The sequence below is a fragment of the Bacteroides sp. A1C1 genome (assembly GCF_004328515.1).
Taxonomy (GTDB): domain Bacteria; phylum Bacteroidota; class Bacteroidia; order Bacteroidales; family Bacteroidaceae; genus Bacteroides; species Bacteroides uniformis.
Genome location: NZ_CP036491.1, coordinates 4152055 through 4209725, shown reverse-complemented (window position 1 = coordinate 4209725; position 57671 = coordinate 4152055). Strand labels below are relative to the sequence as shown.

The window sequence follows — 57671 nt, the reverse complement described above, 5'->3', positions numbered from 1 at the left end:
GTCAGCTACACCTTTAAGTTTACGAACGTAGGCGATGCTCCGCTTGTCATCCATCAAGCTGTAGCTTCCTGCGGATGTACCGTTCCCGAATATTCACAAGAACCGATAGCACCGGGAAAGACTGGAACAGTGAAAGTAACTTATAATGGAACCGGAAGATACCCCGGACACTTCAAGAAATCCATTACCCTGCGCACCAATGCCAAAACGGAAATCATGCGATTATTTATCGAAGGGGACATGACCGCTAAAGATGCCAAATAAGCATTTTACCATACAGAATTAAGGAGATTTTTTTAAATCTCCTTTTTTTTTGCTTTCTTTGCCTAAAATGCGAAGATAGGCTGCACCTCAGCAGAATAATAATGAGCTTGCTCATTTTATCCTGCATTCGGTTTGCACTATCTTTGAAGTCTATTAAAGAAAAACATAAAACTACAAAACCTATGAAACAAGAAGAAGAACCAATCACCGGCTTGCCGGAAAATGCGTTCCGTGAACTGAAACCGGGAGAAGTGTACAACCCTCTGATGAGCCCGGACAAGAAGTATTCAGAAGTAAATGCCTGGTCGGTGACATGGGGTATTCTGATGGCCATTCTCTTTTCGGCCGCAGCCGCCTATCTGGGGCTGAAGGTGGGACAAGTATTCGAAGCCGCCATCCCCATCGCCATCATTGCCGTCGGCGTATCGGGTGCCGCCAAACGCAAAAACGCATTGGGCGAAAACGTCATTATCCAGTCTATCGGTGCCAGTTCTGGCGTCATCGTGGCAGGTGCCATCTTCACCCTTCCGGCGCTTTATATCCTTCAGGAAACCTATCCGAAAGAAATCACTGTTACCTTTGCACAAGTCTTTATCAGCTCTCTGCTGGGAGGTGTGCTGGGTATTCTCTTCCTTATCCCCTTCCGTAAATATTTCGTGAGCGACATGCACGGCAAGTATCCCTTCCCCGAAGCAACAGCCACCACACAAGTGCTCGTCTCCGGTGAAAAGGGCGGCAGCCAGGCAAAACCATTACTCATGGCAGGTATCATCGGTGGTCTATACGACTTCATCGTGGCAACCTTCGGCTGGTGGAACGAGAATTTCACTACCCGCGTATGCGGCCTCGGCGAAATGCTGGCCGAGAAAGCCAAGCTGGTATTCAAGGTTAATACGGGTGCTGCTGTGCTCGGTCTGGGTTATATCGTGGGACTGAAATACGCGTCCATCATCTGTGCCGGTTCGCTGGCCGTATGGTGGATTATCATCCCCGGTATGTCCATGATTTGGGGAGACTCCGTACTGAACCAATGGAACCCCGAAATCACAGCAACCGTAGGCGCTATGGCTCCGGAAGATATTTTCAAATACTATGCCAAGAGCATCGGTATCGGTGGTATAGCCATGGCAGGTATCATCGGCATTATCAAGTCCTGGGGCATCATTAAGAGCGCCGTAGGGCTGGCTGCCAAGGAAATGGGCGGTAAATCCAATGTAGAGGCCAGCGTGAAGCGCACGCAACGGGACATCTCCATGAAGATTATCGCCATCGGCTCCATCATCACATTGCTGCTGGTTGTTCTGTTCTTCTACTTCGATGTGATGCAAGGTGACCTGACACATACCATTGTAGCCATCCTGCTGGTAGCAGGTATCGCTTTCCTGTTCACTACCGTGGCAGCCAATGCCATTGCGATTGTGGGCACAAATCCCGTATCCGGAATGACGCTGATGACATTGATTCTGGCATCCGTAGTCATGGTAGCCGTAGGGTTGAAAGGTCCCGGAGGAATGGTTGCGGCACTGGTGATGGGTGGTGTTGTATGTACGGCACTGTCCATGGCGGGAGGCTTCATCACAGACTTGAAAATCGGTTACTGGCTGGGTAGCACGCCTGCCAAGCAGGAGACCTGGAAGTTCCTCGGAACCATCGTTTCTGCCGCTACCGTAGGTGGTGTAATGATTATCCTGAACAAGACATACGGTTTCACCAGCGGACAACTGGCTGCTCCGCAGGCCAATGCCATGGCAGCCGTTATCGAACCTCTGATGAACGGTGTGGGTGCTCCTTGGCTGCTCTACGGCATCGGTGCAGTGCTGGCCGTCATCCTCAACTTCTGCAAGATTCCCGCACTGGCATTTGCATTGGGTATGTTCATCCCATTGGAACTGAATGTCCCGTTGGTAGTAGGCGGTGCCGTCAACTGGTACGTGACCAGCCGCAGCAAGGATGCCGCTCTCAATGCCGAACGCGGGGAAAAAGGCACACTGCTTGCCTCCGGTTTCATTGCCGGCGGTGCATTGATGGGCGTGGTAAGCGCCGCCATGCGCTTCGGAGGAATCAACCTCGTGAACGATGCATGGTTGCAAAACACTTGGTCTGAAGTGCTGGCGCTGGGTGCTTATGCCATTCTGATATTCTACCTCATCAAAGCTTCCATGAAAACCAAATAACCTTTAAATACCAAGAACATGAAAAAGATTCTACTTTTATCTTTTCTATTTGCAACGACCATGTTATCTGCACAAAAGCCCGTTGAGCTGCCCCTATGGCCCAACGGTGCCCCCAATAACAACGAACTGACCAATTCCGGACAGAACCATAACAACGAATGGGTGTCCGATGTCACCACCCCTACCCTTACGGTGTATCCTGCCTCCCACCCCAACGGCATGGCCATCATCATGTGTCCGGGAGGTGGCTACGGAGGGCTGGCCATGAAGCACGAGGGACACGACATGGCTCCCTGGTTCAACACACAAGGCATCACCTATGCAGTACTGAAATACCGTATGCCCAACGGGCACCATGAAGTGCCCCTTTCCGATGCCGAACAAGCCATCCGCATGGTACGCAAACATGCCGCTGAATGGGGTGTCAATCCTCAGCGCGTAGGCATCATGGGCGCTTCTGCCGGCGGCCATCTGGCAGCTTCGCTTGCCACACTATACAGCAGTGACAAAACCCGTCCCGACTTCCAGATCTTGTTCTATCCGGTGATTTCCATGCAGAAAGGCGTTACCCATGGAGGTTCCCGCCAGAACCTTATCGGAGAAAATCCATCTCAGGAGCTGGAACAAAAATACTCCCTCGAAAGACAAGTGTCCCCACGCACTCCGCAGGCTTTTATCATGCTTTCTTCGGACGACGACGCAGTGCCACCCATCAACGGCATTGGCTATTTCCTCGCCTTGCGTGACCACAAAGTGCCTGCCAGCCTGCATGCCTACCCTACCGGCGGACATGGCTGGGGATTCCGGGACAACTTCACCTACAAGCGTCAATGGACGGAAGAACTGGAGAAGTGGTTGCGTGAAGGGCTCGTATTCCCGGTCTCTGAACCTACCACAAAGAAATAAAAGCAATTATGAATAAAAAGTATTTTTTACTCACTTGCCTCGCAGCTTTTCCCTTTGCCCTGACTGCTCAGGAGAACAATCGCTACGAAGAGATTACCAACCCCAAGCTGACAAGCATCAACCGGGAGCCTGCCCGCAGCACGTTCACCTCCTACGTCACGGAGGCCGATGCCGTCATCAATGACCGCAAGAACGGAACCTTCCGCTTGTCCCTTAACGGGAAATGGAAATTCCATTATGTGGAAACCTTCGCCGACCGCCCCACGGACTTCATGATGGACCGTGTGGACGCCAGCCGCTGGCCGGACATCAATGTACCCGGAAACTGGGAGTTGCAAGGATTCGGCACGCCCATCTACGTGAACCATCCCTATGAGTTCTGTTCTTCGGGCTATCCTCCTTATTGGGACAAGCCCAACCCTCCGTACGTTCCCAAGGAATGGAATCCCACCGGCACCTATCGCCGCGAGTTCACCCTTCCGGGAGACTGGGACGATAAGGAGATTTTCCTGAGTGCCGACGGTGTACGCGGGGCAGCCTTCTACTACCTTAACGGCAAGTTTGTAGGCATGAGTAAAGATGCAAAGACTCCGGCGCGTTTCAACGTCAGCGCCATTGCCAAGAAAGGGAAGAATGTCATTGCCATTCAGATACACCGCTTTTCCGATGCCAACTATCTGGAATGCCAGGACTTCTGGCGCATCAGTGGTATCGAACGGGACATTTACTTATATGCCCAGCCTCAAATCCATCTCACAGACTTCAAGGTGGAAGCTCCTCTGGACGACAACTACCGGAACGGTATCCTCAAGGTAAAGGTGCAGTTTACCAATGAAAGCGGACAAAACGCCCCATTTGTCGTTGGTTACCGCCTGCTGGACAAGAACGACCAGCAGATAGCCCAGTCCTCTACTCAGGTCAGCGGTGACCAAACGGAAGTGGAATTCACCAAGAAGACCATCCAGGAACCCCTGCAATGGACAGCCGAAACGCCCAACCTCTATACCCTCGTCGTCAGCTTGAAGCGCCCGAACGGAGATGTGATTGAAGCGACAAGCTGCAAAGTAGGTTTCCGTACAGTGGAAATCAAGGACAAGCAACTGTTGGTAAACGGACAACCTATCCTCGTGAAAGGCGTGAACTATCACGAACACAACGAGAATACCGGTCACTATGTCTCCGAAGAACTGATGAAGAAAGATTTCGAGCTTTGGAAGAGATACAATGTCAATACCGTACGCACTTGCCACTATCCCCAGCAGGAACGTTTCTACGAACTCTGCGATGAATATGGTATCTACGTCATCGACGAAGCCAATATCGAAAGTCACGGCATGGGTTACGACTTGCGGGTAGGCGGTACGCTGGGAAACAATCCGCTCTTCATGAATGCCCATCTCGACCGCACCATGAATATGTACGAGCGGGACAAGAACCATCCGTCAGTCATCATCTGGTCGCTGGGCAACGAAGCCGGGAACGGATTGAATTTCTACGTCACTTACAACACCTTGAAGACACTCGACAGCCGTCCCATCCAGTATGAACGTGCACTGTTGGAATGGAATACGGACATCTACTGCCCGATGTATGCTCCCCCTTCCTATCTGGAGAAGTATGCCCGGAACAAGGAGATGACGCGTCCCCTCATTCTTTGCGAGTATGCCCATGCCATGGGCAACAGTCTCGGCAACTTCCAGGACTACTGGGATATCATCGAAAAATATCCCATCCTCCAGGGCGGCTGTATCTGGGACTGGGTAGACCAAGGCTTTGCCGCCAAGACAGACGACGGCCGTAAATACTGGACCTATGGCGGCGATTATGGCGAGAACGGCACTCCCTCCGACGGCAATTTCTGCATCAACGGCGTGGTATACCCCGACCGCAGTGTCAAACCGCAGACGGAAGAGATGGGGAAGGTCTACCAGAACATCAAGTTCCTCGACTTCGACAAGCAAACTTCCACCGTGAAAATCCGCAATGATTTCTCTTTCACCAATCTCGACAAGTACGACTTCTACTACATCATCCGCGACCATGGAAAGGAAGTCTACCGTGGCAAGATTGAAAATATCCATGCTGCACCGGGCAAGACAGTAACCACCGGCTTTCTGAACGGCATACCCAAAGAGAAACAGACAACGGGAGATGTACGCATCGAGTTCTATGCAGCCATCAAGACGGCAGAACCTTTCCTCCCGGCCGGCACGGTCATTGCACGCGAACAGACCTACGTCCATACCTTCTACAAGAAAGAGGCTACGGCACAGAAGCCCGCCACTTCTAAGGAAGAAGGAAATTTGGTGGCGTTCTTCGGTCCCGACTTCAAAGCCACCTTCGACAAGCAAAGCGGCCTACTCACCTCCTATTTGTACAAGAAGCACGAGTACATACTGAACGGTCAAGGTCCCCGCCCATTCTTCTGGCGTGCACCGACGGACAATGATTATGGAGCCAACCTCCCCGTCCGCCTCAAAGCCTGGAAAGAGGCAAGCTATCAAGAACCAAAAGCCGAAAGTTTCCAAGTGACTCCGGGCAGCAATGCCACGACAGTAAAGGTGACCTATCATTTTCCGCAGACAGATGCCCGTTGGGACATCACCTATAAGATATATGCCAACGGAGTTATCAAGGTAGACAACCGCTTCGTGGCCGAAGGAGACCAGGCTTCGATGATACCGCGTGTAGGCCTGCGGATGCAGTTGCAAAAGATCTTTACAGACTTGACCTACTACGGTCGCGGTCCGAAGGAAAACTACCGAGACCGCCGTACCTCCCAGTTTATTGGAGAGTATACTATCCCGCTCAAGGATATGTACGAGCCTTACGTCCGCCCGCAAGAGAACAACCATCGCACAGACATCTATTGGTGCGCCCTTACCGATAAGACGCAACGTGGCTTGCTACTCATCGCCGACCGCACCTTCGAACTGAACGCCTCCAACTATCCCCTGGAGAGCATGGATAGCGGCGACACGATTGATAACGGTGCTCCGCGTACCGAAAAGACCCATCATCGCCACCTCACCGATCCTCTGCCGGAAAAGATGGTTGATTTGTTCATTGACTACCGCATGATGGGTGTCGGTGGAGACGACAGTTGGGGCGCAACCGCCCATGAACCCTATCTGATTCGTCCGGGCAAAGAGAATGCCATTGAATACGGTTTCTCCCTTGTTCCGTTCGATAAAAAGGAGGATTATAAATATTTAATCCAGCAATATTGAATTTAATCCCTCCGGATTAAGCTTTTATAAAAAGGATGTAGTAAATTTGCTGCATCCTTTTTACGTTTAAGAACAATAATAATCAAAAGAGAGAAAAATGAAAACAATGACTAAATTTATGTTCAGCGCCCTCTGCGCCGCAGCCATGGTAACTTCCGTTTCTGCCCAGGGAGGGAAAGATATGTTGAGCAATGGAATAAAGTATCTGGATGTGCCATACGTAGCCCATACGCTGGAAGCAGATGGTCCCGAAGAACTCGTCATCAACTGCGATGAGGTAGACTGCACCACGCTGGTGGAATATGTGCTGGCAGAGACACTCACCCCCAAATTGGCCGACGGAGACATCTCGGAAAGCGCTTTCGCCGATAACCTGCAAAAAATCCGTTACCGTGACGGTAAAATCGACGGGTACACTTCCCGCCTGCATTATATTGCCGACTGGATAAACAATGGCGTACGCAACGGCTTCCTTCAGGATGTAACGGGCGCCATGAGTCCCGACACCGAACAGTTATCCATCTCCTACATGTCTTCCCACCCCCAACTCTACAAGCAGCTGGCAAATTCTCCGGAGAACATAGCCAAAATGAAGAAGATTGAACAATCCTTGTCCAGCAAGGAAATTCACTATCTTCCCAAAGCCAAACTTCCCGCCGATGGTCTCCCGTGGATTAAAGACGGCGATATCATAGCCATCACCACCAACACTCCGGGGCTGGACGTAGCCCACATGGGAATCGCTTTCTATGCAGATGGCAAACTCCTGTTGGTACACGCTTCTTCTACCGACAAGAAAGTGGTTGTTTCCAAAGTCCCCTTGTCCCAAATGCTGAAAGACAATAATAAGTGGACGGGAATACGGGTGCTGAGAATGAAGAAATAAGGTGAAATTTTATAATATGGAAAAGGCGATGGAGAATTAATTCTCCATCGCCTTTTCCATATATATGATTGTTCGTTCCTATTCCTCTACGACAATATATTCATCAATATTCCGTGTTTCTTTACTGAAGTTCACACCTACTTTCACTAATTTCCTGCCATCCAAGGTATAAGGAATCAGATACCCCTTCTCATCTATTTGCTTCAGAGCTGCGTCGGCTGTACCGTCCAGTTTGAACTCAAAAACATAAATAGCGGTAGGGGTATGAACTACCGCGTCCGCACGGCCGCGGCTGCTGCGAACCTCGGACCGGATGAACTGTCCCAGCAAAGTAAATACTACATGAAAAATAACCTGATAATGACGTTCCGTATCATCACTCAACTCGTACGGAATACCGGAGAAGAATATCTTAAGACGCTCCATAAACGCCTCCACATCCCCACTCTTCAATTCACGCATGAATTTAGCGATGTGGAAACCAGTCTCATCATCAGTAACTTTAGTATAAAAAGGAACCAGAAAATTCAGAAAGCCGTAACGAACCTCATCATTTGGAAAGCCTAAAGTGTATAGCTTCACATCATCATCATACCCTTTTATGGTCAAATAACCACTTTGATAAATCATCGGAAGAGGATTATTTGTTTCCGCACGATATTCAGAGAAAGCGGAAGCCAGCACTTCCACTCCATCTATCAATAGACGTATATCGTAATCACTCTGCTTCAGCAAGTCAACCAAGTAAGTAGGTGTGCCGGTCTGAAACCAATAATATCCCATCTCTTCTGCATCAAAAGCATTCAATACACTGAACGGATTGAACATTCCTACACCTTCCGGATGAAAATGATAACCATCATATTGACGTTCCATCAAATCAATCACTTCTTGTAAGGATATCCCTCTTCGTTTAGCCAGTCTCTCAAGTTCCGGCAGAAAGGTTTTCACCAACTCCTCTTTGGTAATACCACACAAAGCAGCGTAAGGAGACTTCATGCTGATATCATTCAGCTGGTTCAAGTCACTGAACACACTTACTTGCGCAAACTTGGTCACTCCGGTCAGGAAAACAAAACGAAGATAACGGTCAGCGCTCTTCAAGACACCGTAGAATGCTTTCAATGTTTTCCGATACTCATCCAGCAAGTTCTCATCCAAGACCGCTTGAAGCAATGGCTTATCATACTCATCAATCAGCACAACAACCTGCTTTCCTGTCTGCATGCATGCCCGCTCTATCACGTAAGCAAAACGCTCTTCCGGATTACGGTCTTTCTTCTCCTGACCATAGAGCAGCTCCCATTTCTCCAGATACTGATTAAGCATAGCCGTCAGGTCAGCAGCAGTTTCATATTTCCGGGCATTCAAATCCAAGTGCAAAACCGGGTATTCTTCCCATTCCTTTTCCAGCTGTTCGATGGCCAAACCTTGAAACAGATCCTTGCGTCCTTGAAAGTAGGCTTCAAAGGTAGAAAGAAGCAGACTCTTGCCAAAACGACGGGGACGGCTCAAGAAATAAGGTTTACCTACATTTGCAATTTGATAAACCATAGCCGTCTTATCTACATAGAGATAACCATCCCTACGTATTTCCTCAAAAGTCTGTATGCCAATCGGCAGTTTACGCATCTGTTCCATGTTATTATTATAACCTGATTGGTATATGACAAAGGTACGATTTATATTTCAAAAATAAGACGAAAGGCGATGGAGATTTTAGTCTCCATCGCCTTTCATTATTTTACTAATCATCATTTCAGTATTACTCACGTAGACTGGTGCAATCCGAAATACTTCTTCATAAAGCAGGTATAAGAAAAACAAAGCAAAAGAATTATACCTGTCAAATACCAATAACCGTAACCTAAACACATTATATATCCTACGATTATGATTGCCTGCACCGCCATGTAAATAGAAGAAACCATTACATGAGGAATCTTCAGCTCATTCGCCATAATCTGATACAGATGCTTGCGATGCGGCAAACCGATATTCTCATGAAGCATCAGGCGGTGAATGATAGTCAGTACACTATCCACACCATAAACGGATAAAAGGACTATCCAGCTGAAATCTTCCGTTTCAATGATGAGCCTGCCTATCAGGAAAAGAAGGATGAAGGCAATGCTCACCGCCCCCACATCACCCGCAAAGCATTTGGCTTTCTTACGAAAATTGAAGAAACAGAAAACTAGAACGGAACAGATAACGGTATAGATGAAATCTGCTTCCACAAAAGTAACCACCTCCTTATTGATATAGGCCAACGCAGCAAGAATAACCAGAGAATAACCACCGGTTATGCCGTTAATGCCATCCATAAAGTTGTAGGCATTGATGATGCCCGTACAGACTATCAAGGCTATGACTATCCACCACCAGGACAAAGAGAACAGCCCCCACTGATAAAACATCATAGCCATAGCAGAGAAATGAAAAAGCAGTCTTGTCATCTGTCCGGTGGATTTTATATCGTCCACGAAGCTGATGAACGTCACCAGTGTCAAGGCAAGCAGGAACCAGGGATATTCAAAGCCACTCGTCAGGAAATAGGCAAACGCCCCGAAATAGAAAATAATCCCACCACCGCGTAAAGTCACTTTCGTATGGGAACTCCGCTCATTGGGCTTGTCGATGATATTGCACCTATCAGCCACTCTAAAATAAAAAAGTTCTGCCAAAAACAGCAGAACCAAGACCATCCAATAATACATCATCCGTTTTTGATTATCCAGTAAAACCAAAGCTGAATACATGTAAATCCCAAAGATACAATACCCAGCCCTATCAATATGACATCTAAATATACATTCATTCTATCTTGAAGTTTTCCAATACACGGGTCGGCTTCCATCCCAATTCACGCATCGCCTTTTCGTTACTGAAAGTAAGCGATTCTGTGATTTTCTTCAGTTTCAAAGAATTGATAGGCGCTTTCTTTCCTAAGCAATCTCCTACCAAAGCCATACATTTAGCTGCCCAATAAGGTATTGAGAAAGGCATTTTTTTATTCAGCTGTTTGCAAATAACCGCTTCCAACTCTCTGAAAGAAGGATGGTAACTATCACATACATTATAGACACCTCCTTTTTCTGCCAACAAAGGAACCAGACTTGCTATATCCTGTACCATCAACACACTCTTCCGCGCACGACTTCCGGCAATACCTAAATATCTTCCATTGCGTATGCCTTGAATCATCGCTCCTAAATTTCCCGGAGGATTACACCCAGCAATTAAGGAAGGACGAATAATACCCAAAATAACGTTGTGTTTGTAGCACCATTTATGCAAAAACTCTTCGGCCAGACGTTTGCTCATGGCATACGGAGTTTTCCCACCCAAAGGATACTCTTCTGTTATCTCTTCTCCATACTCGCAACCATATACGGCTACTGTAGAAATAAAGATAAAAGCTCGGGGAACCCCTCTTCTTTCCAATGCTGCACAAAGATTCTTTGTACCTTGCAGATTTACATCAAAAAAAGCTTGTTTCTCTGCTTTCGTCTTGGGTGTCACATGTGCTTTTCCAGCTGCATGAAGAACGATATCATACCGTTCACGCAGCTCCGGTATCTCCTGTGCCATGTTCACGGTATAGTCATCCTGTGGCAACAGACCTACAGTAGTAACCTCATATATAGCTTCCAAAAGAGGATGCACGTTGTTACCCAAGAACCCGGAGGCCCCTGTAAATAAAAGTTTCATGAAAATTAAATAGAAAAAATTAACTCAAAAGAAAAGTAATATCAAAATGCTGTTCCGGAGTCATAACAAAATTCCTTCCCCATCTCAACTAATAACAACAAATCAATGTCGCTATCCGAACGTACATCACCACGTGCCTCGCTCCCCTAAAGAATAACCTTCAAATCAAGAAAGTTACGATGTAATGCTTCTTTATATTAATGATACGACATGTGGACGACTCATAGAAACTTTGTTAAGTATGGTGACAAAGTTTCCGTAAGTACTCAATTTAGGGCATACCCCTTAATGAAAGCACTTTTCAGTGCCCTAAAACGAGTTTTGTTAATTAATTAGTTTTGAATTTAACATTGGCTGGTAGCCAAAGTGATTTTGCCAGGAACCATGTTAACATAATCCCTGCACCCGTTAAAAATATTTTTGAAAAAAGTTCCAATGAAGTTCCAGATAGAACAGCCATGAAGCTTTACAGTTCCTATTACACTATGATAAGTTACAGCCATCCCAGCACCGGAATCACTGCCATAATGAAGGGAATTGTTGCGTTGAGTGGTCAGCTTCCGAAGTAAGCCCGGCTTCATCATAAACATGTTCTTTCAAAAAGAATCTCTTTAAAAGGTTTGAAAAACGCCCGGCTACCGGTTCACCGCCTTGATTACCGGCCTTAATGAACTTGTTGTTTGCATGAGACATGCAAACCTGATGTATAGCTGATTTCAGCTCATTGCCGATAAATACATAAGCATTGTATCCGTCAGACATAATACTCTTTAATTCCGAATCACCCAAGAAGTCTGTTAGTACCTCACGACTGCGAGAGTCATTCTCATAGAAGAAAGGCTACTCCCATCGTTTTATACCCGTCGGGACGATTGCCCAGGTCACGTTCCTTTTGGGGAAGAACCGGCCTATTCCGAAATTTATTTTTGTCCAGAGAATCTGTACGGAGTGTATCGTCCGTACCGTCATATTTAAACCTTTGATTTACAAACATAAAGGCAGCAAAACAATCTCGAAACCTCAAGTAAACAAACCTATTCGTCTGATTTTTAATATTTTAACCATAGGAATCTCAAGTATCAGAATTACATCTTTCCAGTCGATCCGATAAACCGTATCTGCCCCATTCCGCTCTACTTTCATAAACTGATAGCCAGCAACAAACTTCTTTTCGAACAGGCTGTATGAACGGTTGTCAAATGAAAACATACGGACTATTCTCCGATTTCGAGACAACGCATATCGGCAAAGTCACGGACATAATAGAAATAATTCAGACCAGTTACATTCAATATAATCTCTTCAGTTTCTCTACCATGCGAACTAAATCCTGATAACTTAAATTCTTTTGGGATAAACGCAGCCTATTGCTGATACGAATCTCAAGCCAAATACGAGCAGAGGTATCATTACTGCTTTTTGATGCAGGGGTAGGTTGGTCACTAGTCCTGTTTTTTTCCTCATAGGTAATCACAGAGACATCATCAACCCAGACTGCAACCACTTTTTTGCGAGTATCCTTAAACCATTTCTGGAAAATGTTATAAGGTACTTTGTTCCTAACACAAAACGATTGGAGAGATTCTCCATGAGGCAAGCCTCGCTCTGGTACTGAAAATAAAACCTTTCAAGATATTCACTGCTATACATAATTCTATAAATTTAGTTGGCAGCAAAATTATTACTTTCAATTAATAGCCATTTTTTGACTGCTTACTCATCTATTTGTTTAATCCACAATTCCATTATAAATCCTCAAATATCCATCTATCATATTATCAACAGTCAGCTTCTTTTGATAGCTTTTTAAAGCGTTTTTTGAGAAACGGGTATAAACATCTTTATTCTCTAAAATATAGCAGATTTTCTCACAGAAAGCTTTCGCTGAATTCTCTACTGTATAACCATTTTCATCATCTAATACAATCTCGCTAATACCTCCTACTTTTGAAGCAACCACCGGTTTTCCAAAAGCCATGGCTTCAATAATAGTCATCGGTAATCCTTCATAATTACTGGGAAGAATAAACAAATCAGCGTATTCATTATACGCGCCCGCATTGGGAAGACTTCCCATGAAAAACACATTTTCAGAATACTGTCCACGAAATTCATGCTGATTACCAATCCAAACAAAGGCATATTGAGGTAATAATTCAGAAACTTTCAGAAATAAGTCTATATTTTTTGGGGGAGATAATCTGGCAATACATAATATTATCTTTGAATAGCTTCGCATTTTATTAAAGGGACTTTCCGGTAAACGCAATGGTTGACTAATACCATTATATACAAAACAAACATTGTTATTTATCCCCTCATTACACAAATTATCTTCATCATATTTACTTACACCAATAATAGTTCTACACCTGAATTGCAGCATCTTTTCGAGGAATAAATATTTTCGATGGGCTATACGTATAGAATCAAAGCCATGAACTGTATATACTATTTTTGCAGAAGGAAATGCTATTCGGCCTAATAATCCGGCTTTTGATGAATGCAAATGAATTATATCTGGGTGATACTTTTTATAAAGTTTCCGCATAGCTCGAATTGTCTTGATTTCATTGAGTAGAGACAAAGCTCTTCGTAACGATGGAATGCGTTCACATATCACAGACGGATGAAGCAACAACCACATTTTTCCGTCACCAGCTCCCGCCGCCACTATCACCTCATGTTCTTTAACCAACCTATTTGCCAGATTGACAACGACCGACTGTGCTCCTCCAAGATCACAGAGAGTTATTACTTGAAGTATTCGCATAAAAATAACGTTCAAAAATGACGTATAATATAATTTACAAAATCATTAAAAAGTCTGAAACAATTTATTATAGAGGTATAGGAAAAAATAAAGGCGGTATCTTAAAGCATAAGTCATGCCTATTGCAATCAGATTTTTTCTATATACAGCATGCCGTATGGCATTATCATAGTAAGGGTTTTTCAGTTCTTTATTAATCTCGCGGCACACCTCTCTATATTTTTTATTTTCAAAGAATTGAGATGCAGCTACCGTAGCCACTTCATGCGTAACAAATCGATATAACTGCTCTTTAAAGTCATATTTAGACATATCAATTTGTTTTTCTAAATGCCTACCTATAACTTCCGGAGTATTCCAAGGGAAAGCTTTTCTGCATTTTGTCATAGACGACGGATTCATTCTATAATAATAACCGCAATAATCCATCACTACTGCGTTTCGAGCAAAGTTCATAAATGCTATCGTACAGGCTTTGTCCTCTCCAATCTTCAGAAACAAACCTTGCTGTTGTTGTTGTTGTTGTATGTATATATCAGATTTAAATGCCTTACCCCACAATTGTCCCGGCAGACAAGCATCATCATTCCTTCTCATAAGTAGAGGATAGATTTCCTTCACCAATTGTTCTTCATTATAATAGCCTGTTCTTAACGAAATCCTTCGATACTTGTGATTGGTTTCCAAAGCAAAAACATGTCCCATCATAACAATATCCGGATTTTTATATTGCTTTATGCTATCAGATATCAATTCAAGATAACGGGAATCTATCCAATCGTCCGAATCCAGACAAATACAGTAATCTCCTCGCACTTCATCAGCTCCTGCTATTCTTGCACTCACCAATCCACCATTCGCTTTATTTACCAACCGGAAACGGCTATCCCTTACCAAATACTCCTGACAAATGGTCAAGCAGTCATCGGTTGACCCATCATTCACCATAATGGCTTCAAAATCCGAAAAAGATTGGTTCAGAACACTGTCAAGGCATTGTCTAAGATACCTACCTGTATTATAGATTGGAATTATAATACTAAATAAAATCATACTAAACTATTCATTACAATATTACCATCTTGAACTAACATGTAATCCGACCTTGATATAAAGCCTTAGCAATGCTATCATCTTTGTATCCAGCAGAAAAAGCAATAATCTGTCTTTCATTCCGATTTTAGTTTTATCACCCCCCGATATGTTTGGAAAAAGAGAGATAGAGTATTTGAAAGCTTCTTCATTGTAGAATGATGATTTCATAGAATGTACTTTTACATAAACCTTTGCCAGGGATAATACGGGTGCATAATACTCAAGATTTATCTTCAAAAAGAAATCCTCCAACAGCAAAGCGGCTCTTTCCAGACTTTTAATAGATTTTACACTCACAGATGCGGTATAAGACGTAGCTATATTTTTAAGATAATAATAGCACGTTTTCTTCAGATATGCCACCTTATTGGAGTTATAAACCAGTCGTGGACTGGTAGCATAGTCTTCACTATAACAGATGCTTTCATCCAATTCAATGCCGTTATACACTTTTCTATTACAAAAGCGGAAGCAGAGTTCAAACCTCGTCTTTCTTATAATCATTTGATACAGATACTGCTCTTTTGTTTCAGGCATGGATAAAGTAATGTGTTTTGTGAAGTTGTCATATAATTCGTCTATGTCAAACACCACCATATCGGCATTTTCATCCAAAGCCTTGTTTACAAGACATTCTACTGCATCTGTCGAGATATAGTCATCGCTATCAATATGCCATATATACTCACCTTGGGCATGCGACAAGCCTGTTTTTCTGGCAGCAGTCAGCCCCTTGTTCACTTCATGATTTATTAATATCACTTGCTCCCTCCGATGTGGATAATCAGTCATTTTATCTTGGATATGCTTCATGCTATTGTCTATAGTACAATCATTTACAAAAATGTATTGCATATTTTCGTAAGATTGCGAAAATAATGAATCCAAACATTTATCAATGTAGCGTTCAACATTGTACACCGGAACGACAATAGAAACTAAAGGTTCTCTATTTCTTAACATAATCATTTAATATAAATATAAAGTTCACCGTTGGGATTAACATTATTCATCACCCAGTTATCGTCATAGTCCATGGAAAGAGCCACGGGATATGGACTGAATAAATAGTACCACCTTGTTATGGTATGTTTTCTCCATTCAAGCATGAATCCGAATAGAGTAAGGAATACATAGGTTTTAAAAAGAACTTTCAGTTTAGACATTCCCGCATATTTCATTAAGAAAAAGATGCCGTAATAATAGAAATATGCCATCACTCTACCATTTACGGCAAAAAATGCGGAAGTAAATGCCGTCAGCAGAAATAAATTATACACCAAAGATGTCTGTTTTGTTATAGGAACATTCTTGCAGAAAATAGCAAAAAACAATATATTGCAAGTGTAATGTCCTATCGTAGGAAGCCAAAAAAATATATTATGCCCCTCAAGATATTCGGTAGAAGCGTATTCTCCCTCTGTATAACTAACAAGATAATCATTTAATTCTCCTAAAGGAAGAACGGAAACCAATAATCCAAACGATTGCGAAACAAAAAAAAGAATTCCAAAAACCAAATAGAAAATGGGCTTATGCCTTACATACAATCCAACCTCTGCCAGCAGAATGAGTGGTATCACCATCATGACACCAAAATGAAAGAAAAAGGCAATTAATAACAGCCCTATGTCAATAAAACGTTTTTCGTTCAGCACATAGTGTCTGAAAATGTAATAACTTACTAAAGATGCTGCAAAAGAGCTTCTCAATCCTACTGCAACAGCAGCGTAGGGAATTATAAAAATCACGAACCATAAAAACACACAGCGGTCTCTATCGTTCGGCTTCATGCTTTTGCAATAGCTATTATAGGCATTTAAGAAGAGCATTGTAGTGCTCGCAACAAGCAAGAACCTCAAAAATCCAAAAGAGATACCATATTTTATAAAAATAAATTCCAACAATGGTAATAGGAAATCCACTTTTATGTTCACTCCCAAAAAGAACAAGAAATCGTTCCACTCAAACAGCTTTATGTCTTGAAAGTTTACCCAATGCCTATACAAATCTGCTACGGGAGGATAAAGCAACATGGCGCATAAACCCATAAACAATGAAAAAAGAAGATACATATTCTTCTTTTGCCGATAGCAGCCATTTATCACCATGGGCATGGCCAGTACAGGGCAGCAAAAAAAAGCCACCCACACAAACCAATCAGTTCGGATTAAGCTCCTCAATTTCAAATTGTCCATATACATTCAATAATTCCGGATGACATTTAAACCCAAGAAGATGTTTTTTACATTCCTTCGGGAATGAAAAGATAGAAGTACTATTAATTGTATATGCATCGGTAAAGTACAAACCTATCAAAGAAAACAACTCCGCCGGCATTTTTTTTGAATATACCATTACATCGGGAAACATTCCTCTGTAATCCATAGTATCTCTGGGATGTGTCTTGATTACTACATCTTCTGCATTGTATTGATTAATTATACCTTGATATATCTCTCTCATCACTTCGTCACCCACACCTTGATTGAAAGGTTGTGCCAGTATAATCACCTTCTTTTCGCGAAGTTTTTCTATTTCCTCCTTATTAAAGCTGAACATATCAAGAATATAATCTTTATAATCACACGTTTCCCATAACTTCCTGATATCGACAAGTATAGCTTTTTCTTTGAGACAAGCAGGAATAGATCCCATAGCACCGGTAAGAACAACTTGTGAAGCATATTTAGAATTACCATACTCACCATAACACATGCTGGAGCCAAACAGCAATCTGTATAACCACTTGTGCTTCATCGTTGACGGTCTTACTAAAGCGCTTTCTATATAGTTTGCCAGACCATCTTCAATAACCACCATAGAGCGTTTGCGCAACAGAGCCGGAGTGTACCACAGGTGATCTTGACCAAAAATCGGGAGCGTACACAGAAAAGGCCATTTCATATAGGCTGTACATTTTAACCAAAAGCGGCATAATACTCTCAACACAAACGGCTGTGAGGTCATTTTCACATAAGAGAGAAATTCCTTATACTTGAGTTTACTCTGAAATTCAGACGAGAATGCATCTGATATAAAAAAGAAAGTCTTGTCAAATTGTTCCTTTCCATATACCAGCATATAAATGAGCATGGTATACGTTGAATCAACAAAACATACAGCTTTCAAATCTTTATATTTCTTCATCTTTATTCTTATTTAGATTTATTATTCTATTCATATTGTGACGTAATCACCTCACGTATTTATTAATTAATCCTTTAGCTCTAAAAACCACCATCGCCACCATAAGGGCTTTAAGGAAAACATAGAGCAGACAGGTATAGTAAAGGCTGTATCTGGTAAACAGCATTGACAGTCCTAAATGGAGAACAGAGCAACTGAATGTTATGAACATCAAATCCTTGGTTCTATCATAGTAGAAAAGATAGTTGGTATAAAGAAAATATATACACTGAAAATATCCGGAAATGCCTAATAAATAAAAATAAGGCAAGGAAGATGAATACTTGGGCAACAAAATAGGGATAATGACTGAACAACCTACAAAAACGATGACAGCCCCAATTGTATAAATAACAAAGATATCCCTTGTTTGGCGTTTCAGCCGCAACCACCTGTCATTCGCTTCCGAAGACAATATTTGATAGATTGACACAGAATTTGTCTGATTAAATGCCGCCCCAATCATATCTATGATATTCGAAAGATTGAGTGCAAAACTGAAGATTCCAACTTCGGCAAGGGTATAATAGTAATTGATGATATATCTGTCACCGCCTTGCTTAATCCAACTCGTAGCCAAGTGTGGAATTAAAGGAATGCCCCACATCAAGATAGGCTTTACCTGAAGCCACGAAAGTCCCTTGAAAATAAATAGGCGATAGCGAAAACACACATAAAAAGCTACAAGTCCATAGAGTACTCCGCAAGCAAGCTGTGCATAGATACGTCCCACCCATCCCTGCTTCAAAGCAACAACAAACAGCATAGTTACAGCGAAATTTACAACGGCAAAGCTGCAACTCACCAAACCAAAAGAAGTCAGTTTCTCACGGATGCGATAATAGTCGAGTACAATTTGAAAATAGCAGTTCATCACAGAAATGACTAATGCAAACCAAAGATAATGTATCGGCAATTCTAACACTTCCGCAACAAAAGTATTACCCAACAGAAGCAAAAAAGCGAAAAACGTAGCTACCGCAAAAGTGATTAGGAAGATGAGAGTATAGTCTTGCTTAAATTTCTTTTCATCCTTTTTAAAGAAAGAAATAGTTATGTAACCATGCGTTGAGAGAGAAACAACAAACCCCAAAAAAGAAATGATGGTGTTGAATAAGCTCAAAGTACCATAATCTGAAGGAGCAATATAATTGGCCAGAATAATCAGTAACAAAAAGCTTGCACCCTGATTAAAAAAAGAGAAAAAAGAGAACAAAGCTCCTTTAAGCAGAAGCTTGTTGCCTAATAAACAATTTAAAAACATTATTTTTATTCAGCAGCAGTGCTACGCAATCCTCTCCACCTTTTCCACACTATCACCGGCAATATGCTCAGTGATACGGTAAGTATTATCGTCAGTGTAGCGCAGATGTATTTATTGCCCACAAAATCCAGCAACATTCCATGTGGAAAGAATGCGAAAACAAACATCTGAAGGAGAAAAATCTCGAAGGAATATTTCCCCATCAGACCTATAAACTCTTTTAGTTTAGTACTCAAACGATTATAACAGAATTTCAGAAAGAAAAGGAACAAAGAGGCTACATAGAAGTAGCATATCCAATGATATATCTTCCAGTCTGTCTGAAAAAATAAAGGTTCGAAATTAATTGAGGTATAAGCGAACATCAAAATAAACGCTATACTGACCACAGAAAGCAGCAATCTAATATTATCCAAGAGAATACCTTTCTCCACCCACATATATCCCAAATAAATCAAAAAGAAATACCGGAAAAATAAAAGCCTGTAAAGCATCTCAGGTATGTGGATATATATGCATACCAACTCCCAAAGGCAGCTTAACGCAATCATCAGCAAGCATATTTTACCCCCCCTACAACTTTATTTAACAATTTGATTATCAATGCAATAATAGGCAACAACAACGCAAACTGTATGTATATCCACACATAGTAGGAACCAGGACCTATACCGCCACCAATAATAACAGTCTTCATCACCTGCAAAGGATCTCTTTGCAATACCACTACCAGCAAAAATACCTCAAAAAGCAGTAAGAGAAGAAAAGGCTTGAAAATCCTATTAAACAGCTTAACCAAATTAGGCATTTTCACAGCCTCGTCCACTCCATGCTTATAGGCATGAAAGACCTGTATCAATAGGAACAAAGGCACTGCTTGGTCTCCCCAAAGAGGAAACAAGATATATTCTGTGTGTGGCAGACAGTGTGCCAACACTACCAAGAAGATACAGACTCCTTTGAGATAATCTATGAAAGGGTCATATCCCTCCTTTTGTAATGTAATGGGTAGCATTCGTTTTATATTTGTAAGCACTCAATTTAAGGTATCCCCCTTAATTAAGGCACTTTTCAGTGCCCTAAACCGGTAAGTTCTCTCCTGCTTCCCTGAAGGGACATCAGGCATATCGCCAAATGCTTATGGAATATTATCACCGGGAAGAGTACCGTCAAAAACTGATAACCTTCGACCTGAACGAAAAGACGCTCAAAATCACTGCTACTAATACATACTTCTATTTAGGTCGATGACAGCAGCAAAGGTCGAAATCTTTAGAATAGAAAACAAAACGGCATTTTTGGACGCTTACTTTTATATCCAATTTATTGGCAATCTATTCAACAACACACTCATGCCGTTCGCCAAAGTTCTTTTTTCCCTATACACATAGGAAAATACTTCACAAGTAGTAGAGTAAGGAAGTAACTTACCACTATAATCAAAGGAAACTCAAAACACAACACAGCCGCCCAACTATTGGGGACTATGTGTAATACTTTGACTACGGGTATCTGTGCAAAAGGGAACATTGCCAAATGGACACCGAATATTACAATGGAATTTCTTCCAAAAAACAAAAAAGGCCTATCAAAAACCAAATACCGCCTACTCCTAAAGGATTGGGTTCAAGAGCATCTATTGGTATAACAGTAAAGAGTTTGGCAAGTCCTATAAATTTATCCAAAATAGAAAATTCAAATAGGCCTTCAAACAGATAGCGTACACACTGCACCAAAAGTTGCAAAGTTATTCCGAATAACCAAAAGAACACAAAGGGTACTAAAAGTGTATTCACTTTCTTGATAAAAAAGTCCTTAAAACAACTCCGTTGTCTGAAAAACAATCCGGATACCAAGAAAAAAAGAGGTAATCGTAAAGGAGCATTTATCGCAACTCCGGTCAAATCGAAATGATAAAGTACCACCCAAAGTACTGAAAAACCTTTTATCGCATCTATGTAATCTATACGTTTTGTTGCCATTGAATTTAATATAAATTATTCCTTACATAAGCACAATATCTATAAAAATATTACATTGGGGACGTCAACAATTAGCATCCCCAGCTGATATGCAAATTAAACCTTCTCTTACTCTCTCTTTCTCACCTTCAGCCATCCCTCCAGCCACTCATTCACCATCTGCCTGATTTCATCATCCTCCAAATCCATGGAGTAGTAATAAAAAAGTGACTGATAAGCACTTAATCTCACATCCAGCCCTTTTTTATTTTTCCATACGTAGTTGTACAAATATGGGCTTCTTTGGCAAGAGTATTAATATTCAAGTCTTTCTCTTTACGCCATTTCTCAAATAAAGCACCCAGTATAGGGTGGTCACTGTTTACATTCATCGTCGTCTTGTATTATGTTATCAGAATTAAAAAAGTACATGTTATTAAACGTTATTTTAGGTTTCTCACATTTAAAATATTTTCCATATACAGAAAATATTTAATGAGAAAAGAGCCCTAACTTCGCACAAAATCTTTAAAACAACAAAATGGAAAATCTATTCAAAATGTCACTTTTCATGCCGCCCATATCACCGATAAAAGACGAAAACACCGGAAAAACCGTAAAAAGTGCCACACTCACCCCATTCAGGACAATGAGCATTGACGAAGTACACCGTCTTATCACCTCCGACCAGAGACTTGCCGAACTGACACTCGCCATAAGAAATGCCGCAGCACAAGGAGACGAAACTACCGCACGATTCCTCAAACAACAGACACTACCCTACGTCACTCCCTGCGGCGTATTCACCCGACGACGAAGCGACTGCCTCACGGAATCCTCCGGCCTGGTTGTAGTCGATATCGACCACCTTGAATCCGCAGAAGAAACGGAAAACTTACGGCAACAACTATTCGATGCCCCCTATCTATGCCCTGCGCTGGTGTTCATCAGCCCCACCGGACGGGGCGTAAAAGCGTTTGTTCCCTGTCTTCACGGACAGAATCCTGCAGAAGGAATACAATGGGCCATGAACTACGTCCACTGCATGTATGACACCGAAAACACACAACCCGGAAAAGGAGTGGACACTTCGGGGAAAGACCTCGTACGTGCCTGTTTCCTCTGCCATGACCCGAAGGCACTGCTCAGAGAAGTTGTGAATTTCGAATGATGAGTCATTGCAAATCACCGACTACAAATTACTAATTATAAATTACCAAATCCGATGGAACCACTATCTTCATTGCACCTTCTGGCCAAAGCAGTCAGAAATGCAGGAGCAGACATTGCTCCAACCTATCAAGAATATATACAACTGGCATTTGCCATTGCCACCGACTGCGGAGAAGCAGGACGGCATGATTTTTTAAGTCTGTGCAGCCTGTCGTCCAAGTACGACCAACGGGCAGCCGACAAACTCTTCAGCAATGCCCTGAAGACCGGCCGTAACGACGTGCATCTAGGAACCGCCTTTCATCTGGCCGAGCTTTGCGGCGTGAAGATTCAGCATGAAGCCGCACCCGCCATTGGTACACTTGGTACACAAAGTTCACCCCTCTCTTCTACCTCACACACACGCGCACGCGAGGAAGAGTCCGCATCGGGCATTGAACCACTGTCTCCATTACCCACTTTCGACGAACACCTCCACTGGCCTTATCCCCTGAATCGCATCATGAGCTGCGGAACCTCCCTCGCCCAATACGATGTACTGCTACTGGGTGCCATCACCGTATTGGGTGCCAGTATGGGAAAACACGTCCGATGTTCCTACGGAGGAAAAATGATGTCCCCCTGCCTGCAAACCTTTGTAGTAGCCCTACCTGCATCCGGCAAAGGAGTGCTCTCCTTGGTACGCCTGCTTGCCGAGCCCATTCACGATGAAATACGTGGGCAGGTAGACGAAAGCATGGCATGTTACCGCCGCGAAAAAGCAAAATACGACACACTGGGCAAGGAACGTGGAAAAACGGAGACTCCCGTAATGCCTCTCAACAAGATGTTCCTCATCTCGGGCAACAACACCGGAACCGGCATCCTGCAAAACCTGATGGACTCCGACGGTACCGGACTGATATGCGAAAGCGAAGCCGACACCATCTCCACCGCCATCGGTTCGGAATACGGACACTGGAGCGACACCATGCGCAAAGCCTTCGACCACGACCGACTGTCCTACAACCGGCGCACCGACCACGAATACCGAGAGGTAAAGAAAACTTATCTTTCCGTACTTCTGTCAGGCACCCCCTCACAAGTGAAACCACTGATTCCCACTGCTGAGAACGGGCTCTTTTCTCGCCAGGTATTCTACTACATGCCTGCCATACATCATTGGCAAAACCAGTTCGACCGCAATGACAGCGATCTTGAAGATACCTTCAAGGCTCTGGGCATGGAATGGAAGGACAAACTGAAAACCATTGTCATGAACGGAATATTCACCCTTCACCTTACGGACGGACAGAAAGATGAATTCAACCGGCTCTTCTCCCGGCTTTTCGTACGCTCCGGACTAGCCAACGGAAACGAGATGTCAAGCAGCGTGGCACGTCTGGCCATCAACATCTGCCGCATCATGGAAGTGGTGGCCATGCTCCGCGCAATGGAACAAGGGGAAATCACCGCCTCGCCTTACGTGTCGCCCGACCCTCACACAGCCACAGACAATCTGAAAGACCACATTGTCAGCCGATGGAATCTCCTCATTGCTTCCGCTGACTTTCATGCCGTACTCTCACTGGCCGAAAGCCTTTACCGGCATACCACCCATATCCTCTCCTTCCTGCCCAACACCGAAGTGACAAGCCGCGGCAATGCCGACCGGGATGCGCTGGTAGACAGCATGGAAGAAGAATTCACACGGGCCTCTTTCCTGCAGAAAGCCGGAGAGATGGGCATCAAATCGGAAACCGCCTCCACCTGGCTCAAACGTATGCAGAAACACGGGCTGGTGGAAAATGTAGATGGCAAGGGAAACTACCGGAAACCCAAAGTCTGACATTCACTTCGCTTCACGCACGCGTATGTGTGTGAGACGAAAGGATGGATGAACCTCTGTACCAAGTGTACCAACCTGACCTTTACGCCATCCAACCTCAGGTTTAAGGCTCTCCAAGTGCAGCCACTATCAGCCGCACTTGGGCAGGCGTATAAGAGCGGGAACGGGAAGAACCGCCCAAAGCGGAAAGTCCGTCACGCAAATCGGGACAAAGGTCTATCCAGTGTTTCAGTTTGCGGAAGGCAGCCTCCGGACAAAGATTGGGACAATAGATTTGGGCCAATTCGGTACGCCCGTATGTACGTATGACAAAAGAATCCATAGTTGACAGTTACGATTTATATTTCATCAAAAGTAACTATAAATCATGACATTATCAAACTTACAAGCGTAAATAACCGACTAAAACAGACCCAAACAGACGAGAACCTGCAAAAACCGACAAACGCCCGTATCCACAGCCTTATCTTTGCATCGTTGAGTTCAACACAGCAAATGTTTTTATCCTTTAACTTCTAAATTTTAATTGTATGATTCGTTACAAAAAGTATCAAGTGACGGGCGAAGACAGCCCACTGAAAGGCCTCTGGTATGCACGCCCCGTAATCGAAGAAACCTTCGACATCGAAAAATTGGCCAAGCACATGTCCAATCACAACACCCCCTATTCGAGTGGTGTCATCAAGGGAGTACTGGCAGACATGGTTTCCTGCACCAAAGAATTGATTCTGGACGGCAAGAACGTGAAACTGGATGACCTTGCCATCTTCTCCGTAGGAATCGTCAGCAAGAAAGGGGCGCAATCCGCTGCCGACTTCTCGCTGGCCAACAACGTGAAGGGGCTGAAGCTCCGCGCCCGTGCCACCGGCGAACTGAGTAATGCCCAAATCAACCTGGATGGACAGCTGAAAGAATCTTCCCTGTACACCGTAGGTGGAAAAGCTCCCGATGGCAGTGGTTCCGACGGCGGTTCCGGAGGAAGTGACGGCAATCAGGGCGAGAATCCGTTAGGATGAGAATAATTACAAATTACTAATTATCAATTACCAATCATCATGAGTGAAGACAAAAAGTCAAAATCCGTATGGGGCATTGTCCTCAAAGTAATCATCACCGTAGCTACCGCCATAGCGGGAGCTTTAGGTCTGGGCGCTTGCAAATAGCCATGCGTACGATTACCCTGCTCATTATTCATTGCTCAGCCACGCCTCAAGGCGTGGCCCTGGGCTTTGAGGATTGCCGCCGCGACCACATCCACCACCGCGGCTTCCGTGACATCGGCTATCATTTCTATCTGACCCGCAACGGCGAAATACACCGCGGCCGCCCGTTGGAAAAAATAGGTGCGCATTGCCTCAATCACAACCGCCATTCTATCGGCATCTGTTATGAAGGAGGACTGGATGCTGCAAGTTTTCCTGCCGATACCCGTACATTGGAACAGAAGGCTTCGTTACTGGCACTGCTACGTGAGTTGAAGCGTATCTTTCCACAGGCGCTGATTGTGGGGCACCATGACTTGAATCCGACGAAAGCGTGTCCGTGCTTCGATGCGGAAAGGGAGTATAGGGGGCTCTAAAAGGCTCCCTTCTTCATTCTATCATCCGCACTATCTGAAATGCCTCGGCCAAGTGTTTGCCTACGGTATAGCCGCGAAACCGGGCAAGGGCCTTCAATGCCTCCGAAGAGCGCGGATGCGGAAAAGCACGGCTCTCAAACTCATAGGCCGCCATGGCAGCACATTTTGCTTTCAAATCATCCTCCGAAATCTCCATATAGAAATTGGCTGTGAAATGGCGTGGGTCGCAAGTAGCCTGCCACTCACTGGCTGATGGGGTCTCGAATGTAAAAATAGCCTTCACCGGTTCGTCCTCCATAGGGCGTGTGGCAGTCATCACTGCTTGAAAAGTCATCTGATGGTCAATATTAAGGTCGCCACCATGGTGGGTAAAGATAAAGTCCGGACGAAACTGTTCCTTCTCATGCTCCACTACCTTTACGATATCAAGCAGTGCATGGCTGTCAAAACGGTTGTCGGAAAAATTATATGCCTGCACGCTGTGATAGCCTATCAACTGCCGCGCCGTCTCCACATTCTGATGATGCCTTTCCAAGACTTCCTTCCACTGTTCCGTGTCACGGGTATCTGAGCGTGAAGTAATCCCCTCTCCCAAAATGATGACCCGGGTCTGTACTCCTTGTGTCTTGACTAGTTTGTGCATGGTAGCGCCTAGGCCCAGCAGTTCATCATCGGGATGGGCGGCAACAACCATGATACGTTTATTTGTAAATAGAGACATAAATATATTACTGAACGTACTCCATTTTCATTGGAGTACCACGTTTGACATCACGATTGACAGTTCTACCTAGAAGTTCATCCAAATATCGCGGATGCAATCCTTGCCCTGGCCGAATAGAGCGTAAGTTATTAGCCGTAAGCGTTTCGCCGGCTTTCACATCCTCAACAATAAACAAAGAACGAGCGAAACCTCTATTGAACCGTGCATGTTCGTTTAGTTCATATTGTACAGTGCCTAAAGCCTTTTCTGTATTACGGATTTCATCTACCATCGTCTTGAACTCATCCGGCTCCATTGAGAAAGCAGCATCAGGGCCTCCCATTGCCCTACTTAAAATGAAGTGCTTTTCCACAATCTTTGCTCCTAATGCCACAGCGGCAACAGCAACAGAGTGTCCCATAGAGTGGTCTGAAAGGCCCGCCACAACTTTAAAGCGCTTGGTCATATCGGGAATTGTCAAAACATTAGCTTCTTCTAAAGGAGTGGGATAAGAAGATGTACACTTCAGAAGAGCAATCTGATTATTACCCTCGCTACGGCAAATATCAATGGCTTCTTGTATGTCAGTCATCTCGGCAATTCCTGTAGAAATAAGAATAGGCCTGCCTTTTGAGGCCATTCTGCGAACAAGAGCTGTATCTGTAATCTCGAAACTTGCAACTTTATAAGCAGGAACGTTCATCTTTTCCAGAAAATCAACTCCTTCCAAATCTGATGGTGCTGAAAAGAACTCCATATCCAAATCATGGGCAACTTTCTGCAATTTGGGCAACCACTCCCAAGGCGTGTATGTTTCCTTATAGAGTTTGTTCAATGTCTTCCCGTCCCACAAAGTGCCTCCACCAATTTGAAAATATTCATTATCACAATCAATGGTAATACCTCCGTCTGGATTGTCATTCTGTATAATCCGCAAATTCAAATTTCCGCAGAATCCGAAACGAAGCGTTCGATTTTCAGGAAAAGGGACAAAACGAAGCGTTCAAAAAAAGGAAAGCACGCAACACTCAAAAAGCCGAAACAAAAGGTTTGTAATGACTTCTGTTTCGGCTTTATAATTTCATAAAAATGGCTTTATAACGGCATTAAAATAAGGCTCAAAAGTTTGGCCTTCTGCTTGAAAAATTGTATCTTTGTTCAGTACTAAGCAGCTGTTTTATGAACTAATTTTTCCTGTTTCTTATACAGCATCATGTCTGTATATTCGGCAGAATAATTCATGTGGGCATTGAATTCCTTTTTTGTACAACCCTCAAAAGGATTGCCAATGGTTCTGTTTGCTCCAATCCATTCACACAGTTCAAGTATGGAGGATTTATTGGATGTGAAATAAACGAAGGAATACTTTTCGAGTATCTTTAAAACATCCAAATAATCAGACAAGCGCCAATACATATTGTACGTACCAACATCAGTGGAAAGATAAGGCGGATCAATTAAAAAGACGACTCCGGGAACATCCTTATATTGGTTGAATACTGCTTTGTAGTCGCATGATACAATTTCAAGCCCTTTTAAATAGTCAGAAGATTCTGGATAACCGGTCTTGCGAATGTTGTTATAAAGGACTTCCTTGCGCATTTCGGCTACAGACAATTTATACTTCATGGAGAACATAAGTGAGGATGATAAGGTTATAAAATCCACGTACCCAACATTTAGTTCTTCTTCCTCGATACGTTTAAAAATGCGATCTCTAAGCTCCCCTTTAATTGGTTTATGTTTGGGTACCGAATTACCCACCAGCTCCCTAATATCGGCAAGCAGTTTATTTGTCTGTGGGATATTTTTCAGTCTGAACCGGTAGTTGTCGAAGTCATTGTAGACAACAGTTGCATCGGGCTTGCTTCTTTTGGCTATATGCGAAAGAAGTCCGGAACCGCCAAACAAGTCCACAAACACGGTATCTTCAGGGAACTGCTCCAAAACTTTAATAAACTCTTTAGCAAACATTCTTTTTTGGCCTACAAATGGCAGTGGTGCAGATAAATTCATATTCTTCATACGTTCAAGTCAAATTTAATGTTTTCAACTCCGGATAACAGTTCCAGAGTCCGATCAATGTTATTTTCATATATATGCACATTTCCAAGGTCAAGGGTTATGGACTTCAGGGGAAGCTCCACCTGCCTTGCCATCAGATAAAGATGATAAATATCAGCCGGAAGCCCAAGGTTCGCATCAGAACTACGCTGATATGCAGATAGCACCAGTTCTCCCTCATCAATTTGGAACTGCACAAGACTCAGGCAGGGTGCCTGGTTGCTTTCCACCCCGGTTTCTCCAAGAAACAGGACATAATTCTTGCTGTTGCGCTTTTCCTGGTTAATCCTGGTTATGAGGGGTGGAAGCTTTTCAAAGTAAGTTGGATAGCTGTTTACAAGGGTATGGCCGCAATAATCCCACCAGGTAATCCCTGCCTCTTTGTATTTTTCCACATCCCGGACTCCTTGCATAAACAGTTTCAATTCCTCTTTCAGCTTTTTCCTGGCTATCCCGTGGCTTTCAAATATGTCAAGTAAATCAGCGGGGGTCAGCATGAGCCTTTCGTTTAATAGATACTTGATACGGCCTTTCCTATTGGTCTGGATTTTGCCCGTTTGGAGTATCTTGTCTAATGTCTGGTAATACTTATTCATGAGCTTTATTTTTGGTTGTACAAAGGTAGCTCTACCGGACAACACAAGGCATCCCCGGCACATCAATCACACTGCACCGAGCGTGCAGTGCTTTCCAAACCGTTTGATAACATCATACACCTTGCGTTCGCTTACCGAATATTTATTTGCCAAAAACGCCACTGCATAAGTGGTCTTTTCACCTTGTTTTTTCATGACCTCATACTCTGTATATAAGTCTATGAATCGAAGGTCATCCTGCTTGCCGCCCAAACTTATAAGCATTTCAAGCGGTTCTCTGTTAAATTTAAGTGCTTCAAATAATGTCATATCCAATCATTTTTGTACTTTTGCAACGTCTCACTTATTAGGCGTGTCATACGTCACCCCAAAATATAAACGCTCAGAGCGCGAACGAAGGCATCTGCCCCCCGGTCGTGCGCTCTGAGCGTTTTTGGTTATATAGTAAGTGAGACGACTATTTAACAGGCCGGGGGCTTTTTTTCTTACTTTCCCCTACCTTTTACAAATAAAATAATTACAATTGGTTTTGAATTTGTATTTTAAACATCATTTATAAAATATCCTTGTATTTTTTCATGGCATTGTTCTTCAGATTACTTTCCTCTTTAGTCAAGGCAAATCCCATGTACTTGCAGATATGGTCATTGCGCAAAATACATATACACATCCGTTTGTAAGTAGGAATCTCCTTGAACTCCTCAATGTCTATATCGTCCAAATAATCCATCCGTACCGGTTTCTTGTCTGTCCTATAGTTGGTGCTGTCACCCACCTGGATGGGGATGTTGCGGTTTTTCAACTTTTGTATGACTTCATCACTGAGAACTCCACCCTTTTCCTTCCAGAATTTGATACTGGTTTCCAGCTTGGACTGGTATCTTCTCCTGGTATGTTCCGGCAGGGTCGAAAGCAGGAATTCCATGAATGACTTCCAGGTATATCCATCCGGCAGACGTATCGCTCTCCTTCCTGCCGCACGGGTATTGCCGTAAAGTCCGGCAAAGCCGACTCCGTTTACACGTCCTATCATCCGTCCCCAAGTGTTGGGGTCAATGACTTTATACAAGGCAAGGCTCTCGATGGCCTCACTGATGAAAGGACTTGCCACTCGTTGCCGGTCAAGGCTTACCCCGGCTTGGTAGTAGAGGTCGTATAGTTTATTGTAATCCCATCGGAATTTGCCGTTGGCAATCCATATATCCTCCGTTTTCCAGTCGAACAGCGGGTATAGATTATACACATCTTCGCCGATTTTCGTGCTCCATTGGTAATCCTTATATTGCTCTTTCACCCCCCGATAGATTGTGCGCCAACGGTTGTAGCTTTCCTGGGTACGTATACCCACCAGACAGCAGGTACGTCGTGCGGCTTTCCGTTGATGGAGCCAACGAGAGAATTCCAACTGAAATTCATAGTCCCACATCCTGCGGTTATAGAAAGGGAAATCGTCTACAGTCATTGCGCCCTCCGGCATTTTTCTGACCCACACCTCCTTTTTTGCTTCGTCCCAGGGACGCCAGTAGTTCTGGTACATGGAGGTACAAGTCGTTACACGGAAAGGTACGCAGACACGGTACACGTCCAGCATGTCCTTGTTTGCCTCCAATACCCGGTCCACATAGTCAATGGTCATGCGGTACTGTATCTCATAGTCCATGTGGAACACTCCAATTTTGCGTTTCAGCCGGTTCCTATGCATATAGTCCAGACATAGGTTCAGTAACACTCCACTATCCTTTCCACCTGAAAAGGAAATGTATATATTGTCGAACTCTTTAAAAATCACGTCCAGTCTTTCCTGGGCTAACTCATATACATTTTTTGGGGCCATAATCTTCTACTATAAATTATACAGCGGCAACAAAAGTAATGTAAAGTACAAACTATTCCTAATACAATGTAACAAGAACTGCTTATCTACCCTATCTTTGAAGCAAAAAGGATTTTGTCCGCATAAGTTATACTAACTCCATTCTTCGCAAATGGTCATCAAGAGTTTTAGGATTGCACTTCAACTTCCGGCAAATAGCGGCTTTACTATAACCATAGTCAAGCATAGTTCGGATAAGATTTTCCTTTCCAGTCAGCTTGTAATGCGTGTTTTTATCCCCCTTTTTTCGACCAAGTCGTATTCCTGCAGCTTTTCTGTAAGCAAGGGCCTCCTTGGTTCGCTGACTGATAAGGTCACGTTCAATTTCAGCGGATAAACCGAAAGCGAATGCCAATACCTTACTGTTGATATTATTACCTAATTCGTAACGTTCCTTGACAGTAAGAACGCAAGTCTCCTTAATCATACAGAGGTGAAGCATTGACATAATACCCATCAGGTTTCTTCCTAATCGGCTGATTTCTGTTATGATTAGAGTGTCGCCTTTCTTCATCCTCTTGAGAAGCGGACCTAATTTCCTATCATTAGCAATTTTGGTGCCGGAAACCTTCTCGGACACCCATTTATCTATTACAAGTCCTTTTTCCGTCGCAAATTTTTGGACTTCGAACCTTTGGTTCTCGACTGTCTGTTTGTCTGTCGACACACGAATATATGCGTAAACCATTTTTGCGGTGAAGGTAGTCTTATTCAACAGCCTAACCAAAAAGGGTATTCTAATGACCCTCAAAAGTACAAGGGATATGATAGAAAAGGTTAATATAACAGATGCCAATGTGGTTGAGTTAATCAGAGAAAAACTGCCTGCTGCAACAGAAGCAAACAAGGGACTTATGCAAGCTAATGGATTTGAACAAGGTAAGAATATATTAAATGAAGAATACGATAGTAAAATCAGTGCCGGTGTATATTCATCTACTGATAATTTAAATAATATGGGCACTGGAATTTTATTAGCGCTAAGAGGGTTTCAATACACAGCCCATTTATATATTACCAACTCTGCAAGAATATATATTAAAACCATTCGTAGCAATGGAGAGGTTTTGAAAGATTGGACGTTAATAAATAATACCAAAACATAAGAGACTTTTGGAGTATCCATTTTCCTACCCTATCCTTTGACCCTCAAAAGTACAAGGGATATGATAGAGAAGGTAAACATAAGTCAAGCCTTGAATAGCTTATCTGTAAAGACCAATGCAGATTTTTTCTATGGAGAAGAAAGTAGTGTTCCGTTGAAAATTAAGAAAAATGATTTTTTCAACTTGCTTCCATTTAAGAATTATGGTATTTTAGAAGGTTCTCTGGATGATATTGGTTCAGGCTTTGGCTATAATTCAACTGGAGATGGTTCTGGTATTTCTGGTATGTTTTTTTGCATTAACTATAGTCAGTGTAGGTTTCAACTAAAATCCGATTTATTGGGAAATACTTTAAAAGCCAGGAGCAGCAATTTTAACGGGGAATGGACGAACTGGAAGTCCATATCATTTACTTGATTGACAGTAGAGCTCATAACAATCTTTTTTCCGTCATATCCTTTGACCCTCAAAAGTACAAAGGTATGATGGAAAAGATTGATATTACAGACACAAGCGTGATAAATGCCATCACAAGGCAGCTCAATATAAAGAATATCAGGAATGAGATGTTCCCTACCTGGAGACTGACATTGCAACCGGGGGAGGAATATGATTTGGGTACTGCTTATTATGGGGCATATCTGATAAGAAATAGCGATTCTGGTGCGGCAGCTCTAATCATGGTGGGTGCCGGAGTATCATCCAATATACTGTTGAGCGATGGAAATAGCATTTCAACTGATTTTACCGCTGGGGGCAAAATCATATTGAATAAAAAAACGTCAAATGGCAATGTATATGTAAAAAATGGGAGAAGTACAGAAGCATATATAAATGTCATGCAGATAACTAATTATTAGCAGGGGTTATTCCCCTGTCTTCCTTACTCGTTCTCGATATAAATTGCTCAGTAACTTTTACTTTTATTGTGCTCATTGCTGTTTATTGCTTATTTCCGTCATATCCTTTGACCCTCAAAAGTACAAGGAATATGATAGAGAAAGTTAACATAACAGATTCCAATGTAGTTGAGTTAATCAGAGGGAAACTACCCATTGCAACAGAGGTAAAAAACGGTCTGAAACCTTCCAGGGACATGCGACAAGAAAAGCGGGTATCCATGACATCCTCCATATTGTTGTTTGAGAGAAAGGACACATCTTCTTTCTCCGATGGAATTCTATTTAGTGTACAGTCATACGGAGGAGGACCGGTTGCCCTATATTTCCTTTCAATATATAGGTCTGAAGGGGTAACAGCAGCTCCTTCATACAAATTAAATCTGATAGGCGGTGTTTTGGGAACGGAAAATGCAAGGCCGAAATTCAAGCTCTATAATACCGATACTGGAGCATTCAAGGTATTTCTTGAGCGTAGGGATTACACGCCCGGAGTATATGCGAAACTATTGTCTTCCTACCATCCGACAATATTTGAATTCATATTGGAAGCGGCTGACGAGAGTGAGGTGGCTGCAGCGAGCTACATGGAGGAGTCTAAGGTGGGGGGATAATCTCCCCCATTGTAGTATTTATTCCCGTTTCTTGTTTTTACCGCCATTGGCTACAAGAAAAATCAGAATAACTCAATTGACTTCCCTTTTTTCAGCATGTCTTGTAATATAGGATTTGTTCCTTTGAAATAAAAATCATACCTTTGGTGCATTGACACCCGATAATCATGCCTTATTTGTGAAGATAGAGCATGTACTTAGAAGGCATTGGGAACGCCATAAAGTTGAATTCGGGTTGCCACCCTATCTCTTTCTTTTGCGCATTGGACAGAATGTTTGTTTGCTTGTTAAATTACACTTCATACCTTTTATAATGGATGTCCAATGTGCGCAAATTAAGCCCGTTCAAGCCGAGATGGTTTGAGCGGGTTTTGTTTGGCATTCTGATTGATTATTATTAATTTTACCGCATGTCTTTTTAGGCATAGTAAGTAGTTCTTGTTCTATAAAGTAAAGTCCGAAGAGTTGGAATTTATAGAACTTACACTTAATCAATTAGTTAATACAGACTTTCCGTCTTGTCCGTGAGGATAGGACGGATTTTAATTATAGGCAGAAAATTGGAAAGACTTATGAAATGGTAATTTTATTTTCCTTGGAATGAGAGCCAATAACATATTCCGATGTTACCGCTTCCATGGAGAGAATTTGGTTCTTGTTTCCATTAACATTTGATATGGCATACAACATAAGATAGCCGCCAGAATGGTTTGGGTATTTACTGTTTAAATAAAAACTGAAAGTATTGTCATTATCAACGTAGCATACGATATAGTTACATATTGTTGAACTGTAATTTTCTTTGGATAGACGACTGTCTGCGAATTTGTTCTCCCAATACTTTATATTAACAGAGAAATTCTCATTACTCATATTGTTTTGGTTAAAACCTATAGAGCATTGCAACCTTATGGCACGATATTGTGCCGTACTTATTGCTGTTCTAATTATAAAGCCTTTTACATTTCCAGCTGAAGGAGTGGAAAATAACTTTGGAAATAAGCCTCCTATTAATGTATTCATCACATTTGCCAAATCACTTTTCTTTATTTTCCCCTGACTACCATCTGCCAGTTCCACATACACATAGTTTGTATCAGTCACTATCTGATACTGGTTCATTACTTGACCTATATTTACCTTCTCTATCATATATCCCTTGTACTTTTGAGGGTCAAAGAATAAGGCAAATAAGCAATAGACAGAAATGAGCACAATAAAAGTAAAAGTTACTGAGCAATTTATATCGAGAACGAGTAAGGAAGGCAGGGGAATAACCCCTGCTAATAATTAGTTATCTGCATGACATTTATATATGCTTCTGTACTTCTCCCATTTTTTACATATACATTGCCATTTGACGTTTTTTTATTCAATATGATTTTGCCCCCAGCGGTAAAATCAGTTGAAATGCTATTTCCATCGCTCAACAATATATTGGATGATACTCCGGCACCCACCATGATTAGAGCTGCCGCACCAGAATCGCTATTTCTTACCAGATATGCCCCATAATAAGCAGTACCCAAATCATATTCCTCCCCGGTTGTAATGTCAGTCTCCAGGTAGGGAACATCTCATTCCTGATATTCTTTATATTGAGCTGCCTTGTGATGGCATTTATCAAAAAAAAAAAAAAAAAAAAAAAAAAAAAAAAAAAAAAAAAAAAAAAAAAAAAAAAAAAAAAAAAAAAAAAAAAAAAAAATCACGCTTGTGTCTGTAATATCAATCTTCTCTATCATATCCCTTGTACTTTTGAGGGTCGTCATTTTCGGATAAAAACGACAACCGGTTTAACATTTTGTTTTTATTCTCGTTTTGTTTAATATTTTGCTAATTAATTGGGTCTTCGTAAGTACGTTCTTCCAATTCCGCATAAGAATAGGCTACGTCCGTTCCTTTAGTTAGAATCCATATTGCACCTAATGACATGAACTCATATACTCCGCTTTTTGATATAGCGATCTTATTGCAATAATGATATTCATTATTTTCAAATGTAAGTTCATTAAATCCATCTGTTGTTACAACTGAAGTATAACCATAAGTGCTTCCCATTGCTGCATTATATATTGTCAACGAGATTTTCATCCCATTATATTGGACAGCCTCTGGAAGCATATACATACTCTGGGAAATTCGGTTTGGACGGCCATTCCGAAATTCAGAGCCAAAAGCCGGATTCAAAAAGAAATACCCCTCGTTTGCACGGAAATCATGCATCCGAACAAATGATGCATTGGCAATAATTGTCCCCTCAACTTCAACATTACGTCCCTTGAAGCTCCCAGTCAGAAAATCAAGGAGTAAGTTTGGCCGAAACTTGTTTGCCGGATTCATCGGGTCATTGTAATTAAAATCTTTATATCCGCCTACCGTTTCTACAGCAGAGCCATCGGCTTTTATTCCGTATTGCGAAAACATATACTGCCCATAGAACACCGCACTTGCCAGCTTGGCGAAATTCGCCATCAGAATCTCGACGAACGAATACCTGACCTTGTCCATTAGCACCCAGGTGGCCTTGCTGCCGTTGGCCGCATAGTCCTTTTTCGGATTAATATTCTTGAAGGTGCCCTCCTTGTTCAATACGTAATACTGCCCCTCACACAGCACCATGGGTGCGGACAGTGGGGTACGGGTATAGGATACGGATGCCGCGTACTCCCCGGTCGGATAGACCAGTGGGCCGACCGGTCCCTGCTGGAGATACTTCACTTCTCCCGTCTTGCTTGCCAACGCTTTCTTTGCCATATCATGCTGCCGTTGAGATTGTCCATGAAACATTGCCGCCTGCCTGCTGGCACATAGCTTCAGTGCAGGTACCGCTTGCCGCAGCCACATTCGCCGTAGCCGGATTGAGAATGACCCCTGCCGAATCCATAAAGACAAAATAGAACAGCATATTCTTTGCCTTCGTGGTCTGTCCCCGCTTGACAAGGATAGGCGTATAAGTCACAGAACCGCCGGAACCGGCCGTAATCGTCTCATCCTCTGGATTGGGATTCGTGATGATGTCGTAGGGGTCTGACAAGTCCATCACCGTCTGCGTGTCAAGGCCTATCAGATTGCCGCCCTGCGACACCTCCACCTTGAAGATACCCGTAGTGTCAACCAGGCTGTCCGTAACGGTCAGACTCTTGCCAGTCTGGTCGACGAGTGTCTGCCAGGCACCGTTAACCATCCTGGACCACTTGTAGGTCAGTCCGGAGGTGATCTCTGACGCTCCACGCCGCGCCATCGCCGTGAGAACGACACTGCCTCCCTTCTCACGGATGGCAAAGTATTTGTCATCTCCGGAAACGATGGTCACCACGTTCTGGTTACCCACACCCTTAGTGATAGGGATGCTGTAGACGAACTGCACCTCATCCGACACGTTGCCCACGGTCACCGTAGCCACCGCCTTGACGCTACAGCTCGCACCGGACGACGCCTTCACCAGGTTCTTCACGATCTGAAGCCCGTAATAGTTCGTAGTGCCTGCCTTGTAGGGAATGAACTTGAAATGACCCGTCTCGCCGCCAAACGTGTTCGTGGAGACGTTGCCCGAGAACTTGACCTCGACGTCATTGAAATACCACCTGATGGAAGAGGGCACCACAACCCCCTCAGCCACCCGTGAGGAGGTGAGAAGGAAGGAGAGCGTCGGCTTCATCGTGGTAAAGTCGGGGGCTATGTTTGTCGGAGCGCCCGACTCACCGTCATACTCCTGGTACAGGTCTCCCTTGTCGCACATGATGGCAGGCATGTATACACCGGACTTCTGTGAGAATATCACCTGCCCGACCTTACTCGCTACGCTCATCGGTCACCTCCTCCCCGTCTTTATCCATGAAACCCTCCGGAGTGGCGACCTCCACCGGATCTTCCACGCCGTCTATCTCACCCTTGGCCTGCTGCGGGGAAAGGCACACGCCCCCGACTACTGCCGCCCGGTCGAATACCGTATCGCCGGGAAAGCCTGCCACATCGGCCTGCCATAACAGCACATTGCCGTCGGCAGTGCTGTTGCGGATTCCTGCCACTCCCAGCTTGTCCGCAACCTCTCTCGTCACTTTGATATAAAATGCCATACTGCTATCGATTAATGGTTAAACATCCCTTTTCCTTGCCACTATAAACTTACCGCTGTCATCCGTCACGTACTTGCCGTCAGATGTCACCACCGCCGCATACGGGCCCTTGTCAATCACCTTCAGCTGTAGCATCATGCCGTCGGTGCATGGGATGGAGGGCGAGTACCCGGCAGCGGCCAGCACGTATGAGGAGGCGCCGGCCGCCTTCGTGTACCATTCGCACTCAAGGATGGCCTGGGGATTGGGGACAATCCCTGCCGTATCACGGATGACCGGTTTCGGGTATATCATCTTGGTTCCGTCGGCCACCTGCTGCGGAAATCCCTCCCAGTCAATCTCGATGGCGGGAATACGCCTGCGGATGGTGGTGGAGACATAGTCTATGTCACTGTCCGGCTTGGATGAAGGAGCACCGTCCTTCGAGTACGATGCTTTCACGACGTAGGTCTGTTCGTGGCCGATATAGTCCCGGTCTATGGTAAGCACGTTCTTTGTCAGTGATACGAACTCCCAGTCATTGTCGCCGTTACCGTCGGTAATCTGCTCCAGTGCGCCCGTATTCAGCTTCCGATAGAAGAAGAACTTGCACTTGTTGGTTGCTGTGACATCTACATCACCGACAAGCAGTCTGGCGGTGATGGCCTGCCTGGCAATGTCCCGACACGGGTTCCAGTCAAGTGCCGACGGAGAGTCGACCATCAGCCTGGGCTGCGCCTCGCTGCCGTCAACGGCGCGGACAAGACGGCTGAAACGGTAGACGTGCGTCTGTCCAGTACGCTTCACATCGACATACTCGGCGTAGAACTCCAGTGTTACCGGACTGCCGGGAACGGCGTTCTTTTTCACTTGTATTTTACCCTTCTCGGCTCCGGTCTCGGTAATGACATAGCTCTTGTTGGCAGATGTAATCAATGTCCGTACACCGTTCAAGCGCTCGTACCACTTCATGTTGACCAATGACGCGTTGACCGCACCCACCTTGACCACCGCATCCGGGTCGGTGGCATTGCACCGGGGGAACAGCGTCAGGGGGGTAAGCGTGTAGTCCGGAGTGTACTCGGCCTTGTCAGCCTGGTACACCTGCACGTCCGGCACGCTGCCGACAACCTCTATCCCGCCGCTGGTCTGGAGAGGGCGGTAGTTGACCTCTATCTTCTTCTGTATAGTCTGCATAATTAGAAAGTTATATAATTCATTGTCTCATAATTGTTCTGCCCGTCACGCAGCAATACCCGTGCGATGAACTTGCACCCGGTCATGTTCATATAGTCGGGACCGAGGTCGTTGACCGTCAGCGGCAGCGACTTGCCGGTTTCCGCGTGTGCGACCGCCCAGGCGTTGTCCTCGGTGACGTTGCCCGTGTCGCGCGTCCACTCCACATCACTGTCAAGGATATGCGCCGTCACGTCACGGTTGTACAGCTCACCGGTAATGGTGAGGGTGGTCGCAAAACGCTCCGCATCGAAGTACCAGCCGTTGCTGCTCTCAATGTCGATGCTGAAATCCGGATTGCCCTCGACCATTGCCCAGGATGCGGAACCGTATTGGGGTTCGTCCGTGGTGCCCGTCACCAGGCACATCCACTTGCAGCCATAATGATACACCGCATCGTAGGTTTCTTTTTCTGACTTATACGGGTCACTGACCGCTTCGCTTGCACTCCATTTCCCGCGGTTGTTCTCGTTGCGGATTGGGGTGCCTTGGTAATCTATACGTAGGATGTCCTGTAAGGCAATACCACGGCAATAGATATAACTATGGCGGTAATTTATAGGTAGGTTGTCAAACAGTGACAACTGTTTTAACTTGCCTATGATGATGGCATAGTTATTCTCTTCCAGTATGGGTTTCGTTACGCCATCGAGCATACAGATACACTTCTCACGAGAAGACAGATACCAATAGGACTGCCGTTCCTCATCAACCGGGTTGCCACGGTGTGATAATATCATCAACGGCTCAGGAGGATAATTCTTGCCACCCGGCACCTCGCTATCAGGGTACATCACAGCGTTGAGCATATTGGCTGAGGTATCTACATGCAGCACTCTTAACCATGATGTGTAATAGTGGCCACTACCAGAAGTCAGGTCATTGACAACACCATATACAACATCGTTTTCTGCCAGTGCAGTAAAGTCGTTATCCCACCGCTTCTTCATCTTCAGGCTGTATGTGCCGTCTTCAAGCTGCGATACACTTTCGATGGTACCGGACTCGGAGAAGGAATAGTCGTTCTCCATGGCAGAGAGACGGTTGAAGATAAGTTCAAGGACAGTAATGGAATCGCGGACTTCAAGGCGTTCAAACTGCGCGCGGCCGTCAGGGAATATTCCGGCACCCTTGCCTGCGACCATAGAGTCGATAAACTCGCCGACCTCAAAGCCGTCCAAGGCCTTTGCCGTGCCATGAGAGCAGAGCCCTTTGAGAAAAGTAATCAATCCGGAAGCCGTATCATCCTTTTTACGGCTTATGGCCTTTTCCTCTATTTCTTTCAAGACCTTCAGCGCTGAAAACAGGTTATTGTCTGTAGGCTTTGTATTCTCCCAACTTCTGACAATATCAGGCAATGCGGAAGCAAGTACTTTTGTATGGTTCTTGATATTTGTAATTTCATTACCAACCTCTTCCATTACTCCAACAGAAAGCGCGTCACCGATTTCCAACTCGACTTGTGAAGGCAGGTTGACCATTCTTGATATTTTCGTAATCCGGCTGGACCGGTAACCCGTTTTCGGAAAATATTCCGTGCTCTCCAGACGGACACGGCGGCCCGGATAAAGGTCTATCTTATGGCGCTCAATATACTCATGGTCAGTCGGGGCTTTGTAAACTGCGATATCCATCCAGTATGCCTTGTTATAGTCATTGACGGCTTTTTGAAACTCATCCTCCGCCAGTCGGTAATATTCGTCCGGCATCCGGATATTCCAAAGGATATAGGTATCCCCAACTTTCGGGACGAGCTTGCCGCCTGGAAGCTGGGTGTCGTCATCGTAGGGCCAAATAGTAATCAGTTCAAATTCCCTCTCCGCACTGTCGTAATTCACTTCAAAATAGTGGTCATCACTTACTCCGAGTCCGGCCAGGTCGCCCGTTTGGAACGACACCCGCTTGGTCTCATCAGCCAGTTCGTACAAGTTCGGGTCAAAATTCAGTTCGCTGTCACGGAAGTAATAGATGGTGAATTTCTTCCCCTCATCGTCCGTCACCTCCTCACTGCGTACAGAACTGACTGTACCTACCCTCCGGGGGTAGATGCCACTGAAAGCTTTCTGCTCGTAATGGTCATAGATCCCGTATTCTTCCACACCCTGCTCAATATACTTCTTGCCACCGGGAAGCATCAGACGCGGGCTTCCGTATTTCTCCGCATCGATGTTGCGGGTCGAACCTACCGGGAACAGGCGCGTATAGAACTTGGCCGTGTTGCTGGTATCTCTTTCCAGCGAGGTCAGCCCCTTGCCATAGCCCAGCGTGATTTCTTCCCCATGTTCACACCGGCACACGTTCACCGTCTGCCCCTCAATCCACCATTCCACCTTGCCGCCGGCTTTTTCGGCGATGGCTTTCAGCGCTTCGTCGCAGTACATGCCCTCGTAGTCTATCGTGATCAGCTCCGTACCTTCCACCGTACCCGTCTTCCAGTCGGTTATGTGGCCCATGCCGTCATTGATGGCTTTCACCACCATGGCTACATGCTCTCGGGGAGTGGCCGTCAGTGTAAACAGGGGGTTGGTGTCCCCGTCCGTCGTTTCCAGCACCAGGAACCGTTTGATAAGACTTTCCACACCGTACAGTTTCAGGTCATATTCCCATTCGCCCTCGCTCACCTGCTTCGGCGTGTAGCGTTCCGTCAGCCAGTACCGTTCGCCCAGATAGTCTGTATAGTCGTTCACGTCCAGGGCCAGGAAAGCATAATAGCTGAACGACAGGGAAAGCACATTGTCTCCCTGCACTTCCTTGCTTTGCGTCGAGCTGTCGTTTACAGCCACGTCCGCACGCTTGTTCCCGGCTTTGTCATATATCGTTAGAAGCATATTTGAACATCATTTAAATGGTTATATAATCGGTTTCGGTTCCCGGAACTTTACCTTGAACTTGCCGGCATGCACGCCTTCCGTCCACAGATAGGTCAGCGGGGTGAACTTCGTGCAGTCGGCATACTTCACCCGCAGCTGCAGATCCAGCTGGGGGAAACGGATGTCCAGCCAGCCGTCCTTCCCTTGTTTCAGGAAATTCACAAAGGCAAAGTACTGTTTCATCCAGCCTGCCTGGGTCTTGTTGTACAGGGCAAAGTGCAGCGTCACGTCCCGCGCCTCATTCCGTGGGGTGAGCACGGCGCTGTATTTCTCCCCGTCCTCCTCCCGTATGTCCACAGCCGTATCCTTCTTGGCCTTGCTCGGGGTCAGGATGGCCGTCAGGTTCTCCATGCCCCCGCGCCGGTCTTCCACCAAAAACACGCCGTATTCCGTCCAGATGTCCGTGCCGTTCACCAGCACCAGTCCGCTCAGTATATTTGCCATATCACTTCACTTTTAGCCCGTCACGTATCATTTTCTTTATCACTTCCTTCAGTTCGCCCAGATGTCCGGCACTTACACCGGTATTCTCGGCAATCCGGGCCAGGTGGCCTTCAGCAGTGTCCATCTTCTCCACCACGCTTTCCAGCCCGTCGTCCATGCTGCTCCAGTGCTGCAGCCCGCTGGTGAACATGCCATCCAGCTTCGTGCCCTGATCCTGCGTCATGGCCGTAAAGCCGCCCGCTTTCGCACTTTGGCTCGTACCACCCTGCTGCGTCTTGTCATAACCGGTGGCTGCCGCCAGGTTGTCACGCAGGGCAAGGGCTTCATCCATATACTGCATGTACTCTTCCATCAGCGCGTTCCGTTCCGCCTCGGTCAGTTCGTTGTCCTCCATGGCCCTGCCGAACTTCTCCCACCAGCCTTTCAGTTTGTCGCTGTACATCTCACCGATCTTGTTGCTCAGCATCGCCCGCATGAAGTACTCGGATATATCCTCCGCCGCATCCTTGGCACCGTACTTCATGTTCATCAGGTTGTCGATGAAGCTGCTGTACATACCGTCGAATGAAATACCGGTCAGTCCTTCATACAGCTGGTCGGTCAGTTCCTCCAGCTTGCCGGCCTGAGCTATGTAGTCATCCAGTTTCTCGGTCAGTCGCCCGCCATAGCCGCCCTTGCCGGTATTTTGGATCTGCGTCCACATATCCACATTCGAACGCAGTGCCTTCATCTCCTCCGGGCTCAGGCTCCACAGGTTCCCGTCCCACTGGCGGCCAATCTGTCCGCTCAGTTTGTCTATCTGTGCCTGGCTGAAGCCGCCCCAGTAGTAGTTCCAGCTGTGGTGGCTCCCATGGTAACCGGCTTGTGCCATCGCCATCTGCAGGTAGTTTGAATTCGTTTCCTGCTGCATCTTGTACGCATCGCGGTAGGCAGCCACACTCTTCGTTCCCTGGCTCTGCTTGATGGTGTCGGTCAGGTCCTCAATCGAGGTCTGCAGCATCTCGTTCCGGTTGGTCAGACGCTCCATGGTGGCTTGTACCTCCTTGGCATTGCTGCCGTTCCAGTTGATGATGCCGCCCAGGCTGAACACTTGCTTCACCACCCCACTCAAAGCCTTGATACCGCCGGTCAAAATGCTCATCGGCCGCGTCAGGTCTATGCTCTCCAGCCCGTCCAACGTCTGGCCCATACCCTCCAGCCATTCTCCCATCCATTCGGGGGGATTGATGCCGAACTGTTCCACCAGCCCAAGCAGGTCTTCCGCAGCACCCACGTATTCCTTCACCTGCCCCACACTGTTATGCAGGGACTCGGTGGCTTCGGCCAAAGCCTTCTGCTTTGCGTTCCGGGCAGCATCCAGGGTCGCCTTGGCGTTCTGTTGCTCGGCTTTCGTTCCCTCCTTGACAGCCTTGTTGTAGGCTTCCTGGGCTTCCTTGACTGACAAGGTCGTGGATTGCACCTGGGATATGGATGTTTTCAACGCTGTAAAAGGATTGCGTTCGTTCAGCTTTTTGTCGATGGAATCTATCGCACGTACCAGGTCTTTCAGACTGTCCGGCTGCAGATTCTTTTGTGTATCGATATATTCCTTCAGACGGGTACGGAGTGACTGCAGGCTTTCTGTAGATACTTTGTCAAGGTCCCCGAAGATGGCTTCCCAGTCCAACCCTTTCTTCAGTTCCTCCATATCCAGATCTGCCATCTTTTTCTTCAATTCTTCCTGGAGCGTTTTTTGTTCACCTTCAGTGGTGGCATCTGCAATACGTTTTTCATATTCCTGCGTGATAGCCAGTTTCTTTTCCTCGTAGTTCCCATATTCCGACAGGTAATCACGCATGGCTTCAGCCTCTTTTTCCTTTTCCTCCTCCAAAGCAGCTGTAATGGCAGCACTCCGGTTCTTGTCGTTGGAGTCCCTGGCAGCAACAAGGACATCTGTCTGGTCTGGGGTCAAACCGTTTCCACCGGTAGCTATGCCGGCTTCCTCGTTCTCCCGTTTCCAGTCGGCTTCCTGCCGGTTAATTTTTTCTTTCCGGGCGTTGTAGTCATATTCGATTTGTGCCAGTTTCTTTTCGGTACCGGCTTGCATGCGGTCTATCTCTTCCTTCCGGTTTTCAGCCTGCAGGGCGGCAAGATCCTGCGCCAGCCTGCGCTCTGTGGCAAGCCGTTGCTTGGCTTCCGCTTCCGGATTCTTCCCGGACTGTTCGGGGTCGGTATGTCCGCCGATATTTCCTTTTTTGGCTGCTTCTGCTGCTTTCTTTACTTCTTCTTCCGCTTTTTTCAGATAACCGTCGCGTTTGTTTTCTGCATTTTTCAGCAGTATGTCATAAGCTTCCTGATCATGTTTCTTAATAGCTGCCTGTGCGTCATAGAACTGCCCGGCTTCTGCCATGTTGGACTGTATGATATATTGTCCCCACTTCCCGAAAAAGCCCATGGCGCTTTCTGCCTCTTCCGGTTTCTGCGCCTTGATTTTATTCACCTCTTCATCGGCTTCTGCAGCTTTTTTTACAAGGTTCTGGACATTGGCCTGGTGCAGCAGGACCTGTACATAGTCCTCGCTCTTTTGGATAAGGGTATCATACCATTCGGAAAGTGTTTTATAATACCCGAAAGATTCCCCGTACTTGCGGTTCAGTTCCTCCACCTTCGCCTTTTCTTGTTCCTTGCTGCCGGTGAAGTTCTTTATTTCATCGATGACCGATTTCAGTTCGAAGCGGGTACGCACCATCTGGGCACGGCCGTCCTTCTCTATCTCGGTCATTTCCTTCAGCGAGATGTTGAATTCATCCACGCCTTTCTTGGCACTGAACAGATTTTTCGTCCAATCCCATATTTCGTCGACGTACATCACCAGCAGCATGATGCCGGTGGTCATGGCTGTCTGCCAGGAAAAGAGCGAGGACAGAACCTGTTTCCATACCGGTGTGCCTTTCTTGCCGGACTTCTGCAACTCATCGTATTCTTTCCGGGCACGGGCCAGCTCATCCGTAAAAATCGGTAGGTTGTTGGATATGGCCAGAAAGAACATCTGCGGTCCCATGGCCAAAGAAGGCATCTCACGGGCTATCTGCTGGATACTGTTGTGCAGACCGTTGAACTGACGCTGCGCGTTGGGCATGTCTGCAGGGGTGACCTGCACGGATTCTGATTCCTCCTGCAGCAGTTTCAGTTTGCCGCGCAATTCCTCAATCTGCTTCTCCAGTGCATGGATCTGCACGATATTGGCACTCTGGTCCAGATTGGGGGCAGCTGTCTCTCCGGCAAGGCGCAACCTTTCCAGTTCAGCCTCCAGCAGTCTGACGGTATTACGCAGTTCCAATGCCTCACGCTCGGCCTTGTTCATGCCGGGCGTAAGTTTGTCATTCATCAAAAATTCAACTTCTACAGGTTTGCTCATTCCAGTTTACTTTGAAAAAATCCTACTATATCATTCGCTTCATCCTCGGCGCTGCGGCCTGTCTTGGGAACTTCGTTTCCGTCGCCTTGCTTTTTCCGCACATACCGCGGCGCGTCACTCAGCATCAGCATCAGCGTCTGGTAGTTCACACCGTCCAGAATGTAGTCCACACTCCAGCCCGTTGCGCTCGCTATCTGCCACACGAAGCCGAAAGGGCTATGGGAACCCTCATACCGGGTCCTTAACTCCCCATCCTTGTCTGGCTCAGTCTCGGAGTCATCGGGTTCGCCCGCGCCGCCGAGCTGATAATACGCATAAAATCCTTCGTGCCCATCAGACGCTCGAATGTCCGGAACAGGGCCGTCAGATAGCGCCACTCCACAAAGTTCCGCAGCACCCACGCCATCACCCCGATACCCACATGTCGCGACACATAGCCCCGGCACACCGTATAAGCCAGCATTCGGCTCACAGCCTTACCATGTTCCGCTACAAAGGCCAGCTCCTCGATCTTGTCTTTCGGCTGCCACCCGGGCTCAACACCCATCTTCAGGTATTCCCTCGCCAGCAGAATCTGCCCACGCAGTCTCGGACGTTTCATCGTCACACGTACCTCCAACAAGCGTTTCAGCCTAGGTAGCTTCCACCTTTTAAGAGGAACGGACACGCCGCTGTCCAGCAGCGCATCCGCACACTCCATTTCTATCAGTTGTTCCAATCGGTTGTCCATTTCTACTCAATTTTAGCCCGCAGAATCGGCAATCTTATACGGGGCACCGCCTTCAGTTGGCTTGTTGATCTTCAGCTGACATTCCACCTTCGACACTTCCGTCAGCGTCAGCTTGCCGCCCAGGTTGGCCAAAATCACGCCGTTGGGTATCGTCATCGTCTGCCCACTCACAAACTTGATTTCCCACTTGCCCGACAGCTGAATCAAATCCTCCGGAGCATCCCACGAAGTGGGCGTTTCTTCATTCGGGCTCAGCTTGCCGCCAAGCACAGCCTTCAGGTTCTTGTAGTCCAGCTGAATCAGGTTAAACGTGGGGCTAATCGTACCGTTCTTTTGCAGCAGTGTCAGTACTGGAGCATCCGGCACTTGTTCTGCCTCTATGTCCACGCTTTCCGGCTTCTGTCCACCCCAGTCCCAGCTGCCTTTCTCAATGTATCCTATCAGTTGCTCGCCAAATTTCACGCTGGCAATGCCATAAATAAAATTCTTGCTCATTTTTTCTTTACTTTGAGGGTTAATAACACACCGGTCAACAAGCCGGCCAATACACCTGTAATAAACACCCGTATCCAGTTCGGAGGGCGTTTTTCTACTGTTTGAATGTCATTCGAAGTTTCGTTCCTGGTCTCGCTTCGGATGCGTGTCAGCTCTTCTTCATACCACAGCACCAGCTGCTGCAGGCTGTCACACGAGGCTTCAGCCACGATGTTCCCGCTGCTGTCGCTGCCTACGGTCAGGTTGGTCTGTCCGTTCTTCCCGCGATACACCGCACCTTCAGGAAGTTTACGGAGGCTGTCCGCCGGTATCGTCAGCTTCACCGCACTCGCCGGTATCCCCGCCATCACCAGTCCCGCCCGTCGGCTTCCGCTCGCGCTGTCGGCGCTTGCCGATTCCGTCTGTGTCTTCTCCACCGTCGTGCTCTTCCTGCTGCTTGCGCAGCCCGCCAAGCACAGGACAGTCATCATGATGGCGGCAACTGTTGGCAGTGTCAATGGCCTTGCGCAGTCGCGCCATTTCGCGCTTGTTGGCCTGCAGGTCTTTTCTTGTTGCATTCAGTTCTTCTTTTAAGGGTACCACAATATTGCTCACCAAAACGCGGGTGGCATGTTCTGCGTTATCCACACGCACACCCTCTGCGTCGGCTTCGGCTTTCATCGCTTCCGCTTTCGCTTTCCTCACCGTAGCACGCAGGGAACCGATGGCTGCTGCAGTGCCCACAAGGCCGCCGCTAAGAATAATGTTCATGATCTCGCTAAAGTCCATACCACCCGTTTTTTAGTCAGTCAACCTTTTATTCTGCTTCCTCGCGCTTCTTTCGGAATAGTCCGATAACCCATTGCACCAGTCCCGTGTCGGCTACCCCATTGGCCACAAGTGAGACACCAAAACCATAGAGCAAGGCAATGTCCCAGCTCACATCACTCACAAACCCGGCATCAAGCCACCACAGTAGCATCGCGCACACCAGGCTCACACACCAGCTCACCAGCTGCGTCATCCAGCCTTTCATGTTGGGGAACAAACCTTTCAACCCTTCAGTAAGCACCACCACACCACCGACGAAACCGGCAAAGGTGCCAATCATTGTGTCATAGTCCGTTGCCGGAACATCGGCCCCTTGGGCCATCACAGCCGACACTGTTCCCAGCATCAGCATCATAAACAGCATAATTCGTTTCATTGATTGCTTTTTTTATTATTGGTTAATACCTATTTCTTTCAGCCATTTCTGTACATCGAAACTGGGGCAGGCTTTGGCCGCCAGCTCGTTGTGTCCCACAATGCGCACATCCGGGAATCTGCGGTGGAAGTCCTTCACATACTTCTCCAGGGCCTTTTTCTGGCAGCCGGTGCGGGTGTCCTTCGGGGTCTTGCCGTCCTTGGCCACACCGCCGGCATACACAATGTGGCGGCTCACGTTGTTGTACCCCTTGGCTCCGTTGGTCACTTCCCAGGGATCCACCTGCGCATCCTCGTTGTTGTTCACCAGACGTTCTACACCGCCCTGCAGGTGGAACAGGTCGGTGTAGCCCACCTGTTTCCAACCACGACCGCCCTGGCTTACGGGCGAAGTGTGCCACTTCCGGATGTCCGTTGATGATACCTCACGCCCCTCCGGGGTTGCCGTACAGTGAATTACCAGATACTTCAACTTTGCCATACCATCTTATTCTTTCTGGTTTTGGGTGATGGTGATTTTGGCCGTCTTGCTGCGGTCGGCATTGAGCGTAAGGGTCAGCGTACCGGTCTTCTGTTCGCCGTTGTTCGCACCGGCCGAAATCTTCACACCGTTATCCGCCGCTTCCACCTTGAAGCCGGCAGGGGCACTGCCAATCTCATATTCGCCGCTGGCGGTCACAGTCACTTCCTTACTGCCACCGGTAGCCTCAAGGGTCACGCTCGATGGATCCACCGAAATCTTCTTCTCGCTCGCCTTGAACACGGGGTTGCTGCGCTTGTCCAACACCACCACTTCTTCACCGAAGGCAATGTTCGTATCGGCCTTCATCAGCATCTTGAAGAAGTACAGTTCACTGGCATTCGAAATCTTGTCAATCTGAATCACGTCTTCATCGTCCTGCAGGTTCACAGCCGCAAACAGGTTGCCGCCGGCATCAGGCGAACAAAGGGTGCACACAATCAGATCATCGGGCCAGGCAGCAAGCGTCTCAATGGTAATGCCCTTGTAGCGACGGGCGTTCACATCGGTTTCGCTCGTGTTCTTGGCCTCGCGCTGGGTCAGCTCGTCGTCATACTTGTCAAAGTCGTTCACACTCATCAGGATGCGGAGGTCCGGGTTGTTGCGGATGGCTACAGGAATCTTCGCACGCATGGCTTTCAGTCTGCCCAGCATGGTCGATTCTGCGCTGTCCACCACAATCACCTCAGTATCCTTGGCCATCTGGGTCAGGATGCCGTTAAACAGGTGGTCATCATCATCCCCATATTCGCCGTTCACATAGTGGTCACCCAGTTCGAACTGCACCCGCTTGGCCAGCTCGGCAAGCAGGGCGTTCTGCGCTTCGGGCGGAAGTTCCGAGAATACCAGGTTGCCCTTCGGCTGCCATTTGCGCCAGATATTCTCGAACGTGCGGGGGTTAAATATTGTAAAGGCCATGAAGTCTACCGGGTCAAGGCTCTTCTCGTCATAGTTGAAGTTGCCCTTCGAGTCCTCCACGCCGGGGTTCTCCTTGCGCTTCTGGAGCATCTTGCCGGTCTTCAGGCGTGGAAGGCTGATTTTCTTCTCCACACCGGGAATCACCATAATCAGCCCCTTTTCCACAATCTCGTTGTTGGTTGCGGCAAGCGTAAGCAACTGTTCCAGTACCTCGCCGCTGTAATTCGTGTTTCTTACAATTATTGCCATAGTTCAATCACTTTTTACGTTTGTCCTTAATTTCTCGCATGCGCTTGGCCCAGGGACTCTCATCTCCGTTCGGTTCCAGGTGCAGGTCTTCCATCACACGGCGCTTCACCGGCAGTTGGGCCAGGGCCTTTTCGCCGTTCTCACGGTCATTGGCCAAAAGGTTTTCGTAGATGGGTCGGGTGGTTGCATCGATGCGGCCGTCCTGCTCGGCTGCGTCAAGCAGCTGCTTGCGGGCGGCAAGGTCTTCGGCTGCAGCCTTGTCTTCGTAGGTCTTCACCTTCGCCTTCAGGTCGGTGTTCTCTTTCGTAAGGATAGGTACCTTGCCGGCCTCTTCCTCCAGTTGGTCCATCAGGCGGAACACATCCGCATCACTCGCGCAGTCCTTGAAGCGCGGGCGTTTCTTTACGTCTTCCAGATTCATGTCTTCTCTGTTTTTTTGTGGCTCAACGAGCCGGTTATTGAATAAAGTATATATCTGCGCCGGTGTACTGTCTGCCGGCACGGGGTCTGCATCATAGATGTCGTCTATGAAACCGAGGTCCAGGGCTTCCTTGGCGGTCAGCCAATGGTCCTCGCCGTCAAAATAGGTCTGTTTCACTTCTTCCTTGCTCATGCCCAGCCGCTCGGCATAGATTTCACTCAAGCTGCCTTCCAGGCTTTCTATCTCTTCCATGCAACGCTGCAGGTCCTGCTTGTTGCCGTAACACCCGCCGCTCACACTGTGCAGCATCAGACGGGCATATTTGCTCATTTCTACGGGCTTGCCGCAAAGGGCTATCACACTGGCCATGCTGGCGGCTATGCCATCCACATAAATGCGGATGTCGGCCTGGCTATGGCGCAGGGCGTTGAATATCGCAATGCCGCTGTACACTTCCCCGCCGTTGCTGTTGATACGCACATGGATGCGCCGGCTCACGCGTTCGGCTTCCATCAGTTCCTGGGCTATGCGCCCGCTTTGCACCTCCGTATAGTCTCCGATGTCCCCGTACAGGAATATCGTACTGGTGCCGTCGTCACTCGTTGTAATATTGAAAAATCTGCTCATCGTCATGTCTTTACCAGCGGTTTCCCCGCCTTTTGATGGTGCGAAAATAGAACATTCCCATGGCAACAAGAAACCGCGTCCGCATCATAACGTTTTCTGGCGTTATCATAACGCTGTAACCCGTCATCATGCGTACGCACTTTTACAAACCCCGCTTTTTCATGCAATTTTGTAACGTGATTTACAACTAAAAAGGACGATTTATGGCAGATTTGACGAATGCCCAGAAAAAGGAATGGGCAAAAACTTTGTACCTCAAGGAAAACCTCACACAGCAGGAAATCGCCGACCGTGTGGGGGTGTCTCGGGTGTCCGTGTCCAACTGGGTACGGGCCGGGAAGTGGGAGGAACAGAAGGTGGGGCTTACGCTCACAAGGCAGGAACAGGTGGCTAACCTCTACCGGCAGGTGGCCGAAATAAACAAGGCCATCGCCGAACGGCCCGAGGGGGAACGGTTCCCCTCATCCAAGGAGGCTGACATCCTCGGGAAACTGTCGGCGGCCATACGCAACATGGAGCAGGAAGTAGGCATTGCCGACATCATCAGTGTTTTAACCGGGCTCATCGACTGGGTACGGGCGGCCGACCTTGAAAAGGCAAAGGAAATCACCCGGCTGGCCGATGCGTACATTAAAGACAAATTATAAAGGGATAGACAATGAAACAGACTGACAGACTCGCTCTCCTCGATTGGGAGAAGTATAAAGAAGACATCGCAAGGGCTACACCGGTCGACCGGAACATGACGGCAGCCGAACGGGAAAAACACCGGGAATATCTTGAGAAACATCCCATAGAATGGATCAAGTTCTTTTTCCCTAATTATGCCAAATATGAATTTGCCGACTTCCAGAAAAAGGCTATCCGGCGGATCATTGCACACGATGAATGGTTCGAGGTGCTTTCCTGGAGCCGTGAGCTGGCCAAATCCACCGTCACCATGTTCATCGTCATGTATCTCACGCTTACCGGGCGCAAAAAGAATGTTATCCTGACTTCCAACAGCAAAGACAATGCGGTGCGCCTCCTCGATCCATACCGGGCCAACCTCGAAGCCAACGGACGCATCATGGCATACTACGGCAAGCAGGAAATGCCGGGGTCATGGACGGAGGATGAATTCACCACCAAAGGGAAGGTTTCGTTCCGGGCACTGGGTGCCGGGCAGTCACCGCGTGGTTCGCGTAACGAGGCCATACGTCCCGATGTGCTTCTGGTCGATGACTTTGATACGGACGAGGACACCAAGAATCCGGACATCATCCAGAAGCGCTGGGATTGGTGGGAAAATGCACTGTACCCCACGCGGTCCATTTCCGAACCTACACTGGTCATCTTCTGCGGCAACATCATTGCCAAGGACTGCTGCGTGGTGAGGGCGGGCGAAATGGCCGACTCCTGGGACATCGTGAACATCCGCGACAAAAACGGATTTTCCACATGGCCGGAAAAGAACTCGGAAGAGGACATTGACCGTACACTGTCCAAAATATCCAAAAAGGCGGCACAGGGTGAATATTACAACAACCCCATTTCCGAGGGCGAGGTCTTCGAGAACATTTCATACGGCAAGATACCGCCTCTCTCCAAATTCAAGTTCCTCGTGGTGTATGGCGACCCGGCACCGGGTGAAAGCAAGGGGAAGAAAGGAAAATCATTCAAGACGGTTTCGCTTTGTGGCAAATTGGGCACCAGGCTCTATGTCATCAAGACTTTCCTGGCGCAGGCACTCAATGCGGAGTTCATTGACTGGTATGTCCGGATGCTTGAATTTGTCGGGAGCAAGACCAATGTCTATTGCTACATGGAGAACAACAAGCTGCAGGACCCTTTCTTCCAGCAGGTGTTCAAACCGCTGGTGGCAAAGGTGCGACGAGAACAGAAGATTGCGCTGTTCATCCGGGGCGACGAGGAGAAGAAGACGGACAAGGCTACGCGTATCGAGGCCAACCTTGAACCGCTCAACCGCGAAGGAAACCTTATCCTCAACGAGGCTGAACGGGACAATCCGCACATGAAGGAACTGGAAGACCAGTTCAAGCTGTTCACCCTGACCATGCGCTATCCGGCCGATGGACCGGATGGGGTCGAAGGAGCAAACCGCATCATCGACGAACTGATCAGGCGCATTGAACCGCCCGTATTCCGCTCACGGAAGGATGTAAGAAAGCGGAATAAGAAAAGATTATGACAACTTTAAAACAACAGATAAATGAAAAAGATAATTCATAAAACATCTATTTACAAAGTACAATCACCTTATAATAATTGGTACAGTATCATGACTTACGATGGGTTAAATCGCAGCAATATCATTATTGCCGGTAAAAAGCAACTGTTAAAGGTCTCTTTAGCACTAATTATCATGCTTCTATTCAATAAAAATACTACAATAAACAAATTCAAGAAATTATGAGCAAGTTTGTAGAACTCACCGATTACGATGCAAGCATCCACCGCGACATCCTCGACGCACTGGTTAGAGAGGACGAAACGGTCATTGAAGTATGTGAAGACAGGGCCATTGCCGAAATGCGGTGTTATTTGAGCAAACGCTACGACTGCAACAAGATTTTTGCAGCCACCGGGGACAACCGGAACCAGCTCGTGCTGATGATGGTCATCGACATGGCTGTCTATCACATCTTTTGCATCCACAACCCGCAGAAACTTTCCCAGGTACGCAAGGACCGCTACGAACGGGCGGTGGAATGGATGAAGGCGGTGGCCGACGAGGACATTTCAATCGAAGGGGCTCCGCTGCTGCCCGAGGAACAAAGGGCGGGCAGGTCGGATTTCCGCATTCAAAGCAACCGCAAACGAACGAACCACTGGTAAAAAGCAAGCATCATGAAAAAGAAAAACAGAAAAAACAACAAAGCCGGCATCATCACCGTAGGGGGAAACTTCACGTTGCCGGGACAGAAGAGACCGAATGTGATTGTGCTCACACAGCCCAAACGCTTCGGGCTGGACATTTCCGACTACATGGCAGCCGTCAAGGCAGCCGAGAATGTCGATTTCTCACGACGTTACAAACTTTATGACCTCTACGAGGACATTCTGATGGATACCCACCTTTCCTGTGTGCTCGAAAAGCGAAAGAATGCCGTGCTGTGCTCCAACATGGAATTCCGGGTGGACGGGAAGCCCGACGATAAAATCAACGAACAGATACAGTCGCCCTGGTTCAACCGGCTGGTGGGTGACATCCTTGATGCGAAATTCTGGGGCTTCTCGCTCTGCCAGTTCTACAAGCTGCAGGAGTGGGTGGATTATGACCTGGTACCGCGCAAGCATGTGGATCCGGTCAGGGAACTCATCCTGCGCCACCAGACGGACATTACCGGCCATTCCTGGAATGAATATACCGACCTGCTTTTTGTGGGTTCACCGTCCGATTTGGGGCTGTTGGCCAAGGCTGCACCTTGGGTCATCTACAAACGTAACACCACGGGCGACTGGGCACAGTTCTCCGAGGTATTCGGCATGCCCATACAGGAATATATCTATGACTCCGACGACGACGAGTCCCGCCAGCGGGCCATGGAGGATGCGGCCAACGCCGGAAGTCTGGCGCAGTTCTTTCATGCCAAGGACACGGAACTCAAACTTACGGAAGCCGGAAACAAAACAGGGTCTGCCGATGTCTATGAACGCCTCTGCGAACGGTGCAACAACGAAATTTCCAAACTGATACTGGGCAATACGCTGACAACCGAATCGTCCGAAAAAGGCACACAGGCTTTGGGTACGGTTCATAAGAAAGTAGAGGACAAGGTACTGGAGGCTGACCGGAAATACGTGCTCAACGTGCTGAATTACGACATGACGGACATTCTGCTGCGCATGGGCATCAATACTGAAGGGGGGACATTCTGCTTTCCGGAACCGAAAGAAACGGATGCCGGTACCAAAATATCCATCCTCACGCAGCTGAAGAAGAACTTCAACATCCCCATCGACGACGATTATCTCTATGAGGAATTCGGTATCGACAAACCGGCCAATTACGAGCAGCTGAAGGCGGAACAAAAGACGGCTGAACAAGCCGACCAGATTCCAAGCCCGAAGAAGGAGCCGGAGCCAGCGAATAAGGGACGGGATGATGAACCGACACCGAAACAGAAAAGAAACTTCCGGAACTGGCTCAAAGGTTTTTTCGTGAAAGCCCCGGCAGACGGGGCAGCTTTAGACTGGTAGTCGACAGACTGTATGCGGCTGATAATGGCAGCATCTCCATGGAGTTTGACTTCTCCGAAGAGATGCTGCGGCGTGCCTTGCTGAACATATACAGCAGGGACTTTCATCCGGCAACCGAAATCGAAATCAACCTGTTCAATGAAATATGGGCAAAGATGGACAAGGCGGCAAAGGAAGGGTTCAGCAAATCCAAGGCCATTACTCCGGACGAGGATTTCAGAAATGCCATACTCCGGAACAATGCCGTATTCTCGGCATTCAAGGTACATCGTATGCAGAATGACATGGCACGACTTTTATTGGATTCAAACGGCATTTTAAAACCGTTCGACAAATGGGTACAGGAAGTCTTGCCCATTGCTTCCCATCAGGTTCGTCACTGGCTGCGGACGGAGTATGATACGGCGGTCATCCGGGCGCATCAGGCGGCTGACTGGCAACAGTTCCTGCGCGAACGCGATATTCTGCCCAACCTCAAATGGCTACCGTCCACCTCCATTCATCCGGGGGCTGACCACCGCCCGTTCTGGAATACCATCCGGCCGATTGATGACACGTTCTGGAACATCCACCGACCGGGCGACCGTTGGAACTGCAAGTGCGACCTCACGGCCACCGATGAAGAACCTACATCGCTTCCGGAGGACGAAGACGACAAGAACAAGCCCCAGCCCGGACTGGATAACAACCCGGGGAAAGACGGTAAACTGTTTTCAGACAATCATCCATATCAGGCGGAAGCCCACAAGGGTGCCAAAAAAGCGGTGGATAAACTTATGGCGCGTATTGATGAAATGGTTCAGGAAATGCCGGGCAGTCTTACCGGGGAGGAAAAAATGGCCATTGCCCGGAACAACCTCGAAATAGAAAAGGCTCTTAAAATCAAAAAAGGGAAACCTATGGATGTGGATAAGGCGGACAAACAGAATGCAAATCCCAAACATGTGGAAGAGTATATTTTGGATTCCAAAGGAATATACCGCGATAAAAGGGGAAACAGATACCGGAAGAACAGCGATTACAATAAAAAACGGGATACTCCATACAGTATCAACTGCCAGACTTGCGCACCGGCATACGCTTTACGATTACGTGGATGGGATATTACCGCCAAAGGCAATGTCGCAGGGTCTAAACTTGAATACCTGAGTAATGGACGTGCTTTTGAAGTCTGGAAAAACACCGACGGTACTCCGGCGCAACATATAAGTATAAACAGCTGGCTTGCGCACAAAGGATACCTGAAAATGACCCCTAAAAGGTACATGGAGTATTTCAATGAGGTATGTAAGGAAGAAGGCGTGTATGAATTGTGCATCGGCTGGAAAAGCGGGGGCGGGCATGCTACAATCCTGCAACGGTTCGCAGACGGCGAACTAAGGTACATAGAACCCCAAAGCGACAATTCTGCCGGTTCCGGGATGGAATGGAAAGATGTGAAATATTTATGTGAAATAGGAGCTGCGACTTCCCACAGCTGCAGGGGAGTCCTGAGAATTGACAATAAATTATTCGATGTCTCCTTCCTCGATATTTTCGATACATGAATCGATAACGTCAAGGGATAACGGACCGGTTATTTCGGTCGCGTCTTTACCGTCATACAGATAGACGAAAGGATAACCGGTACAGGAGTCTTCCGGAAACTTGAACACATAGGCTTCCTGGCCTTCATAAATACCAAGGTATTCGAAGGTGTCACCGTATTGCTCAATAAGCGTACGGGCCTCGTTCTTTACTTGTTCCGGTATATTCATAACGCATAAAAGGCATATTGAAAGCCTTGGTTGCAAAGTTATAAATTATTCTTGAATTACTGATGATTATGGACATAAAAGATTTTGCAGAACTGATAAAGCGGAAACGTGACAGACTGGATAGCATGATGCGACGCAAAATGCCGGTCATGGTAGGACGAATGGCCAAAGACCATTTTCAGGACAACTTCCGGCAGGGTGGATTTGTCAATGGCGGTCTTCACCCTTGGCCCAAAGCCAAACGGCTGTCCTCGGGAGGTTCCGATGCCGCCAGCAACTACGGCACGCTGCTCTCCGGCAGGAAGCATCTGTTCAAATCAATCGGATATACACCTGCAGACTACCGGGTAAGGGTATTCAACGAGGTGGTCTATGCACCCATCAACAACTGGGGCGGGGAAATCGATGTCACCGTCACAGACCGCATGAGGCGCTTTGCATGGGCCAAGTTCTACAAGGCTTCGGGAAAAAGGAAAAAAGCCGGCACAGGGCAAAAGAAACGCGTCAAACAACGTTCCAAGCCGAAGGAACTGAATCCGCAGGCACAGTTCTGGAGGAACATGGCGCTTACCCAAAAAAAGAAACTGCACATCCGCATCCCGCAGCGCCAGTTCATGGGCGAAAGCGAAGAATTGAACCGGCGTATCCGGGAAAAGGTGGACCAGGAAATTAC

The 57671-nt window shown here is 46.5% G+C and carries 60 protein-coding genes and 2 pseudogenes (2 of these 62 only partly in view); 20 read left to right on the top strand and 42 right to left on the bottom strand.

Annotated features, from left to right (window positions below):
* The 5 genes from EYA81_RS17625 to EYA81_RS17605 form a co-directional block, all read left to right on the top strand.
* Window positions 1-264: the 3' portion of a DUF1573 domain-containing protein gene (locus tag EYA81_RS17625; protein ID WP_131226227.1), read on the top strand. The gene continues 132 nt to the left of window position 1, outside the view; 264 of the gene's 396 nt are visible here — the last part of the coding sequence; its start codon lies beyond the left edge, outside the window; the stop codon is at window positions 262-264.
* A 182-nt stretch (window positions 265-446) separates the two neighbouring features.
* A complete protein-coding gene (locus EYA81_RS17620) occupies window positions 447-2438 on the top strand; it encodes an OPT family oligopeptide transporter (protein WP_119961901.1) in 1992 nt (663 codons plus the stop codon).
* 18 nt (window positions 2439-2456) lie between these two features.
* A complete protein-coding gene (locus EYA81_RS17615) occupies window positions 2457-3344 on the top strand; it encodes an alpha/beta hydrolase (RefSeq protein WP_119961900.1) in 888 nt (295 codons plus the stop codon).
* Window positions 3345-3352: 8 nt separating this feature from the next.
* Complete coding sequence (locus EYA81_RS17610) at window positions 3353-6574, top strand: glycoside hydrolase family 2 TIM barrel-domain containing protein (RefSeq protein ID WP_131226224.1); 3222 nt, start codon at window positions 3353-3355, stop codon at window positions 6572-6574.
* Between the two features lie 97 nt (window positions 6575-6671).
* Window positions 6672-7460, top strand: coding sequence for an N-acetylmuramoyl-L-alanine amidase-like domain-containing protein (locus EYA81_RS17605; RefSeq protein ID WP_117599519.1), 789 nt, complete (start codon window positions 6672-6674; stop codon window positions 7458-7460).
* Window positions 7461-7538: 78 nt separating this feature from the next.
* On the opposite strand, the gene EYA81_RS17600 is transcribed toward EYA81_RS17605, so the two are convergent.
* The 16 genes and pseudogenes from EYA81_RS17600 to EYA81_RS19290 form a co-directional block, all read right to left on the bottom strand.
* The gene (locus EYA81_RS17600) at window positions 7539-9101 is read right to left on the bottom strand and encodes an ATP-binding protein (protein WP_131226222.1); all 1563 of its coding nucleotides are present in this window, start codon (window positions 9099-9101) and stop codon (window positions 7539-7541) included.
* Window positions 9102-9229: 128 nt separating this feature from the next.
* Window positions 9230-10180 (bottom strand): glycosyltransferase family 4 protein, encoded by a 951-nt coding sequence (locus EYA81_RS17595; protein WP_131226446.1) that lies wholly within the window; start codon window positions 10178-10180, stop codon window positions 9230-9232.
* Between the two features lie 97 nt (window positions 10181-10277).
* The gene (locus EYA81_RS17590; RefSeq protein ID WP_119961895.1) at window positions 10278-11174 is read right to left on the bottom strand and encodes an NAD(P)-dependent oxidoreductase; all 897 of its coding nucleotides are present in this window, start codon (window positions 11172-11174) and stop codon (window positions 10278-10280) included.
* A 344-nt stretch (window positions 11175-11518) separates the two neighbouring features.
* Window positions 11519-12011: pseudogene (locus EYA81_RS17585) on the bottom strand (transposase); the annotation flags it as partial.
* 451 nt (window positions 12012-12462) lie between these two features.
* Window positions 12463-12824, bottom strand: a pseudogene (locus EYA81_RS19970) (hypothetical protein).
* A 79-nt stretch (window positions 12825-12903) separates the two neighbouring features.
* Window positions 12904-13947 carry a glycosyltransferase gene (locus EYA81_RS17575; protein ID WP_119961894.1) on the bottom strand — a complete coding sequence of 348 codons (1044 nt, stop codon included), beginning with the start codon at window positions 13945-13947 and terminating at the stop codon, window positions 12904-12906.
* 45 nt (window positions 13948-13992) lie between these two features.
* Window positions 13993-15000, bottom strand: a complete 1008-nt coding sequence (locus tag EYA81_RS17570; RefSeq protein ID WP_119961893.1) for a glycosyltransferase family 2 protein — start codon at window positions 14998-15000, stop codon at window positions 13993-13995.
* 21 nt (window positions 15001-15021) lie between these two features.
* Entirely contained in the window at window positions 15022-16005 is a 984-nt protein-coding gene (locus EYA81_RS17565; protein ID WP_165491400.1) for a glycosyltransferase family 2 protein, read from the bottom strand.
* A gap of 2 nt (window positions 16006-16007) precedes the next feature.
* Window positions 16008-17240, bottom strand: coding sequence for an EpsG family protein (locus EYA81_RS17560; RefSeq protein WP_165491399.1), 1233 nt, complete (start codon window positions 17238-17240; stop codon window positions 16008-16010).
* Window positions 17203-18192 carry a glycosyltransferase family 52 gene (locus EYA81_RS17555; protein ID WP_008663378.1) on the bottom strand — a complete coding sequence of 330 codons (990 nt, stop codon included), beginning with the start codon at window positions 18190-18192 and terminating at the stop codon, window positions 17203-17205. Before EYA81_RS17555 ends, EYA81_RS17560 begins: the two co-directional genes overlap by 38 nt.
* Window positions 18193-18238: 46 nt before the next feature.
* Window positions 18239-19495, bottom strand: coding sequence for a lipopolysaccharide biosynthesis protein (locus EYA81_RS17550; RefSeq protein ID WP_117588790.1), 1257 nt, complete (start codon window positions 19493-19495; stop codon window positions 18239-18241).
* A gap of 5 nt (window positions 19496-19500) precedes the next feature.
* On the bottom strand, window positions 19501-19731 hold the full coding sequence (locus EYA81_RS17545; RefSeq protein WP_131226220.1) for a hypothetical protein: 231 nt from the start codon (window positions 19729-19731) through the stop codon (window positions 19501-19503).
* Between the two features lie 314 nt (window positions 19732-20045).
* Window positions 20046-20510, bottom strand: a complete 465-nt coding sequence (locus EYA81_RS17540; RefSeq protein WP_119961890.1) for an acyltransferase family protein — start codon at window positions 20508-20510, stop codon at window positions 20046-20048.
* A 535-nt stretch (window positions 20511-21045) separates the two neighbouring features.
* A complete protein-coding gene (locus EYA81_RS17535) occupies window positions 21046-21477 on the bottom strand; it encodes an acyltransferase family protein (RefSeq protein WP_119961889.1) in 432 nt (143 codons plus the stop codon).
* Window positions 21478-21585: 108 nt separating this feature from the next.
* Window positions 21586-21708 (bottom strand): hypothetical protein, encoded by a 123-nt coding sequence (locus EYA81_RS19830; RefSeq protein WP_255260470.1) that lies wholly within the window; start codon window positions 21706-21708, stop codon window positions 21586-21588.
* A complete protein-coding gene (locus tag EYA81_RS19290; protein WP_153881084.1) occupies window positions 21705-21848 on the bottom strand; it encodes a hypothetical protein in 144 nt (47 codons plus the stop codon). Before EYA81_RS19290 ends, EYA81_RS19830 begins: the two co-directional genes overlap by 4 nt.
* A 149-nt stretch (window positions 21849-21997) precedes the next feature.
* Between EYA81_RS19290 and EYA81_RS17530 the strand changes: the two genes are divergently transcribed.
* Window positions 21998-22627 carry a BT4734/BF3469 family protein gene (locus tag EYA81_RS17530; RefSeq protein ID WP_207389416.1) on the top strand — a complete coding sequence of 210 codons (630 nt, stop codon included), beginning with the start codon at window positions 21998-22000 and terminating at the stop codon, window positions 22625-22627.
* Between the two features lie 54 nt (window positions 22628-22681).
* Window positions 22682-24457 (top strand): DUF3987 domain-containing protein, encoded by a 1776-nt coding sequence (locus tag EYA81_RS17525; protein ID WP_131226219.1) that lies wholly within the window; start codon window positions 22682-22684, stop codon window positions 24455-24457.
* 103 nt (window positions 24458-24560) lie between these two features.
* On the opposite strand, the gene EYA81_RS17520 is transcribed toward EYA81_RS17525, so the two are convergent.
* On the bottom strand, window positions 24561-24779 hold the full coding sequence (locus EYA81_RS17520; RefSeq protein ID WP_005829478.1) for a DUF4248 domain-containing protein: 219 nt from the start codon (window positions 24777-24779) through the stop codon (window positions 24561-24563).
* A gap of 208 nt (window positions 24780-24987) precedes the next feature.
* Here EYA81_RS17520 and EYA81_RS17515 point away from each other — a divergent pair, with 208 nt between their 5' ends.
* The 3 genes from EYA81_RS17515 to EYA81_RS17510 are packed head-to-tail and all read left to right on the top strand — an operon-like array spanning window position 24988 to window position 26036.
* Window positions 24988-25473 carry a DNA-binding protein gene (locus EYA81_RS17515; protein ID WP_005829481.1) on the top strand — a complete coding sequence of 162 codons (486 nt, stop codon included), beginning with the start codon at window positions 24988-24990 and terminating at the stop codon, window positions 25471-25473.
* Window positions 25474-25512: 39 nt separating this feature from the next.
* Window positions 25513-25620, top strand: coding sequence for a smalltalk protein (locus EYA81_RS19965; RefSeq protein WP_005829485.1), 108 nt, complete (start codon window positions 25513-25515; stop codon window positions 25618-25620).
* 2 nt (window positions 25621-25622) lie between these two features.
* Window positions 25623-26036 carry an N-acetylmuramoyl-L-alanine amidase gene (locus EYA81_RS17510; protein WP_131226217.1) on the top strand — a complete coding sequence of 138 codons (414 nt, stop codon included), beginning with the start codon at window positions 25623-25625 and terminating at the stop codon, window positions 26034-26036.
* Between the two features lie 13 nt (window positions 26037-26049).
* Here EYA81_RS17510 and EYA81_RS17505 read toward each other — a convergent pair whose 3' ends face one another.
* From EYA81_RS17505 to EYA81_RS17475, 7 genes are all read right to left on the bottom strand, one after another.
* Entirely contained in the window at window positions 26050-26757 is a 708-nt protein-coding gene (locus EYA81_RS17505) for a PIG-L deacetylase family protein (protein WP_035457975.1), read from the bottom strand.
* Window positions 26758-26764: 7 nt separating this feature from the next.
* Window positions 26765-27682 carry a pseudaminic acid synthase gene (pseI, locus tag EYA81_RS17500; RefSeq protein ID WP_242672391.1) on the bottom strand — a complete coding sequence of 306 codons (918 nt, stop codon included), beginning with the start codon at window positions 27680-27682 and terminating at the stop codon, window positions 26765-26767.
* A gap of 221 nt (window positions 27683-27903) precedes the next feature.
* Window positions 27904-28764 carry a DNA adenine methylase gene (locus tag EYA81_RS17495; RefSeq protein ID WP_131226216.1) on the bottom strand — a complete coding sequence of 287 codons (861 nt, stop codon included), beginning with the start codon at window positions 28762-28764 and terminating at the stop codon, window positions 27904-27906.
* Window positions 28761-29399, bottom strand: a complete 639-nt coding sequence (locus tag EYA81_RS17490; RefSeq protein ID WP_131226214.1) for a thymidylate synthase — start codon at window positions 29397-29399, stop codon at window positions 28761-28763. Before EYA81_RS17490 ends, EYA81_RS17495 begins: the two co-directional genes overlap by 4 nt.
* A gap of 66 nt (window positions 29400-29465) precedes the next feature.
* On the bottom strand, window positions 29466-29708 hold the full coding sequence (locus tag EYA81_RS17485) for a hypothetical protein (protein ID WP_007562467.1): 243 nt from the start codon (window positions 29706-29708) through the stop codon (window positions 29466-29468).
* 244 nt (window positions 29709-29952) lie between these two features.
* A complete protein-coding gene (locus EYA81_RS17480) occupies window positions 29953-31233 on the bottom strand; it encodes a DUF3440 domain-containing protein (protein WP_131226213.1) in 1281 nt (426 codons plus the stop codon).
* Between the two features lie 127 nt (window positions 31234-31360).
* Window positions 31361-31960 (bottom strand): master DNA invertase Mpi family serine-type recombinase, encoded by a 600-nt coding sequence (locus EYA81_RS17475; RefSeq protein WP_131226444.1) that lies wholly within the window; start codon window positions 31958-31960, stop codon window positions 31361-31363.
* A 76-nt stretch (window positions 31961-32036) separates the two neighbouring features.
* Between EYA81_RS17475 and EYA81_RS17470 the strand changes: the two genes are divergently transcribed.
* From EYA81_RS17470 to EYA81_RS17455, 4 genes are all read left to right on the top strand, one after another.
* Entirely contained in the window at window positions 32037-32378 is a 342-nt protein-coding gene (locus EYA81_RS17470; RefSeq protein WP_117866132.1) for a hypothetical protein, read from the top strand.
* A 60-nt stretch (window positions 32379-32438) separates the two neighbouring features.
* Entirely contained in the window at window positions 32439-32795 is a 357-nt protein-coding gene (locus EYA81_RS17465) for a hypothetical protein (protein ID WP_131226211.1), read from the top strand.
* Between the two features lie 65 nt (window positions 32796-32860).
* Complete coding sequence (locus tag EYA81_RS17460) at window positions 32861-33238, top strand: hypothetical protein (protein WP_131226209.1); 378 nt, start codon at window positions 32861-32863, stop codon at window positions 33236-33238.
* A 131-nt stretch (window positions 33239-33369) separates the two neighbouring features.
* A complete protein-coding gene (locus EYA81_RS17455; RefSeq protein ID WP_117945646.1) occupies window positions 33370-33891 on the top strand; it encodes a hypothetical protein in 522 nt (173 codons plus the stop codon).
* Window positions 33892-34461: 570 nt separating this feature from the next.
* On the opposite strand, the gene EYA81_RS17450 is transcribed toward EYA81_RS17455, so the two are convergent.
* From EYA81_RS17450 to EYA81_RS17365, 17 genes are all read right to left on the bottom strand, one after another.
* Window positions 34462-35043, bottom strand: a complete 582-nt coding sequence (locus tag EYA81_RS17450; protein WP_131226208.1) for a hypothetical protein — start codon at window positions 35041-35043, stop codon at window positions 34462-34464.
* Window positions 35044-35724: 681 nt separating this feature from the next.
* Window positions 35725-36645 carry a hypothetical protein gene (locus tag EYA81_RS17440; protein WP_035449788.1) on the bottom strand — a complete coding sequence of 307 codons (921 nt, stop codon included), beginning with the start codon at window positions 36643-36645 and terminating at the stop codon, window positions 35725-35727.
* A 1-nt stretch (window position 36646) separates the two neighbouring features.
* Window positions 36647-37699 carry a hypothetical protein gene (locus EYA81_RS17435; protein ID WP_131226205.1) on the bottom strand — a complete coding sequence of 351 codons (1053 nt, stop codon included), beginning with the start codon at window positions 37697-37699 and terminating at the stop codon, window positions 36647-36649.
* Window positions 37683-37967: a hypothetical protein gene (locus tag EYA81_RS17430; RefSeq protein WP_035449790.1), complete on the bottom strand. Its 285-nt coding sequence runs from the start codon at window positions 37965-37967 to the stop codon at window positions 37683-37685. Before EYA81_RS17430 ends, EYA81_RS17435 begins: the two co-directional genes overlap by 17 nt.
* Window positions 37968-37985: 18 nt before the next feature.
* Window positions 37986-39143 carry a hypothetical protein gene (locus EYA81_RS17425; RefSeq protein ID WP_131226203.1) on the bottom strand — a complete coding sequence of 386 codons (1158 nt, stop codon included), beginning with the start codon at window positions 39141-39143 and terminating at the stop codon, window positions 37986-37988.
* Between the two features lie 2 nt (window positions 39144-39145).
* Window positions 39146-42010: a hypothetical protein gene (locus EYA81_RS19960; RefSeq protein ID WP_370293237.1), complete on the bottom strand. Its 2865-nt coding sequence runs from the start codon at window positions 42008-42010 to the stop codon at window positions 39146-39148.
* Window positions 42011-42031: 21 nt separating this feature from the next.
* Window positions 42032-42496 carry a hypothetical protein gene (locus EYA81_RS17415; RefSeq protein ID WP_131226202.1) on the bottom strand — a complete coding sequence of 155 codons (465 nt, stop codon included), beginning with the start codon at window positions 42494-42496 and terminating at the stop codon, window positions 42032-42034.
* Between the two features lies 1 nt (window position 42497).
* Window positions 42498-45893 (bottom strand): viral A-type inclusion protein, encoded by a 3396-nt coding sequence (locus tag EYA81_RS17410; protein ID WP_131226199.1) that lies wholly within the window; start codon window positions 45891-45893, stop codon window positions 42498-42500.
* Window positions 45890-46096 (bottom strand): hypothetical protein, encoded by a 207-nt coding sequence (locus tag EYA81_RS17405; RefSeq protein ID WP_131226198.1) that lies wholly within the window; start codon window positions 46094-46096, stop codon window positions 45890-45892. The genes EYA81_RS17410 and EYA81_RS17405 overlap by 4 nt, the downstream gene beginning before the upstream one ends.
* A gap of 38 nt (window positions 46097-46134) precedes the next feature.
* Window positions 46135-46623, bottom strand: a complete 489-nt coding sequence (locus tag EYA81_RS17400) for a hypothetical protein (RefSeq protein ID WP_131226196.1) — start codon at window positions 46621-46623, stop codon at window positions 46135-46137.
* 12 nt (window positions 46624-46635) lie between these two features.
* A complete protein-coding gene (locus EYA81_RS17395; protein ID WP_131226194.1) occupies window positions 46636-47118 on the bottom strand; it encodes a hypothetical protein in 483 nt (160 codons plus the stop codon).
* The gene (locus EYA81_RS17390; protein WP_131226443.1) at window positions 47115-47390 is read right to left on the bottom strand and encodes a hypothetical protein; all 276 of its coding nucleotides are present in this window, start codon (window positions 47388-47390) and stop codon (window positions 47115-47117) included. Before EYA81_RS17390 ends, EYA81_RS17395 begins: the two co-directional genes overlap by 4 nt.
* A 16-nt stretch (window positions 47391-47406) precedes the next feature.
* Complete coding sequence (locus EYA81_RS17385) at window positions 47407-47886, bottom strand: hypothetical protein (RefSeq protein WP_131226193.1); 480 nt, start codon at window positions 47884-47886, stop codon at window positions 47407-47409.
* Window positions 47887-47914: 28 nt separating this feature from the next.
* Window positions 47915-48304, bottom strand: a complete 390-nt coding sequence (locus EYA81_RS17380; RefSeq protein WP_131226191.1) for a hypothetical protein — start codon at window positions 48302-48304, stop codon at window positions 47915-47917.
* 15 nt (window positions 48305-48319) lie between these two features.
* Window positions 48320-48784, bottom strand: coding sequence for an N-acetylmuramoyl-L-alanine amidase (locus EYA81_RS17375; RefSeq protein ID WP_131226190.1), 465 nt, complete (start codon window positions 48782-48784; stop codon window positions 48320-48322).
* Window positions 48785-48790: 6 nt separating this feature from the next.
* Complete coding sequence (locus EYA81_RS17370; protein WP_131226188.1) at window positions 48791-49990, bottom strand: BACON domain-containing protein; 1200 nt, start codon at window positions 49988-49990, stop codon at window positions 48791-48793.
* 7 nt (window positions 49991-49997) lie between these two features.
* On the bottom strand, window positions 49998-51038 hold the full coding sequence (locus EYA81_RS17365) for a head maturation protease, ClpP-related (RefSeq protein WP_207389415.1): 1041 nt from the start codon (window positions 51036-51038) through the stop codon (window positions 49998-50000).
* Window positions 51039-51241: 203 nt separating this feature from the next.
* Between EYA81_RS17365 and EYA81_RS17360 the strand changes: the two genes are divergently transcribed.
* The 5 genes from EYA81_RS17360 (at window position 51242) to EYA81_RS17335 (ending at window position 56788) form a co-directional block, all read left to right on the top strand.
* The gene (locus EYA81_RS17360) at window positions 51242-51685 is read left to right on the top strand and encodes a helix-turn-helix domain-containing protein (protein WP_007562513.1); all 444 of its coding nucleotides are present in this window, start codon (window positions 51242-51244) and stop codon (window positions 51683-51685) included.
* An 11-nt stretch (window positions 51686-51696) separates the two neighbouring features.
* On the top strand, window positions 51697-53229 hold the full coding sequence (locus EYA81_RS17355) for a hypothetical protein (protein ID WP_131226186.1): 1533 nt from the start codon (window positions 51697-51699) through the stop codon (window positions 53227-53229).
* Window positions 53230-53450: 221 nt separating this feature from the next.
* The gene (locus EYA81_RS17345) at window positions 53451-53876 is read left to right on the top strand and encodes a phage protein Gp36 family protein (protein WP_117899862.1); all 426 of its coding nucleotides are present in this window, start codon (window positions 53451-53453) and stop codon (window positions 53874-53876) included.
* A gap of 12 nt (window positions 53877-53888) precedes the next feature.
* Entirely contained in the window at window positions 53889-55241 is a 1353-nt protein-coding gene (locus tag EYA81_RS17340) for a DUF935 family protein (RefSeq protein WP_131226183.1), read from the top strand.
* 38 nt (window positions 55242-55279) lie between these two features.
* Window positions 55280-56788 (top strand): toxin glutamine deamidase domain-containing protein, encoded by a 1509-nt coding sequence (locus EYA81_RS17335; RefSeq protein WP_131226181.1) that lies wholly within the window; start codon window positions 55280-55282, stop codon window positions 56786-56788.
* Here the strand turns inward: EYA81_RS17335 and EYA81_RS17330 are convergent.
* Window positions 56750-56998 carry a hypothetical protein gene (locus EYA81_RS17330; RefSeq protein WP_117748475.1) on the bottom strand — a complete coding sequence of 83 codons (249 nt, stop codon included), beginning with the start codon at window positions 56996-56998 and terminating at the stop codon, window positions 56750-56752. The two genes, EYA81_RS17335 and EYA81_RS17330, sit on opposite strands and share 39 nt — an antisense overlap.
* A gap of 68 nt (window positions 56999-57066) precedes the next feature.
* Here EYA81_RS17330 and EYA81_RS17325 point away from each other — a divergent pair, with 68 nt between their 5' ends.
* Window positions 57067-57671, top strand: the 5' portion of a protein-coding gene (locus EYA81_RS17325) for a hypothetical protein (RefSeq protein WP_207389414.1). The gene runs 19 nt beyond the window's last position; 605 of the gene's 624 nt are visible here — the first part of the coding sequence; its start codon is at window positions 57067-57069; the stop codon falls past the right edge of the window.

What these genes read in the sequence shown, in the direction of transcription:
- EYA81_RS17570 (WP_119961893.1), bottom strand. Translation starts at nt 15,000, where the DNA reads ATGATTTTATTTAGTATTATAATTCCAATCTATAATACAGGTAGGTAT.
- EYA81_RS17345 (WP_117899862.1), top strand. Translation starts at nt 53,451, where the DNA reads ATGAGCAAGTTTGTAGAACTCACCGATTACGATGCAAGCATCCACCGC.
- EYA81_RS17480 (WP_131226213.1), bottom strand. Translation starts at nt 31,233, where the DNA reads ATGGCCCCAAAAAATGTATATGAGTTAGCCCAGGAAAGACTGGACGTG.
- EYA81_RS17490 (WP_131226214.1), bottom strand. Translation starts at nt 29,399, where the DNA reads ATGAATAAGTATTACCAGACATTAGACAAGATACTCCAAACGGGCAAA.
- EYA81_RS17370 (WP_131226188.1), bottom strand. Translation starts at nt 49,990, where the DNA reads ATGGCAATAATTGTAAGAAACACGAATTACAGCGGCGAGGTACTGGAA.
- EYA81_RS17575 (WP_119961894.1), bottom strand. Translation starts at nt 13,947, where the DNA reads ATGCGAATACTTCAAGTAATAACTCTCTGTGATCTTGGAGGAGCACAG.
- EYA81_RS17415 (WP_131226202.1), bottom strand. Translation starts at nt 42,496, where the DNA reads ATGGCAAATATACTGAGCGGACTGGTGCTGGTGAACGGCACGGACATC.
- EYA81_RS17330 (WP_117748475.1), bottom strand. Translation starts at nt 56,998, where the DNA reads ATGAATATACCGGAACAAGTAAAGAACGAGGCCCGTACGCTTATTGAG.
- EYA81_RS17440 (WP_035449788.1), bottom strand. Translation starts at nt 36,645, where the DNA reads ATGGCAAAGAAAGCGTTGGCAAGCAAGACGGGAGAAGTGAAGTATCTC.
- EYA81_RS17465 (WP_131226211.1), top strand. Translation starts at nt 32,439, where the DNA reads ATGATAGAGAAGGTAAACATAAGTCAAGCCTTGAATAGCTTATCTGTA.
- EYA81_RS17540 (WP_119961890.1), bottom strand. Translation starts at nt 20,510, where the DNA reads ATGCTACCCATTACATTACAAAAGGAGGGATATGACCCTTTCATAGAT.
- EYA81_RS17400 (WP_131226196.1), bottom strand. Translation starts at nt 46,623, where the DNA reads ATGGACAACCGATTGGAACAACTGATAGAAATGGAGTGTGCGGATGCG.
- EYA81_RS17620 (WP_119961901.1), top strand. Translation starts at nt 447, where the DNA reads ATGAAACAAGAAGAAGAACCAATCACCGGCTTGCCGGAAAATGCGTTC.
- EYA81_RS19960 (WP_370293237.1), bottom strand. Translation starts at nt 42,010, where the DNA reads ATGCTTCTAACGATATATGACAAAGCCGGGAACAAGCGTGCGGACGTG.
- EYA81_RS17555 (WP_008663378.1), bottom strand. Translation starts at nt 18,192, where the DNA reads ATGAAGAAATATAAAGATTTGAAAGCTGTATGTTTTGTTGATTCAACG.
- EYA81_RS17380 (WP_131226191.1), bottom strand. Translation starts at nt 48,304, where the DNA reads ATGAAACGAATTATGCTGTTTATGATGCTGATGCTGGGAACAGTGTCG.
- EYA81_RS17600 (WP_131226222.1), bottom strand. Translation starts at nt 9,101, where the DNA reads ATGGAACAGATGCGTAAACTGCCGATTGGCATACAGACTTTTGAGGAA.
- EYA81_RS17395 (WP_131226194.1), bottom strand. Translation starts at nt 47,118, where the DNA reads ATGAGCAAGAATTTTATTTATGGCATTGCCAGCGTGAAATTTGGCGAG.
- EYA81_RS17360 (WP_007562513.1), top strand. Translation starts at nt 51,242, where the DNA reads ATGGCAGATTTGACGAATGCCCAGAAAAAGGAATGGGCAAAAACTTTG.
- EYA81_RS17365 (WP_207389415.1), bottom strand. Translation starts at nt 51,038, where the DNA reads ATGAGCAGATTTTTCAATATTACAACGAGTGACGACGGCACCAGTACG.
- EYA81_RS17375 (WP_131226190.1), bottom strand. Translation starts at nt 48,784, where the DNA reads ATGGCAAAGTTGAAGTATCTGGTAATTCACTGTACGGCAACCCCGGAG.
- EYA81_RS17560 (WP_165491399.1), bottom strand. Translation starts at nt 17,240, where the DNA reads ATGGACAATTTGAAATTGAGGAGCTTAATCCGAACTGATTGGTTTGTG.
- EYA81_RS17485 (WP_007562467.1), bottom strand. Translation starts at nt 29,708, where the DNA reads ATGACATTATTTGAAGCACTTAAATTTAACAGAGAACCGCTTGAAATG.
- EYA81_RS17590 (WP_119961895.1), bottom strand. Translation starts at nt 11,174, where the DNA reads ATGAAACTTTTATTTACAGGGGCCTCCGGGTTCTTGGGTAACAACGTG.
- EYA81_RS17535 (WP_119961889.1), bottom strand. Translation starts at nt 21,477, where the DNA reads ATGGCAACAAAACGTATAGATTACATAGATGCGATAAAAGGTTTTTCA.
- EYA81_RS17460 (WP_131226209.1), top strand. Translation starts at nt 32,861, where the DNA reads ATGATGGAAAAGATTGATATTACAGACACAAGCGTGATAAATGCCATC.
- EYA81_RS17335 (WP_131226181.1), top strand. Translation starts at nt 55,280, where the DNA reads ATGGAGTTTGACTTCTCCGAAGAGATGCTGCGGCGTGCCTTGCTGAAC.
- EYA81_RS17595 (WP_131226446.1), bottom strand. Translation starts at nt 10,180, where the DNA reads ATGTATTATTGGATGGTCTTGGTTCTGCTGTTTTTGGCAGAACTTTTT.
- EYA81_RS17470 (WP_117866132.1), top strand. Translation starts at nt 32,037, where the DNA reads ATGATAGAAAAGGTTAATATAACAGATGCCAATGTGGTTGAGTTAATC.
- EYA81_RS17355 (WP_131226186.1), top strand. Translation starts at nt 51,697, where the DNA reads ATGAAACAGACTGACAGACTCGCTCTCCTCGATTGGGAGAAGTATAAA.
- EYA81_RS17605 (WP_117599519.1), top strand. Translation starts at nt 6,672, where the DNA reads ATGAAAACAATGACTAAATTTATGTTCAGCGCCCTCTGCGCCGCAGCC.
- EYA81_RS17450 (WP_131226208.1), bottom strand. Translation starts at nt 35,043, where the DNA reads ATGATAGAGAAGGTAAATATAGGTCAAGTAATGAACCAGTATCAGATA.
- EYA81_RS17515 (WP_005829481.1), top strand. Translation starts at nt 24,988, where the DNA reads ATGATTCGTTACAAAAAGTATCAAGTGACGGGCGAAGACAGCCCACTG.
- EYA81_RS19965 (WP_005829485.1), top strand. Translation starts at nt 25,513, where the DNA reads ATGAGTGAAGACAAAAAGTCAAAATCCGTATGGGGCATTGTCCTCAAA.
- EYA81_RS17340 (WP_131226183.1), top strand. Translation starts at nt 53,889, where the DNA reads ATGAAAAAGAAAAACAGAAAAAACAACAAAGCCGGCATCATCACCGTA.
- EYA81_RS17510 (WP_131226217.1), top strand. Translation starts at nt 25,623, where the DNA reads ATGCGTACGATTACCCTGCTCATTATTCATTGCTCAGCCACGCCTCAA.
- EYA81_RS17550 (WP_117588790.1), bottom strand. Translation starts at nt 19,495, where the DNA reads ATGTTTTTAAATTGTTTATTAGGCAACAAGCTTCTGCTTAAAGGAGCT.
- EYA81_RS17455 (WP_117945646.1), top strand. Translation starts at nt 33,370, where the DNA reads ATGATAGAGAAAGTTAACATAACAGATTCCAATGTAGTTGAGTTAATC.
- EYA81_RS17525 (WP_131226219.1), top strand. Translation starts at nt 22,682, where the DNA reads ATGGAACCACTATCTTCATTGCACCTTCTGGCCAAAGCAGTCAGAAAT.
- EYA81_RS17505 (WP_035457975.1), bottom strand. Translation starts at nt 26,757, where the DNA reads ATGTCTCTATTTACAAATAAACGTATCATGGTTGTTGCCGCCCATCCC.
- EYA81_RS17425 (WP_131226203.1), bottom strand. Translation starts at nt 39,143, where the DNA reads ATGCAGACTATACAGAAGAAGATAGAGGTCAACTACCGCCCTCTCCAG.
- EYA81_RS17385 (WP_131226193.1), bottom strand. Translation starts at nt 47,886, where the DNA reads ATGGACTTTAGCGAGATCATGAACATTATTCTTAGCGGCGGCCTTGTG.
- EYA81_RS17495 (WP_131226216.1), bottom strand. Translation starts at nt 28,764, where the DNA reads ATGAAGAATATGAATTTATCTGCACCACTGCCATTTGTAGGCCAAAAA.
- EYA81_RS17530 (WP_207389416.1), top strand. Translation starts at nt 21,998, where the DNA reads ATGGAAAATCTATTCAAAATGTCACTTTTCATGCCGCCCATATCACCG.
- EYA81_RS17520 (WP_005829478.1), bottom strand. Translation starts at nt 24,779, where the DNA reads ATGGATTCTTTTGTCATACGTACATACGGGCGTACCGAATTGGCCCAA.
- EYA81_RS17475 (WP_131226444.1), bottom strand. Translation starts at nt 31,960, where the DNA reads ATGGTTTACGCATATATTCGTGTGTCGACAGACAAACAGACAGTCGAG.
- EYA81_RS17435 (WP_131226205.1), bottom strand. Translation starts at nt 37,699, where the DNA reads ATGAGCGTAGCGAGTAAGGTCGGGCAGGTGATATTCTCACAGAAGTCC.
- EYA81_RS17565 (WP_165491400.1), bottom strand. Translation starts at nt 16,005, where the DNA reads ATGTTAAGAAATAGAGAACCTTTAGTTTCTATTGTCGTTCCGGTGTAC.
- EYA81_RS17615 (WP_119961900.1), top strand. Translation starts at nt 2,457, where the DNA reads ATGAAAAAGATTCTACTTTTATCTTTTCTATTTGCAACGACCATGTTA.
- EYA81_RS17430 (WP_035449790.1), bottom strand. Translation starts at nt 37,967, where the DNA reads ATGGCATTTTATATCAAAGTGACGAGAGAGGTTGCGGACAAGCTGGGA.
- EYA81_RS17410 (WP_131226199.1), bottom strand. Translation starts at nt 45,893, where the DNA reads ATGAGCAAACCTGTAGAAGTTGAATTTTTGATGAATGACAAACTTACG.
- EYA81_RS19290 (WP_153881084.1), bottom strand. Translation starts at nt 21,848, where the DNA reads ATGAATGTAAACAGTGACCACCCTATACTGGGTGCTTTATTTGAGAAA.
- EYA81_RS17610 (WP_131226224.1), top strand. Translation starts at nt 3,353, where the DNA reads ATGAATAAAAAGTATTTTTTACTCACTTGCCTCGCAGCTTTTCCCTTT.